Raw genomic sequence first — 57,671 nt, forward strand, 5'->3', positions numbered from 1 at the left:
AGTTTACGGGCAACTTGCTGTGAAGCGAAATTATCCCAAGATGTACTGTAGATTGGCACGCGTCCACGCTCCTTGACATAATACTGCCAGCACTTTACCGTCTCCGCTGCATATCCATGTCCTCTATAACCCGGTGCCGTATACAGACTCGCTTCCGCCCCCTGATTGGAGAGCCTTGCGGAGCAGCACACTGCCACAGCAGAATCTCCAATAACATAAGCGGCAACAGGGCTTTTTTCATGCAAGTGATCTGTTAATTCAGGGAAATGCTCTGCCAGCAAATAACGCTGCTCCTGACCAATCAACTGAACCTTCTGATTCCACTCGTGAGATAACTCAGGAAAAGCATAGGCGGGTCCCATCCACACACGGTTAACTAGCTCAAAGGTCTCCACCTTGCGAATTAGTTTCGGAATATCCAACGGAAGCTCGCAATCCTTACCCAGCTCATTCATTAGATCCGGCGGTAACTGCTCATGGTAATAGATCAGTGAATCAGCAGAAGTCAAGCCAATAAAAATGGCTGGAGCTTGCCCACCACCTGGCTCGTTAATGCTTAATAGACGCTGCTGCTCATTGATTGTATACAACGTGCTCACCTGTATTTTAAACATTTCCATAGACGACAGGTTGGATTTTGGAACCATAACTATGAAGTTAACCTTTGCAATAATCGTTTGCCTTCACTGCCTTTACCAGCTTCCTGCTGCTCCAGACAAATGAAACATGCATAGATGTCTTTATATGGTCCTGACATGGCATATCTGCACATCGTCTGCACCCCCTTAATAATTTCCATTATACGGGATTTAACACGCACATACGAATGGATTTTGCATATTTGCGAAAATTACGCCGCTCCACTCATTGACCTTGCACGGCAGCTTGTTTCCAGGCCTCACCAAGTTCCGCAATCGATGCGTACCGCTCGGGCCGATCATCGCTCACTGCACGCATCACAACCTGATACAATGCTTCTCCGGCATCCCATCTGTCATAGGAACGCTCTTTCTCCCCGCCAAGCAACCCAAACGCCATTGCCCCCATATTGAATACATTGGTAACCGCATCTATGGGTGCGCCTAGCTCAAACTCTTCGGGAGACATAAAGCGGGAAGATCCCCACATACGCCCCATGGTATTGGTAAAAGAGCCCTTCCGATACAAGTCGATATCACAAATTTTCATCGCATGTTTGTCAAAATCATAGATCAGACTGCCATCATACAAATCAACAGCCACATAACCTCTTCGTTCCACCTCGATATGAAAATCCAGAATCTGTTCCATAGCCCGAATGCGTGTCTCCACTGGAAGCTGTCTGAACCGATAGTAGGGCGAACGCGGATCTTCATATTTGGCCGGAGGCGGAAAATACCAGTGGGAATGCAGACACTCCCCATCCACCCAATCGAATACACAGCCATACCCCTCATCCGTTGCAAAATGATCCGTTAGTCGAATCAACGTGTCATGCGCCAAATCTTCGTAAACGGAAACAGATGATTTCAGATTACGAATGGCTTCCGGGGGACTTCCCGTATGATTCGCATGAATCGTATGTGCTCCCGCATATTTAACGAACAATCGCTTTCCATCCTTTTGCACAATACCGAAGGAAATATTCCCTGAATCCTGCTGATCGAATACGCGAAAGACTGTACCCAATGGCTGTAACCAATCGAAAGAATGAGACTCTTTTAAGACAAAGGAAACACCGTCGATCTCAAGTTCAACATGATCTGTCATCGGACTCCTCCTGTGCTTATATCTTCATTCAATGTTGAATGCTCCGTATAAAAGTAATTCATATGCGCCTCATCATATCCCTGACCGTTGACTTCCAATGCGTTACGCTCGATGCCGTAAACTTCAAATCCATATCGCTCGTATAAACGTCGGGCTGATTCATTGGTTGTCACTACACTCAGATTAATCTGCTTGATGCCCTCCAGATGTCTTCCACGATCCAACACCTCGCGGAGCAAGCGCGAAGCCAGCCCACTTCCCCGATATGGCGGAGCTACATAGACGCCCCAGATCATGCCTTTGTGCCTGAGTTTCAGGCCGTGTTCCCTTTTGAAACCCATCATTCCCGCCAAAGTTCCTTCTTCTGTGTATGCTCCCAGAACATAATCATCGGGCTCATTATGTATGCGTTCCTGTACTTCATTCATGGGGATCTGAATCGACAATTCAAACGAAGCCCCAAAGGCTTCAGGATGTGTTTTCAATGCTTCCAGTCGTAAATGCCAGTAGATGTCTGCTTCATCCCGCTGAATATTGCGAATGATATAGGTCTCTTGCTTTCGATCTTCGTTCATTCTTCGACCACTCCCTGCATTTCATAAGGATAATCGATCTGAAGTTTTACATTCGCTGCCGCTTCCTGTCCTGCAAGCAACCCAACAACATAAATTCCTAGGTCAATGGACGTGGCTACTCCACCGGCCGTAATTACATTTCCATCTTTTACAATCCGCTTCTGAATTACCTCGGTGACATACGGCTCAAGCAAATTATATGCACGGGGATGTGTTGTTGCTTTTTTACCGGATAAAAAACCAGCCGCACCTAGCAGCAGAGAGCCTGTGCACACCGAAACCTTCAAAGGCACAGATTCAGCCTGTTTCAGCCAACCTACGAAAGACTCGTCATATCGAAGCTTGCGCGTTCCCATGCCCCCGGGGATAAACACGAGATCATATTCCGACAGGTCAGGCTTCACGCGATCCACCTTCAACGTTAAACCAGACTCATCCGTGACCTGATCTGTCATGGCACAGGTTTCCCACGTCGTTCATTTGGTTGGTTCAAAGAAATTCAACCGATTGATCACATCATAAAATCCTGCAAAATCAAGGAAAGTCAGCCCATCAAACAAAACGAATGCCATTTTCATTGGTAACCTCCGCGTTTTAATTTGGTGCATCCTGATTATGTTTCTGATTCCGATCCCGGTCCATTGCTTCCTTCACCCGGTCACGTGCTGGCAACTTGCTATTGATATGAAAGAGCAGACCCACAATCGCAAGAAGTAAAATAATGACGATTAATTCGAATATGGCTTATCCCTCCCAATCGGAATTATGCAATCGTATCTCCTGCCTAATCGCTATTTTAAGCCACGGGCGATGATCCACTCCAGCCACTTCCAGGGTAGCAGTACTTTACCTATGATGAGCACACGCGAACCTTTTCCCAGCGCATATCGAAGTCTTGGTGCACGCATCCGTGCGATTCGGCCGATCAGATCTGCCACTTCCTGTGGGTCAGGTGCAGTCTCACTCGCATGTTTGGAATAACGAAGAACCGCATCCAACTTATGCTTATACGGAGAGTCCTCGCTCCGATGGATCTCGCCCAGACCCTTATTCCAGATCGGTGTGCGATAAGAGCCCGGCTCAACTAATACCACCCGGACGCCAAACGAAGACATCTCATGGCGCAAACTTTCCGTGAATCCTTCCACAGCGAATTTGGAGGCAGCATAGGGCGCATACCCTGGAAAACCGGACAACCCACTTACACTGGACAAATTAATAATTAACCCCTGCTCTTGTTCACGCATCACAGGCAGGACCGAACGTGTCACAGCGATTAATCCAAACAAATTCGTTTCCATCTGGCGCCGCCAATCCTCCATTGACACTTCCTCAATGAACCCGCCCACCGCAAATCCCGCATTGTTCACCAGCATGTCGATTCGGCCATGGTCGTGAAGTACGGTCCCCACAGCTTTTTGCACCGATTCAGCATCGGTCACATCCAGTTGCACATATTGTAAAAGTTCAGCTATCCCCGCCTGTTCAGCCAGTTTAACCAACTCTTCTCTTCGACTCAGATCACGCATTGTAGCAACAACAAGGTATCCCTGCTTGGCAAGGGTGATTGCGGTAAGCATACCGAAACCACTGGATGTACCTGTAATTAAAGCCACGGGAGCGTTAGTTCCTTCCTTCGTCTTTTTCACTACATCAGAACCTGTATTAATCCGTCCCTGTCCGGCTTCTGTTAAGTGTTCCTCTACTGTCACGGCGTGACCTTCTTTCCTCGGTAAATTGCTTACTTCCGACCTAGACCGCAAGACTCCTGCTTAATCCGTCACTCCGTTATGCCGTCTCTCAACTCTGCGTAGCTTTGTAATTCCCGGTTCAAACGTATATGGAACGAATCTGACCTCAGGCAAAGTACATTCCAGACGCTCTCCCAGCTTCATCAGTTCCCACAGTACATCTGTCTCGACCTGCTCCATCACTGCGCTCCCGCCAAGCCGAAGGGATACCTCCATTGTTCCGTCCCCTTGCTGCACCACACGATAATGTTCAATATCTGGCGAAGCCGCAATGACCGAACGAGTGACGAAATCCGGAAAGACCGGTACTGCCTCACCCGTATGTAGTTGTGAAAAATAAAGCATGTCATCACAGCGGCCTTCAATCCGCTCAATGGCGGTAAACGGGGAACCACAGGCACACGGCATCGCCGCCCCGGTCAGAATATCATTCAGCCGATACCGGATGATCGGCTGTGATGTTCTGGAGAAGTCCGTAATAATGGGCACGAACCGCCGGGTGGCGGGATCAATGAACTCTTTTTCAATATGGACTATATCCTCATTCAAATGCAGTGTGCCGTAGCAACAGGTCGCACCCAGAAATCCTTCTGTACATTGATAGACTTGATGAACGGTCTGTCCGAAGACCTGCTCCAACACCTTGCGATCCAGGGGGTCCAGCACCTCGGCAACAGAGATGATTTTATCCGGTACAGCAGTCAGATAGCCTGCCACATAGGCATCCGCCAACAGACGCAGCATGGATGGAGGAGCCACCCACACGGTAGGTTGGTAGGTTTCCAGCCGCTTAATCAAGGTCTCCACACGTTCCAGCAGATCAAAGTACTGAAACTGCAATTTGCCACGCTGCACGGATTCATACAGATTACTATTGGCCCGCAAGAAAAACGCAATCTTCGCAGGTTCCCACAGTCCACCAGGCAGCAACTTAGCCAGCACCGTACCCGTCCACGCATCCTGCTCCCGATCACTCACCAGAAATATCCCCCGGTTCCCTGAGGTGCCCGAAGATAGTCCAACCGTCACGCCTTGAATGGAAGGTTTGAAGTCACGCGTTTCTTCACTTTCACCTGCAAAAGCCAGCGCTTCGTCCTTGGTAATGCCCACCGTGTTCAGTGTATCGAAGTGCTGCATCATGATTGATTTGTCAATCAAGGGAAATTTTCTCCAGTCGGATGCGTTCAAGCTACCCCACCACTTCCGGTAAAATGAGGATCGGGCACGAATCTGATGAACATGCCGAATAATCCGGCGTTCTTGCCAGCGCTCCAGTTGTTCTCGCGTTTTCCACTTTCTCAGCCCACGTGCGAGAGCATAATGAACCACAATACGAAGGGTATTGCTCATCGTTTCTGCCCTCCTGTACCCCAAGCGTCCAATACCTCTCGGCAATGACTCGGCACAATCCGAATGTGGGGAAACTGCTGATGCAGCTGAACCAGCTTGTTAAAGTTACGGTGGTATTCCTTTCGATCAGACATAATAATACCCGCGAGCACATGAGGTTTGCGCTGTTCACGAAAAGCCCGACTCGACCACACCGCGTCCGCGCACAGGAAATAGTCATGTTCTTCTGTACGCAGTAGAAGTCCCATCATGCCTTCCGCATGACCGGATACATCCACCCCCAGCAGACTGCCATCGCCGAAGATATCGTAGAATTCATCAAAAGGGAACTCTTTCCCCGCTCTCGTCCATCGCTCAGGCTGACACGTAACAGGCAATGATCTGGCCATAAAATCCGCGGGCAACAACCCGGCAAGAAAACCTGCCTTTACAGCCGCAATTGAACCGAGTGAGCGCACAGCATCATAGGCTCTTGGTAGATAGATAAATTGTGCCTCTGGGAAATCTGGCACACCCGCGATGTGATCGCCGTGAAAATGCGAGAGGATGATATACCGAATATCCGAAGCTTTCAGTCCAATTCGAGCCAAAAAATGAACGGCACTATCCTCTTCACGATAGACCACAGGTGTAATATGACGATACAGTGCGTTAGGCAAATGAGCCGTTTCCTCGAAAAAGCGGGAACTATATCCCGTATCCAACAGGATCGGTCCATGTACGGGATGAATGATGCAGGCAAATCCTGCCGGGAAAGGTACTGGACTCAATCGGCCACCACGCAGCGTCAGAAACTCTGGATGTGTACAGTAACCCGCCGCACCCAAATATAATTCTACTGGAGTTGTCGTCAGCATGATTCAGCCCTCCACCAGTCTGCAAATTGTTGCAATCCCTCTTCAATGGACACCCGAGGGATGTATCCCAATTGCTCCTGTGCATCCGTAATATCCAACGTCTGAGGGATGGATAAGGAGCCGACTGTATACCGTGTCAACACAGGTTCACCCAACGCAGGAATAAAACCATGAACACGCTCAAGCAATGCTGCCACTCCATACGCCATCCGATAAGGAATGTTTCGACGATGCAGCGGCATATCCAGCATGCCAAACAGGCTGCTCACCAACTCACTGAACGCCCTTGGATCGCCATTGGAGATATTGTAAGCTCTGCCGAGCGCTTCGTCAGAGGCATCGCGGCACAATAATATGGCATCCACCACATTATCCACACAGGTCAGATCGATTAAAGCCTGTCCACCACCGATCATCGGCACGCCCGATTTTGCGTTTGCTGCGACAATTCTGGGAAATAACGTCTGATCATACGGACCAAAAATAGCTCGCGGTCGAATCATGATTGACGGAAGCCCCTTCGCATGCCCCTCCATCACAACCTGCTCAGCGAGAAGCTTCGTGGCTGCATAATGATTGGCTGGTTTGGATGGCAACGGATCATTCTCATGTACGTTATATCGCGGGTTGTAGTTAAAATATATACTCGGAGTTGAGACATGTATGAATCGCTGTACCTCATTATGCAGGCAGCCATCTACAAGATTCTGCGTCCCTTCTACATTGCTGCTATAAAAGTCACGATATCGGCCCCAAGGCGAGGATAGAGCTGCACAGTGAAACACCACATCCTGTCCCGTACACGCTTCGTTCACTGCAGCCTCATCCCGTATATCTCCATTCAGGAATCGGATTCCTGCCAACTCAAGTTCTGCACCAACCTTTGGCTGTCGGCCCATGCCAGTGACTTCCCATCCATCTTTTGCAAGTCGTATCGCGAGATGCCTGCCCAGACATCCCGTAGCTCCTGTAACCAATGCTCTATTCATTGTTGTTCACCGTTCCATTCTATGTCATGAGTCAAAGCTTCAGTCAGCGAGCACTTCTGCGATCTTGCCAGACGCCATGCGGCTAGCACCACTCCGAATTGTTCCATTAAAGGTTGGATATCCTGCCCTACATAGACCACATCCCTGGTTCCACACCATGCAGCTATCCATGCACGGAGCTTTCCTTTGCCGAAGATCTGCTGTACTCCGCTTCCCAGCATGGGAAGCATGAGCATGGCTTTGCTGCCCCGTGCGGGCGTGATCATTTTTCTTTCTTTGATCAACGTCTCCGGTTCAGTCAATGCACGCACCAAGTCATCTCCGGGGTGAAATAGATGAATCCCACTCGTTGCCCTCGGATTACACTCAATTGCATATACTTGCCCATCCGGACCTTCTATAAAATCAAACCCAATCTGTCCACTAAAACCCGTTGCCTCAACAAATTGTCTCACCCACGCAAGGGCATCCTCATGTTCCACCTGTTCAAAAAAAATACTGGCTCCCACGCTTCCTGTACGATAGCGACTGTCGTAAGTGGCATGTGCAACCAGTTGTCCTTCATGCGCTATGCTGTATGTACACAACATCTGACCAGGAATGTAGGCCTGTGCAACCCAAGGTGAAGCAACTGATAACTGCCCTTCTTCCGGTGGGTCGTTACGGATATGTCGACGGCTCTTTTGGCTTACGTTTCCTTCCTGATCAGTCCTTGCCCCAGTGTCATCAGTCATTAGTGTTGGCATGCGAACTTTGGCAGCAAAGCGGGAATACACCGGTTTCCATACCCAATCCCCCATCGTTTCCAGAACAGACTGAGCTTCCATCCATTCCTGTCGACTGTTTATTAGACGCGTATCTGGTACTGAAAGACCGAGTGACCCTGCAAGCTGGATAAAATCATATTTGTGGTGCAGCTCATGCAGCTGCTCCAGAGTTGTAACCAGGACACGACAATATGCACGCAGTCTGTCTGCCCCTTGAGCAACATAAAAGACTTCTTCACACATCGGAATCAACAGGTCGATCTGCCAATCCTGTGCCAACCGTTCCAGCTCTGCCAGATAAGCACCTGTGTTATGACGCGGCGATGGAACCACAGCGCACTGTTCCACTGCACTGGATGATCTGGTCAGATGCCGTACGGCACTCTCCGCAACATAGACCCGATGGCCTGCCCGATGAAGCATGCGTGCCAGATCTAGCGTTACGGGAGCCCTTCCGCCTGTAAGCAGCACACGGAGAGAAGCAGCTGTACGATGTCTGGTTTCCCCAGATCTAGTAGTCAAAAATGAGTCCTCCCAATGATAATCCGGCAGCCGTGCCAATCATCAACACCCGATCTCCACGCTGAATACGCTGTTGTCTAATCGCTTCATGCAGACCCATCGGGATCGATGCCGCAATCGTATTGCCGTGATTTCGTGTGATGTCCATAAACCGATCTTCAGCAATGCCAAGCTTCTTACGGATCAGTCTCATCGCCATGGCACTTCCCTGATGAGGAATGACCAATTGGAAATCTTCCATCTGATTCCCGGTCGCCTGCAACATATCGTTTATGAATCCGGGCAGAAGTCTGGAAGCCATGCGGAAGATGGCTTGTCCATCCATATGAAATAGGTAGGGTTCAGGCTGATCTGCCTTATAATTCGAAGCATGCATCCGTGTACCTCCACCTGCAATCTCCGAGAAGCGAGCACCTCGGCTGTAGGTTTGAAGGGAAGCATGTACAATCTGAGAGGATGACCCTTCAGGCGAACGCTCAATAATAACAGCGGCCGCTCCATCTCCGAACAGGGCCGCACTTTCTTTATCCCACCAATTCAGTCCGGCGGAGGCAATCTCAGTGGCTACGAGCAGTACTCGCTGGTAACGTCCAGCATCTACCATATAGGAAATCACATCCAGTCCGTTCAGGAAACTTAGGCAGGTTGCATCCATATCAAAGGCAGGTACGCCCGAATCTTGCTGCCCCATGGCCTGCTGGATAAATACCGCAGTACTTGGCAACGGTTGTTCCTTCGTGCCACTGGTACACACCAGACAGTCGATATCACTGAATTGTAATCCTGCATCCGCCAGTGCAGCTTCTGCAGCCCGCGCGCCCATGAAAGAGGAGGTTTCTTCACCCGAAGCATAATGGCGTACACCTACACCTGTGGCTTTGCTGACCCAGCCCGCAGGCACGTCCAAGCTGCGATCCAGTTCCTCATCGGTGACTTCCTGTTCAGGCAGGTACTTCCCTGTTCCCGCGATCCTTACTCTTCTAAGTTGCATTTCCCCAACCTCTTTCTGTTCATCTGACTGATAATAAGTTCAGCTAATTAGTATTGTATTTACACTGACACTCCGATGACAGAACAACCTTCCGATCGCTGTTATCCCCAGATTTTTTTGATTCCCTTCTTAAAAAGGGAAAATCCGGGGATAAGCTTATGCTTCCGATGCAGCTTTCTTTCAGAAAGCTTTTAGGCGACCGCTTCGCTTCTTCAAGTTTGTTCTGCCCTCTCCGTTATCGTGTAAATGTTTAGTTGAACATATATAAATGAAATGAATCCTCCACCTCAAATGGCGAAACGCCATGAAGTAGAAGCTTTGAAATATACAATAAAAGGGCAGATGCCTCTGCCCTTTTATTGTATTTTCTTTTGTTATGAAGTGTCATTTCTTCTTATTCAAAATCTTGGCAAGAGCGGCATCTAGTGTACCGTATGTGAACGTGAAGCCTTCCCTCTCCATTCGCTCGGGAATCACCCAACGGCTTTTGAGAACCAGTTCCGTCTCGGTCTGAATGAAGCGTGCGCCCAGTTCAAGCATCCAGCGAGGAGAAGGCAGTCCAATCCGCACCCCCATCTGTTCTCTCAGACGCGCCATTAGCTCCCGATTCGTCACCGGATGCGGAGAGGACGCATTGAACACACCATTCAAGTGGGGATGCTCTTGCAGATAAATTACCATGCGGAAGAGATCCTCGATATGAATCCAGCTGAACTGCTGTGTTCCTGCGCCTTGAGATCCTCCCAGTCCAAAACGGACGAGGTTCGTCATGGGCACCATAACGCCGCCCTCGCCCAGCACAATCGCAATCCGAAGTGCAATCTGACGCGTAGACGGCAGACTGAATTCAAAGAAAACCTGTTCCCATGCCTTGGCAACGTCGACCGAGAATCCGGAGCCAATCTCGCCCTCTTTTTCCGTCATGGGACGATCTTCAGCATGTCTGTATATGGTCGCTGTACTCGAATTAATCCATAGCTCGGGAGGATGATTACAAGCCAGGACGGCTTCGCCGAGAATGCGCGTTGTACGGGTTCTGGATTCCAGAATGACTTTGCGATTCTCATCCGTATAACGGCAGTTCACCGATTTACCTGCCAGGTTAATCAACATTTCTGCTTCTTCCAGTGCCCCTATAATTCCTGCACGATCCTCCCAGGCAATATGACCGGGCTGACGCGAGATAATTAACACCTCATACCCCAGCTTTCTGAACCTTTGGGCAAAATCCTGTCCAACAAATCCCGTTCCACCAGCTAATACAACCTTCTTCACGGTATCCCCTCATTTCCCATACTGGGTAAAGAATTCGCAAGATATAGATTGGAATGTTTCTATGCATGCAAAATACAGATATTAGATTAACACCGCCGGTGACCCGTTGGTTTGATTTATTTCGCACCCAGAGTTGCGTACAAGCGATCCCGCTTTTCGATAGCCCATGCGTTTGCAGGGTTTTGTTCCAGCTGATATCGGAGTTCATCATAAAAATCATGGATCATGAATCCATCTGGCAGATTGCCAAGCATGGCTGTAAAGTTGTACTCGGGCAGTGTTCTCTTTCCTTCACTGATCTGCTTCAGCCAGTCCATCCACTTTGCAAGAGTAAGCACTTCCTCCTGCCATAACTCAGCCTGTAACCCAAGTGCATCCTGAAGTTGCTCGTACGCCAATGGATCGGCGAAGACCCGGCAGGCCTGAACAGCTAGTTCGTACAACTCGGTCACTGCACGGCGTACCTCATGTTCAAGTTCGACCTCCAAGCCTCCCATGTAATCCTGAACCTGGATGCCCTGTCCATCATCATATAATAGTGGTGCCTGCGCCAACAGGCGTACAATCTCTTCCATCGCTTGCATTGAAACTCGCTTCTGCTCATAAAGAGCAGGTAATTGATATGCTGTAATAATCATTCACTCCTACATCGTTCTTCTATTAATGACCTATATTATAACATGGTTTGGCAATCATCTATCAGGATAACTTGACTATCCACTACAAGTTGTAGTAGTTTATACGTACTACGTAGTGTAGTAATACGATCGTTATGGACGCATAACGATGTTAAGGAGTGTTCACGGTGAACCAGATTCAAAAATTATCCGAAACAGAAATGGAGTTAATGGTTGTTATATGGTCATGCGCCCCACCGGTCACCTCGACAGAACTATTAGACATATTTGCTGAGAAAGGGAAAGCGTGGAAAGCGCAGACCATGTCTACCTTTCTGTCACGGTTGGTGGATAAAGGCGCACTTACCGTCACGAGACGTGGACGGACCAATGATTATGAGCCTCTTCTGAAACCCGAAGATTACAAACTACAGGAAACGCAGCATGTTCTTGATGGACTGTATCAAGGTTCAGTCAAGAATTTGGTTTCGGCCATGTATGACGGTGACAAGCTTTCAGACGATGACATTTCAGAACTGAAAAAATGGCTTTCGGAAAAGTAGGTGCAGATGATGAATATCTTTTTTGAGATTCTGTGCAGCCTGATCGTGGCGGGAAGTATCGTTTCTGTTTGTATTTTGGCACTACGACTTATACCCGTATCTGTTTTTCCGACCAAGTGGCTCTACAGACTCGGTAAACTGGCTATCTTGTTTTATCTGTTCCCGGTATCTCTTGGCCTTTCATGGCTTTTGGATATGGCATTCCAAACGACATCAACTATACCGGGTACGGAGAATGCAGCAGCTTCGGGCGTACTTGCAGGAACGTTTATTCCGGAACAAACTATTTCGGTAACCACAGCCTGGTTCTTGTTATGCGTATGGGGCATTGGAGTCATCAGTTTTTCTGCATGGCAGGTGTACTGTTATCGAAGATTTTTGAATGAATTATCTCGTACACGTACCCCAGTCCTCTGTCATAGTGAACCAGCTATACAGCTACCATTAATCAAAAAGGCTTTGGGTCTCAAACGCAATATCACGCTTGCTCACAGCACTCTAGTACGAAGCCCTATACTGGTTGGCTTGTTTAAACCCACGATATATCTGCCACCCGAAAATACGGTGAAAATGGACATCAGCATGGTAATTCATCATGAGTTGGTACATCTGAAACATAAAGATCTGTGGGTCAAAGCTTTGACCTTGGGGGTTAGTGCCCTGCACTGGTTCAATCCCCTGATTCATATGATTCGCCGGGACATTCATACCTGGAGCGAGTTGGCCTGTGATGAAGATGTGGTGAAAGAGATGTCCCACGAAGAACGAAGACGATATGGTGAGACAATTTTAAATGTGATGGCGGGAACCAAGAAAATGCCTGCTCAATTTTGTTCATCCCTATCGGGTGAAGGCAAACAATTAAAAAGGAGATTGATGATTATGTTTAATGTAAAGAAACTGAAAAAGAAACATTGGATGTTAAGTATGGGAGCCCTCCTGCTTATAACAGGAGTAAGTACGTCCACCGCCGTATGGGCATCAAACCATACGGTTAAAGTAGAGGCTGAGGCTTCTGAAACCGTGCCTTTTCCTTCTACTGATGGATCTTCTGAAATCGTAGCTTCTCCCAACAAGGTCGGAATTTCCGAAGCTGTAACTGCTCCTTCCACTTCCGAAACCCCTGAGATCGTGGCTCTACCTGAGGATGAAGTTTCCGAAGCTGTGCCAGTTCCGTCTGCTACTGTACCTTCTACTACTCTTCCATCTACTACTGAACCTTCTGAGGCTAAAGTTGTAGAAACAGCCACTGTTCCTTTTACGGGTGAATCTCCTGAAATCGTAGCTCTCCCTGGGGATAAGGTTTCAGTAACTGTACCTGTTCCTTCAGAAAAATAACCTATCGTTAAGGAGCAATAACATCCTTATATGCAAACAGGACGAAGCATAGATCCCAGCTTCGTCCTGTTTCCGTTTTCTGTCATGTGCATTAGATAAATGTTTTGATCGTAGCAAAATATTCACGGATCATGTTGACGGGTTTCAGATAACCCGGTGACGGAGCCGATATGCCATATTCTGCTGCATAACCGTTCTTGGCAGCGATGTATTTGGAACGGAACATATGATAGTCACTGGTGACTATCATGATCTCGGGGTGCTCTAACCCGGATTCAAGAATGATTTTTTTGGAAAAGGCCAAATTCTCCTGTGTACTTGTGGAGCGATCTTCCATAATGACTTGGGCGGGGTTAATCCCCTGTTCAATCAAATAGTTTTTCATGGCGAGCGCTTCAGGAATCGATTCTCCAGGTCCCTGTCCACCCGATACAATGACCGGTGTCTGAGGGTGACTGCGAATGTAGTCCAGACTGGCATCCAACCTTTGTTTCAGGGTCAATGACAATTCCGTTCCACGGATGCCTGAACCCAGAATAATGACATAGTCTGCCTCATCCGGATCATTCGCACCAAGCTGTGTGAATACAAGTGCTTCAATAATGACAAAAGAGACGGCAACCACGCCAAATCCGGTAAGGATAATCCGTTTCAGAATAACATGCTTCTGATAGTCAATCCGTCTTAGTACGATAAAAGCTATCGTGATCATTCCAAAAAACATGACTGCAAACCCTTGGCCCCAGAAGGCTAGAAATGCCACAAAACATGCCAACAGGACAAGATCAATGATCAGTCCATATTTTTGTAAGAACTTTTTTATCAAATCCGTAGACACTCCTTCTTGTACCCGCTATTCCGCAAATCACTTATTATTCAATAATTACGAATATATCCTGCACCTATGTAACTTTGAGGCAAATGGAGACTACGTACTCTCCGCAGGTCACGCATTAATTGCTCGTGTTGGATGATCGTCTGAATGAATGGATCCTCATATAACATATCTGCCTCCTGCGGTTCACCTCATTAGTCCTCTTATAGCTGTTAACCTTGATTCCAATATATCATGTTTACCTATCTGCAATAAAATGAACAACGCTTGAACATCCTCTGTACAACTTCGAATCTCTGATTAATCAGAACCAAATAACCCATAAACAGCTTCGGTTATCCGAATGTTTATGGGCTACAATGATCGAGTTTGAAACGGTTAAAATTTATTTAATCGGTATCCAGATTTGTGGCGGTTGATTGGGCCCCGGGTATACTTCCAGCTCCGGCATATATGCGTGCTCATAAGGGTTGGATGGAAACCATTCCGAAATAATCCGTTTCCACAGAAGCTGCATGCTCTCCGGCATCGGGCCTTCTACCTCAAATACACTCCATTTGGAAGCAGGCATGGTGAAGATTGATAATCCTTCCGGTACTTCACCATCGTAAGTCGTAGCAATCCAGTATTGCATCTGTTTCTCCTGAATTTCGCTCTGATCCACAACGACACCGAGTAAACCTTGAATAACCCCATTGTTCAGTTCAAACAAACGATCCTCTGTACCGCTTGTCCACGCTTCCTGCCACATCTTCCCGATGCCTTGCAGATGTTCTCCATCTGCATATGAGAAAGTTTGCTCTACTCCGACCAACGTAAATTCGGGATGTTCAACGATTTTATATTTCATCGGCTCTGCTCCTTTTAGACTCACTTGAATCACCAGACGATTATACGATTGGACAACGTTACTATTCTTACGAGCCTCACTGGGTGCGATCCCATGTTGTCTACGAAATGCTTTGGAGAAAGATTCCGGTGTGTCGTAACCGTATTTAAACGCCAGATCAATAATTTTGTGATCACTTTGAAGCAGTTCATGTGCTGCCAGTGTCAATCGTCTGCGTTTTATGTACTCAGCTACAGTAACATCAGTTAATAAAGCAAAGGTACGTTGAAAGTGAAAAGGAGAGATATGAGCCTGCGCTGCAATCTGCTCCATTGTCATATTTTCGAGCAAGTGGTCTTCCATATATTGAATAGCGACCTGTAATGCGTTGATCCAGTTCATGTAATAATCACTCCTTGATGTCTAATATAACGGATAAACCACCCAAAAACCTGTCATGTAGTGCTCTCATTTGTCCGGTTAATGTGCAAAGACGTTGTTCGGATAACGCCCTGCCCAGGCTTTGAACTAACCAGAGGCAAAGGAAGTCACAAAATTTGACAATGTAAACGATTTACTATAGCCTACGAGTATAATGATCGTTCTATCTTATTTTGAAGGGAGAGTATCACTGATCATGAGCAGCAAAAAGGAAATGCTTTTGAACGTGGCGGAAGAATTATTCTACCTCCACGGCTTCCATTCCATCGGCTTGAAGCGGATTATCACGGATGCCGGGATCGCGATTATGACGCTATACAATCACTTTGAGTCCAAGGATGATCTCATCGTCCAGGTGCTCCTGCGGCGCGAACAGCGTTATTTAGAACAACTCCGGCAATATGCAGACAATAAAGCACACCCCATGTTCCTCAATCTTGCTGAAGGACATGCAGCCTGGCTGAAAGAACACGAATCAAGAGGTTGCTTATTTTTACGCGCCAAAGAAGAATTCGGAGGTCATGCAGATCATATCATCGTGCAGACAGTGAATGCGCACAAAAGACATATGAGAACGTTAATTCAAACATTGGCGCCTGCTGCAAGTGATCGAGATCTATTGCAATTCTCCCTGCTGCTGGAGGGTTCCACGGCACTTGCTGAGACAGAAAATGTAAATAACGTCTGCCGTGAACTGATCCATATGACGCATAACAGTTTCAAGTAATGCTATTCCGGGTGAGTTAGTAGTTCAACTCACTTTTTTATTTAATGAGAAATATAATGATCGTTCTATCTAAAAGGCGGTGGATTTAATGAAAAAAATTATCTTTCCAGGCATTGCACTTATCGCTGTATGTTATGCATTCGGGCGATTCAGTTATGGACTGTTTATGCCGGAAATTTCGGAAGCCTTACAATTGAATGATGCAGCCTCTGGTGCGATTAACTCAGGAACGTATATTGCCTACTGTCTGTCTCTTCTAACTGCACCACTGTTGATTAATCGCAAGGGACATCATTATGTCATTCAATTGGCAGGAATTAGCGCAGTGCTCGGATTAACCGGCATTGCCCTGGCTCAGAATGCATGGGTTCTTACATTTAGTATATTTCTAGCCGGTTTGAGTACAGGCTGGGCCTCTCCAGCCCTCGGTAACACGGTTAATGCCGAGCTTGCTCCCGAGCTACAAGCAAGAGGCAACAGCTGGATTAACACAGGGACCAGCTTCGGGATTGTAATATCGGGTCCACTCTACTGGCTGTTCACGGATTACTGGCGTCTAACCTACATCCTGTTTGCTGTGATTGGTGTTGTGGTTCTGCTGTGGAACAGACGTGTTATTCCACCTACAAAGACACTGCCTTGTACCAAATCCATCTGGACATGCATGAAACCAACCAGAGCGGGTTCTGCTCTGCTGATGGCTTGTCTGTTGACAGGTGTTAGTTCAGCAATCTACTGGACTTTTGCCCGCAACTTCCTGACAGACGAGAAAGGGGCCTCCGATTCGGAAGCCGTGTTGTTCTGGATTGTGATGGGGGTTATGGGGATACTCGGTGGATGCGCTGGTCGCATTATTGAACGGTTCGAGATTGGGTGGTCCTACCGAATAGGCATACTTTTATTGGCTATTTCGCTCGGGGTTATCCTTCTGCCATCAATGACTGCCAGTCTCATCTCTGCGATCATATTTGGCAGCACGTATATTTTCCTGACCAGTGTATTTATCGTTTGGGCAACGAGACTATTCAGTCCAAATGTGTCCATCGGAATTAGTCTTGCCTTTCTCGCGCTGGGTGTGGGGCAATTCCTCGGCTCATCCATGGCAGGTTACACGATTGAAGTGTTTTCCAATACAACGGCATTTCTGGCCTTTGCTGTACTCGGCCTGTTTGGATTATTAATCCGGGTGAAATAAATGACAGAACAACCTTCTGATCGCTGTTATTTTACCCGGCGAACACTTCCGGTCACCCCATGTTGAAGCTGTACGTCTGTAAAAGTAACCGTGGTCCCTTGCCCAATGGGGGATTGGGCCACAATGCCAACTTTGATCTCTTCTGGGCAGTCGAGTCCGAAATAACGAACCAGCTTCCACTTCTCTCCATCTTGAGAATAATGGAAAGCAAAGCTGTTGCCTGCCCGGGCTACACGTAAATAAGGCTTGTTAACGTCTACAGGTGCTGATACACAATCATCCGAGTTACCACGAGTAACAACACTAAGAATAGACGGCTGTTCTTCAAAATACTCAAAGCAGACTTTAGCCCAATTCGTATCGTCCACCCTCACCATCAGGCAGCCTGAGTCATACTGTTCTTTCATGTTCACCTGTACTTGAGTCGTGATGCTGAAATCTCCCTTGACTATCGTATGTAAAAATGGAGCTGAAGCTTTCACCGGCTCACCTCCCGGATCAATGAAAAAGTCACTGATCGGCGAAACGGTTATCGTCACTTTGCCGTCTTCAATGGACCAATCTGTTGGCTCGTTCAGCCATCCCAGGTTGGCAGATAATGTTTGACCTGAACAATGTTCGAATAGATTCGTCATGTGGCACACCCTTTGTCTGTGATTTTGAATTCGCTGACTTCTCTGTTGTATTCGTGAAATAACGGAATTATCCTTTCGGATCAGCAAAAGGAAAAAAGCGACTCACATGAGTCGCTTGTATTCCTTTCATATCTACATAATTGTATTCGGTGTGTCATATCAATAGCACGCTATACCGGTATCACATCAGATGCACATCTGAAACCGATATGTCCGGTGGATGTATCCGGCGTATTTGGAATCCGCGCTGCTACTCTGTATCGATTGCAATAGGAACGGTGGCACAGGTATGAACCACCTTTTAACACCTTGCGAATTTCATCGGGAGAAGCAACAGTCTTAGCAAGTATAGAAATCTCATGATCCGTAACGTAGTTGTCAGCGCACCATTCCCATACATTTCCTGACATGTTGTACAATCCATATCCGTTCGCAGGAAAGGATCGGGATGGGGCCGTGCCCGCATAACCATCAGCGGCATTATTTTGAGTTGGAAAGGTACCTTGCCAGATGTTGCACTGGTGCTGTCCATCCGGCCTCAGAACGTCGCCCCAGGGATATTTCTTCTGGATTAATCCACCTCTTGCTGCATATTCCCACTCAGCTTCTGTAGGCAGGCGCTTACCCGCCCAGCCACAATACGCATTGGCATCGTTCCAGGAGATATGGATAGCGGGATGGTCAGCCCTGTCGTGCACATCAGAGTCAGGTCCTTCAGGATGAGACCAGTCCGCGCCTTCGACAACCCACCACCAGGGCGTTGACTGCACCACGGTACGAACATGTGCAGACGTTTGCGAAGAAACGAATAAATGAAAAACGAAGGACCAGCCGAATCGCTCGGCCTCTGTTCGATACCCGGTCTCCCGCACAAACTGTCCAAACTGCGCATTGGTCACCGTGCATTCATCCAGATAAAAGGAGTCCACCCGGGTTTCCCTGACAGGCCCTTCCCCATCACTTGCAAAAGCTTCCGGATCATTGGTACCCATAAGGAACCTTCCACCTTCAATCCATATGCGGTCCTTGTCGTTTCGCCCGGCGATGTATCTATCATCTCCTGCCAGCGTAAGAAGGTCAACGGAATGACGTGATGCATGGCCATACGCTGCACTCATCTCACGGGAAGCCGTCAATTCTGGCGTGTCCTCTGATTGAATTTTCACTTTCATCCTGCCGCTTCGGCTTGCAGAACAACAGCAGGAATTTTCCTTTTTGGATATCTGACCATGCATCTGAAACATCCCCTTCCCTTTGGTTTAAGACTCATGATCCCCATTGTACACGACGGGAAGAATGTTCGGAACGGTTGGTGTTGTCATTCCTTCACCCAGATAATAATCCGTCAACAAGGATTGCATATATCCTTTCACCGCCAGCCCATTGCGGTAGGCAGGGTTATGCGGCAACGTGTAGATGCGGACATCGGATGGTATCGTTGTTGTGTACAGACGCAATGCTGTGAAATCACTCGTTTCATAGAGAATTTCCTCTCTCCAATCCCCGAGCAGATCGCCATAGAGCACAGGGGCGTTTCTGGAATTCACGCGAACATCATCGGCTGTAAAAAGACGTGTCGTTGTGTTCTGCTCCCAATCCCACTTTTCCACAAAATTCTTATCCAGCAGCTCGCCGAGCACATCACCATCCCACCAAATTCTGAAATTGGTTGAGGGCTGAACTGAGCTGATCACTTCGCCATCCACATTGTAGATATTGCCTGAACTGGACCACATCTCAAGCCCATTGTGCGTTGGATCAATATCCGCCAGTGTTCCCCGTGCGACATCCTGCGGGATTTCCCCTGTACGAATGATTTCGCCCGTCGCCGCATCGGCATAAAACCAAGGGAATTGATTAACGTTTCCGTTCTCTGCCTGCTGAATCCCGAATTGCTCCAGCCCCGGTCGATCCGGATCAATGTCTGTAATGTGAAAACGATCGCCATGGACTACACCCGGCAGACTGTATAAGGTCTCTCCGTTATCATCCAGCGCCCAGCCTCCGAATGACACCTCATCCTTCCCATCCCCGTCAAGATCCAGTATACGAATCTGGTGGAAAAACTCACCGTCCGCTCCCGCATGTCTCCAACGCTCAGTCAGGGCACCGCCTGCATAATCATAGGCTGACGTCACATACTGAAAGTTGCGGCTGAGCGCACGATTCTTAAGCGCCGTAATCAGGCTTGGATGTTCACCATCCAGATAAGCAATGCCAAAGTGCCCACTGAGCGGACCATCGGTTGCATAATCATTGGTTATCGTTGTACGTGCCGCTTCTGTTCCGGTCCATCCATCCACGACAGACACATACTGTGCACGCTCCGTTGTCGCAGGAACGACCTGACCATCTGCAAATGTTACCCCTTCAAAGGTACGCAGCAGTACTTCAGCCTTCCCGTCACTGTCCAGATCAAACACTGTAATATTGTCGTTGTCACGCCAGCCGCCCAGTCCAGCCACACCGAATTCGCTCACCGAAGCAGGTGGCGCATTATATGTATCGATCGTGGTCACGCTGTAAGGCCCCAGATCAATTCGCCATAGGAAACCTTCGGTCAGGCTGTACGCCTCCACATATTTGTTACCTCCGTTCACCGGAATCCGGGTGACCACGTATTCATATTCCCCATCACCGTCCAGATCCCCAGGCCAGCCATGCTGCACAAAATAATCCGACGGATTGGATGTTATATTTTGCAACGGAATACTGAAATAATTACGAATCTCGGGATTGGCTGCCAATACGACATCGGCACTCGCATCCTGCAACTCACCGTGCACATAAGACTTCACGATATACGTATGGCTCTGGGTTACATCTACATTTGTGTCCGTATAATTGGTTCCCTGTGTCAAAGGCTGGTCATTCAGCTTAACCTCTTCTGTACCTGTCCGACGATAGATATCAAATGTAACCTGCTGCGGTTCGGTCCCAAGTAGACGCCAGCTCAGATATACCTTGTTCTCTCCCAGATATACGGCAGTAAGACCTCGTCCCAGATTTTCAACCAGACGTGGTGCAGACCCTTCTGCGGCATCTGCCTGAAGTACTCCCCCTCCCGATGAAACAATGCCTGTCCATCCAATAACTCCACTTAACAGCAGTGTGAATAGTACTTTTGTTCCTTTGGCCACAGTTGATTTGGTTTTCATTTACAATTCCCCTCCATCGATTGGTTAGTATATGCGTACAAAAAAAGCAAAGCCTGTTATCTCTGTCCCTACGAGCCAATCTAATGAGATCGACTGATCTGGTTCAGCAATAACTGTTTTGCCTCCGGTTGCCCGGTCAACATGGTCTATCTACCGCTCTAACGGCTTGGTTCCTCCACGATCATAGAAAAAGGGGCCTTTCGCCCAACTGACAGCCAGATGCATCAGCAGTTCGGTCTTTAATTGCTCCCGAATTACAGCATGCTGCTCCTCATCATACAGGTTCATCCACTCATGAGGGTCAACCGTCAGGTGATACAATTCACCCTTCGTTTCATGCACTCTGGATGCGGACTCCGCGACAGAGCCTTCCAGGTACAGAATGAGCTTCCACTCCGTGGTCCGCCACATATAGGCCGGAGCCGAATGAGGTGCCGTTACTCCCTTCCCATGGAATTCACAGAACGTTCCGCGATGCCGGAGATCGCCCAGCAGATCGACACCAGGCAGCATCGGATTCGCTTCAAGTCCGGCTGCACGTGTCAATGTCGGCACCAGATCCACCAATTCAGCAGGCCCTTGGTCAATCGTTCCCCGCTTCTGCTCCTGAATGTGGGTACCAGACAAGATGAGCGGCACCCTCACACTGCTGTCATACAGATTATATTTGGTGAAGCGAAACTGTCGTTCCCCCAGCATCTCTCCATGATCCGAGACAAATACAATCAGCGCGTTCTCCAGCCTACCCTGGTTCTCCAACTTCTCCAAAGCGAGTCCAAAGTAATGATCGAGCCAGGAGCAATTCGCCCAGTATCTTAACGTAGTCCTCCTCCGCTCCTCCGAACTGCGCTGGTCCCATACCTTCTTCTTGTCGAGATACGACTGTCGACTATTCGAATTCAGTTCATCGGAAGCTGCCAGGTGAGTCTGCATCTCATCCTCCCACGGCGGTTGCGGGATATCCGAGATATCTTCCAGCCTATACAAGTCTTCGAATGCTTTCGGTACATTGAACCCGGCATGAGGCTTCAGGAAAGACAGATAAAAAAATAACGGCCGCTCCGGGTCTACCCCTTCATCCAAAAATTGCAGCGCCTGTTCGGCTACCCAGCCATCCCGATGCTGATTCATCGGAATCTGACTCGTAAGCCCTGTATAACCATTGACATTTTCCTCCCCGCTGCCAAAATCCTTCGTCTCCTGATGATAGGCTTCCAGTGCTTCGGGATGGGAGTCACCCATCATTGTCGCTCCCTGTTCATAATGACCACTTTGACGGGAAAGACCGATCGATCTTACTTCGAACCCTCGCGTGGAAGGCTCCTCTACGCCCTCGCTATGGTTCCAATGCGTTTTTCCAAATCCGGCTGTCTGATACCCTGCGCGGTGCATTAACTCCGGCAACGGTTCGGAAGGCAGTTTGTCTTCCTCGAACAATCCTCCATAATTCGTTCGGACCCCAAGCTGGGACGGATAATACCCCATCATCATGGAGCTTCGGCTCGGCGCACACATCGGCGATTGGCAAACCGCATCGCGGAAAGTGATACCCTCGGCTGCAAGTTTATCGAGATTCGGTGTATGAATATGTTCATTGAACGTTCCAATACAGTCCCATCGTTGCTGATCCGTCATGAGAAAAATAATATTTGGCTTGTCCTGTGACACGTCACATCTCACTCTCCTTTCGGCTGAAAACTAAGGCGTGATTTAAACGGAGCGGTTACCCCGATTGTGCCCGGTATGCTTGTGAATGTCTTCCCGGTAACGACTTGGCGTCGTTCCCTCACTTTTTTTGAACAAACGATTGAAGTAACTGGGCTGATAGCCCACCTGCTCCGCAATTTCACTGATCTTGACGTCTGTTGATTCAAGTAGCTCTTTGGCCCGATGGAGCCTCACCTCAGTCAAATAGTCCACAAAATTTTGCCCGAATGACTGCTTGAATGCCCGGCTTAATGTGTAAGAATGAATCCCGTGAAGATCTGCCAATTCATCCAGCGATAACGCTTCTGCATACTGTTGCTGCGCATGTTCCTTCATCTGATGGACAGCCATCTGTATCTGCTTCTCTTCCTTGCCTGTGAATTCCTCTACACATACGTGCACAATCCGTTCCCTGAACCACAGGAACAGTTCATCCAGATCTTGCAGTTGCAGCACCTCTTCATACATCCCTACCCCAAACAGTTCAACCGGATCTTCCCCTAATTGCAAAAGGGTATGTTGTATGCGTGCCAGCAGTTGAAATAAAGCCTGACGTACATGCTTCTCAGGCACTTCAGATCGGGCATACGTGCCAATAAATATGCTGAACTGTTCCAGGGCAGAGTCCTGTTCACCACTACGTAATGCCGAGATGATGGCCTGCTCCAGTTCAAGCGGATATACTCCATGGTCATTCACATCCGGCTCTGCCTCCTCATTCATATCAATGATGGTCGCATTGGAAGAGAACTGTCTTTTCCTCAACACAGCCCTCGATTCTCTGACCAGCTGTGGGATATGGGAGGCATCTGATGTGAGTTTGCTGATCGAGACTGTCATACGAACGTTCCATTCGGACTGCACGGTCTCCAGCCAATGCTGGCCCATCCGAGATAATTCTTTCCTGAATTTAGTCGTCTCTGGCTCGATCTCTGGAGGGACAGCGAGCAAGAGCGCAATGGACATGTCATGGTAATTAATCGTTTCGGCACGGAAAGGAAGCCCCTCCAACTGCCTGTTCAGAATGTCGATTGCGGCAAAATTGATCCACTCCTGAGATTCGCTTCGATTTCGCTCCTTAGCCCCATATAGAAGAACTCCACTCGGACGAATGTGAGCAAACAGGATGATGAACTGCTCATCCCGAAGGACCCAGCCCAGCTGTGCCAGGCGTTCTTTCCATTCATGGTCGGATGACAGTAACAGATGACCCAGCGTGAGCTGAATCAGTAAGCTTTCCCGGGCGAGTGGAAGCTGCTCCTCCAACCGTCGCTGCAACGATTCTCTTTCCCGATTAACGCCGATCCAGCGCTGTTCAATATGCTTAACTTCATCCAGTTGTACAGGCCCATTCGAGCGGATAGAAGCTGAGGACAACACTTTGGGAGAGGATGATACTTCTGGCGCTATAGCCTCGATCGGTGCTCCAGTCGCGGTAAATATTCGCAGTAATTTCGTAAACGGTTTATAGAGCTGGAGCGAACCGACCCACGACAGGATCAGAGCCAGCAAGAGTCCAGATCCGTTGACGAGAAGAACGATTCGGGGTACAGACACAATCGGAGCTACAATTTCATTGAGGGGAACCGCGGACACATAAGTCCAATCGGTACCCAATCTGCGGAAGGTGCCCGTTTGAACCGAGTAGGTCAGTCCTTCATATTCCATTAGAAATGAAGACAGATTCCCTTCCAGGTTCAACATATGTTCACGGACAGCATGCTGTAATCCACCAAGCGCTTGGTCTTGCGGAAGCATGGGCTTGCCCTGCTCATCCAGCAGGAATGTCGTCCCACCATTATACGGAGACAAGGTCTGTAGCATGTTAACCAGTTGCTTGTTATCCAACGTAATCGTTAGTGCACCCAGTGCATCGTCGCTTCCACCCGGAAGTCGATTCACCATCATCATGGACATGCCATCCATGGAGCGAGACCAATATGTGGCCTGGGGCTGGTGAGTTAGTAGTTCATACTTCTCAATCTCCCCAGCGTCTTTGATAAAATCATACCGTTCAGAATCCATCTTCACGGCCCGGGGTTCCCCCAGATACAACTGAACTTTGCTGATCAGTGTATTGGAATTCTGAATCATCAGCAGCAATCGGTACAGTTCATGAACCTGTTTATACTTGAATACAAAATCGAGCTCTTTCAGACGGTTATCGAAAACCGGATCGAAGGCCCACTGCGAGAAGGTCAATTCAAGCGCATCCAATTGTTCGCCAACCCACACGGTGCGTTGTCCAAATTGATGCAGATGGGTTTGCTGCAGAATCTTCTCCATTTTGACGGTGACCCAGCCATACAGCAACACACCTGTAATGACTCCCGGAATGCAGGCGATAAACAGAATCATCATCAGACTGCGCCTGAAATAACGTCCTTTGGGTAATGGGTCAGCTGTGCGCTTGAATATCATCTGTATGGACCTCCTTTCCGGGAATACCCGCCTGAATGCAGACTTATCCTTTGACCGAGCCGATCAGGGCTCCTTTGGCAAAGTGCTTTTGTATAAACGGATACACCACCAGTACTGGCAATATGGCTACAATGATCGCGGCCATCTTCAACATTTCTGTCGGCGGTGTCTCCACCTGCTGTCCAGGCGCAACCAGATCAATGTTGGATGCATTCAGCAGCATATTTTGCAGTAATACTTGAATGGGCCATTTCGCAGAATCGTTCAGATATAACAGTGCCGCGAAGAATTGATTCCAGTAGCCTACGGCGAAAAATAATCCAAAGGCAGCAAGCGCAGGCATCGATAAGGGCAACACAATCGTGTACCAGGTTCGGATGGCGCTACAGCCATCAATGGATGCCGCTTCGCTGATCTCTGCGGGCAGGCTGTCGAAGAAATTTTTCATCAGCAACACCGTCCAGCCATTGGCGAGCGCAGGCAGAATTAATGCCCAGATATTATTGATCAGCCCCAGTTCCCTCACCAGCAGGTAATTTGGAATGATACCCGGGCTAAACAAGATGGTTAGTACAATTAGGAACATCAGTATTTTTCTGAAGTGGAATCGCTTCTGGGACAGCGCATAAGCCAGAGAGGATGATACAGCCAGGCTGCACACCGTCCCGACGGTTGCCAGAAATGCACTGTTCCCCAGCGAGCGTGCAAAGGCAGGCGTGGATAACAAATACGTATAGGCTTCAACAGACCAGCGTTCCGGGAAGAGTACGATTTTCTTTTGCAAATATTCTCCGGGGTCCGTGAATGAAACCACGAAAACATAATATAGCGGGAAAAACATAACCACAGCCAGTAGTCCAAGCGTAACCACATTCAGGGACTGTCCAATCCGCTCACTCCATTTCATGCGATGCATTCGAAACCTCCTCTCCATTGATTAATGGCTGGCCCGGGTATGGGTAGGTACCGGAACGAACTAGTAGACGCCTTCCTGACCCATGCGTTTTACCATACGATTTGCGACAACGACCAGCACCAGGCCAATCACGGATTTGAACAGTCCAACCGCTGTACTGTAGCTAAAATCGCCCTGCTCGATCCCTGTGCGGTATACATAGGTGTCGAACACTTCGGCCACTTCAGATACAGCGCCGTTGTACATAAGGAAGATTTGCTCAAACCCCACCTCCATGATGTCTCCCAGTCTTAAAATCAAAAGTACGATGATGACACTGCGGATGGCAGGCAACGTAATATGCCAGATCTGACGCAATCGTCCCGCTCCATCCATGCGTGCTGCCTCATACAGCTGAGTATCCACACTCGCCATGGCAGCCAGAAACACAATCGTGCCCCAACCAGCTTCCTTCCACATCGCTTGCAAGGTGACCATGATCCAGAAGCTGTCCGGGTTCGTCAATATATCCACGCGGGGCCATCCCCATAAAGTGAATAACTCGTTAATCAGTCCCGTTCCTTTGGCGAACAGCAGTAGCGTTAACCCGGCAATGATTACCCAGGAGAGAAAATGGGGCATATAAATAATAGTTTGAATCAGTCTCTTATACGCCACACTTCGCAGTTCATTGAGTCCCAAGGAGATCAGGATCGGAAAAGGAAAGAATAAAATCAGATTGAGCAGGCTGATCGCCAGCGTATTTCGGAACAACAAAGCAAAATCCGGATTACCAAAGAGTGCTGTAAAGTGTTGCAAGCCCACCCACTCACTGCCCTGAATCCCCCGAAAGGGCGAGTAATTCTGAAACGCAATGATAATGCCCCACATCGGGATGTATTTAAAAATGAGGAAAAACAATATGCCTGGCAGTGCAAGCACATATAACGACCGGTCACGCCGAAGTGCAGACAGCAAGTTTAACCCTTTCTTTTTGGTTGAAGTCTGCTTCCCCTTAACCGTACTTATTCGTTGCTCATGGGTGCTCATGGTTTGCAGCTCCTTCCCTCAGATCACTGTCCATTTCTTTTCTTGTAGGCTTCGGTCATCTCATCATTCATCGCCTGGAAATTCGGATCATTCCGCAGGGTTTCCACAAAGGCATCCCAAGCTTCAATTGGCTCCCGGCCCAGAATAATCTTTGCTTTCAGATCCTGGATCTTCTTGTTGAGTTCAGGCAGCACTTTCTGCCCGGTCTCGGATTGAAGGCCAGCGGCCAGATCCGCCACGCTCGTTTTGTCTCGCTCTGCCTCCACTTTTTTGAACAGTTCATTGGCCTGTGTCTCTTCATCCGTTTCACCCGTGGTATCCCAAGGCAGGTCGATGACGTTAACGATATGATTGAAATCCGACGCGTTATCCGCCGTCAATTTTTCACTACTTGCTACCTTTTTGCCATCAACCACTTCATAATGCGTACCTTCAATCCCGAACTGCTGAATTTCAAATACTTCCGGATTCATCCAGGTATCAACGAGTTGGAGAATTCGTTTCATCTTCTCTTCCGGCACACTCGCTGGGATCGCCAGAATACCGTTGTATCCCGAACCCTTCGGATTATATCCATTCAGATTGGTCAAAGGATAGAAATCCGTGTATTTAAAGGAAGGATCGACCTTCTTCAGGTCATCGGCATAAATTTTGCGCATTGTACCTGTCTTGTCCACGATAATGCCCGCCTGATTGCGCTTGAACAGTTCCCTGGCCTGCGTCAGCTTGAGCGAAAGCAGATCTTCCGGCATCATGCCCCTGCTATAGGCTTTGGTTAGATATTGAAGGGATTCTTTTACCTCAGGTAACAGCTCCCTGTAGACCAGCTTCCCCTGAGACTCATCCCATTTCCAACTGCTATTGGTGCCGATAAAAGAACTCTCAATGGCACCGAGTACGGGGCCCAGATTACCTCCCCAACCGAGATCATCAGGACTGATATAAGCAGCAAGTGCGGTGGTATCTTTGGTTCCGTTACCATCGGGGTCCTGCTCCACAAAAGCCTCCATCACGTTGAACAACTCATCCGTGGTCTCTGGCACCTGTAAATTCAATCGGTCAAGCCAATCCTTGCGGATGATGAAAAAAGAATCTCCAGTGACCGGACGAGGCCGCGGGATACCATAATTGTTGCCATCTGCTGCCTTGGTTGTATCCCAAGCTATATCGGGAATGCCTCCGCTGAGGTTCGAATAGTCCTTGATATAAGGGGTGATATCCCAAAAAGCACCTTGTTTGACCATCTTGGTGAAGGTACTTCCAAATGGATCATTAATCATGATCAGATCAGGTATATCCCCGGAAGCCAGGGTCAGATTGAGCTTGTCACCGTAGATATTGTTGGAGACCCACTGGATATTCATTTTGGAGTTAGTCGCTTCTTCAATTGCGCGTTTGATTACATTATCATCAGCAGCGGGGACGGCACTCGGCGTGATGGTCATAATGCTGACTTCCAACGGATCGTCGGCATTGCCGCTGCTGCCACTTACCTGTCTTTCTTCTTTATTTCCGCATGCACTAAGCACCACGGACATGACCATGACAACCGATATGATCCAGGCCAGATTACGGGTGTTGCGTTTCCCCACTTTTTGCATAGGCTTTCCCATCCTCCTTAGTCTCTTAAACCTATAGTCTTAATCGGATTAACGATTAAAAAAGGGGCTTTGACAGGCACTTAAAGAAGATTCTTCCTGACCGGTCAAAGCTTTCACTCACTATAACGAACACCCGTATTTCCTGCAATTGCACTTTTTTGCACCTGTTAGAAACGGTAAAAACGCGCCCTACATCCCTTCGCTTCAACGATAAGGTCTGATAATGCGCTCGTCCCACACTTGTACTTCAATATATCGTTCCGTATCCAGATTCGTTAGTCATAGTGTACATCATGCCATCATTTATGGAAATATCTGTGCAACATATTACTCGTGGATAAAGTTACACTTGGGCACTTCAATTGCAACGGGGGAAATCCACTATTATTAAGGAAATATTAACCAATAAGTGGTAGACTAATAAAAGTATTTATCTTCAGCGGACTTAAAGGGAGGTCGTATTATGTTTGGTGTTAACGTGAAAAAAATAGAAGATCAGCTGGTCATCCGTTGGCAGTTTTCCAAAATTGAAATTCCTATCGCACATATCACATCGGTCACCCTGGATGATACGTACGGTGGCAGCGAACCATCCGCCATTCGGATCGGTCCAGTCAATGGCACAAGCGAGAGAATTCTAATTCGCACAGTGAATCAATCGTACATTTTATTCACTTCCAGCGTGACTTTACATACCAATATCCGAGCTATGTTACACCCGTCAAACTAGAGTGTTTTTCGAACCGGATTCCCATGTTTCTCGGAAGAAGAGTTCCATTTACATATGTACGCCCAAAAAAAGCATTAGTATTCGCATTATTTCTTACAGCGAATACTAATGCTTCTCTGATTCCAATACAAGCTTTGAAGTGGAGTTCTTACAACCAACTCCACTTCGGTAACTGATCGAGCGTAATGACCTCTTCACTATGGTACAATTCCTTCAAAAATGCCACATCATTATGCGTCCCGTCTCTCAGGAATCCACCTGTCCAGGTACAGAACCAACTCCAGTGTACATCCTGTTCCTTCATCTGCTTAGGGTCAGGGATGGAGCCGTTCTCGGCCAGTGCGATGATTTTGCCGTTCTGTACGAGCTCTCGCAGGTTGGTGTAACGTGCAGCCAACGGGCTGTGATCTCCTGCTTCAGGGTATACATCCACACTGACAATATCCACGACATCATCACCCGGATACCATTCCGGTTTTTCCGAGTTCCAGACCCAGATGAGATTGTGCAGCTGATGTTCTTGAACCAATCGATCATACAACAAACGATATAACTGTTTGGCAGGTTCGGGGCCTTTCGCTCCCCACCAGAACCACCCACCTTCTGCTTCATGAAGTGGTCGGAATAAAACAGGTACACCAGCATCCTTCAACTCTTGCAAGTGAACTGCAATCGCTTCGATATCCCGGATCAATAACTGAAATGCTTCCGATTCAGTATCAGCTAGCGCGGAGGAAAGATCATAGGTTGTCGCGTCCGTATAGAACCCCCGCCACCACTCTTTACCTGGTTCATCGATCAGATCCGTCGGTGCGTTCCAGTGCCAGCATAGCGTCACGATCCCGCCTTGTTTGTGCCAGTCTATCGCATCCCGAATCTCCTGGGAGACCGCACCGCGCTCTGTTCTTGATGGCGAATATTCCATGAGATCAAAGCCAATCACAGCTGGCTTCCTGCCTGTATTTTCATTAATCCAGTTTAGATTGCTGTAATCCTGCTGGCCTGACAACATCCCTTTTTGATAACGCTCTACCAGGAACGCCATCAGTTCTTTTGCTTCGGGAGTCGCTGCTTTATTCACCGGAACTCTGCTGATCTCACGCACTGTCATCTCTACACCTCCAATTGGATTTAACATGTTAACCCACTACACCAGAACGTTCAATACTCTCCACGAAATAACGTTGTACAAACAGATACAAAATAATCAGGGGTGCAATAGCCAGCAAAATGCCTGTATCCACAATCATCGCCACATAGTTTGGATCGGCCTTGATGCCCGAGTTCGAGCCAAAGCCCATCAGCTGCGGAATCAACTGGTTCGCCTGAGCAGGTAAGGAAGCCACTTTCAGCGAGATCAGTGGACTTTCACTCATGAATAATGCCGAATAAAAGGTATCGTTATACTGCCATACGAACGAGAACAAAATGACCGTAATCAACGGCGAGATTGCATTGGGCAGCATGATTCGAGCAAACGTTTTGAATCCACCTGCGCCGTCAATCAATGCAGCCTCCTCGATTTCCTTTGGCATGCCCTTGAAGAACTGACGGAAGATATAGATGAACAGCCCCGCCTTCAGCCCTCCCGCTGTAGCAGCCGTGATCATGGAAGGCCAATACGTATTCAGCAGATTGATGCCATTTTTTCCAGAGAACAACTGGATGATGCCCATAAAGTCAAAGCTGCGGAAATGCAGATACATTGGCACCATAAGTGTGCTTGTCGGCACCAGAATCGTCAGAATCACAAGGATGAAGAGTACATTACTACCCGGAAACGAAAACCGGGCGAAGCCATATCCGGCAAGTGCACAGGATATCGCCGTCAGAAGCGTTGTGATGGTAACGAACAATAACGTGTTCGCCAGCAGAGGCAGGTAATCCATCACTTGCGCCGCTAGCCGGATATTATCCAGCGTAAAATGCTGAGGAATCATATAAATCGTTGGATTGTAGATATCCTGTTTATCCTTAAACGCAACTGACACTTTGAGAAATAACGGGTATAAAATAATAAATGAAATGCCGATGACCAGTGCATATCTGAATATGGAATAGAGAAGGTCCGATGTTTTGCTTCGCACCCGATGCATGTGATAATTCTGTTTCGGAACCACCACCATGCGATCTGTCCCTGACGCAGCCATAATCTGAAGCCTCCCTCAACGTTAACCGTCAGTTGTAGTGAACCCGCCGTGACAAGACCCATCCCACTACGATCAATACAAGACCAATCACCAGTGTGTACAGCCAGGACATCGCCGAGCTTAAGCCAAAGTTCTGGGTTTTGAATGCGGTTTGGTAGATGGCCTGTGTGACTGGACTCCCGGCAAATGAATCAATGATCGTGTAGATGACATTTGTCAGAATCAACGGACTGACCATGGGAAATGTAATTTTCCAGAATGATTCATAAGCTGTCGCCCCTTCGATCTTTGCAACCTCATACATCGATCCCGGTACCGATTGCAGTGCAGCGAGGAAGATCAGAATCTGGACGCCAGAGCTGCTAATAATCTCATAGATCCGCATGATGGCTTCTACAATGTAATCCACATAGGCCATCGGCAATCCCACATCCGCCAGCATCCGCACAATGGACACCACATTGAACGAAGTACCGCCATCGGCTGATGCATCCACCGCACTTGCATCCCCCATCAGATTGATTAATCCCGCAGACTCAGCTGCTGCGACTGCACTGGAAGCCAGAATAACCGGCAGGAAAAAGATCGCACGTGCCATCGTTCTGCCTCTGAACTTCTGGTTAAGCAGTGTCGCCGTGAACAAACTGAAGAACAAAATCATCGGCACGTTCAGTACCATCGCTCCAACTGAATCCACCAGAATCCGGTTGAATGTAGCGTCAACCAGAAGCGCATCCTTGAAATTTTTAAATCCAACGAAGTCCAGAACATACCCGCCCGGAGCAACGGATAGATTACTCAGACTGAACCGAATCGATTGCAGGAGTGGCGTGGCAAAGAGGAAGACGAAACCGACCAGCCACGGGGAAATAAATGCAAGTCCAAGCAGCGCTCTCCGTGACTTCAGCGATAATCGAATGGTTCTCATCCGTTCACTCCTCCCACCACATAGTCCGTCCCGCCAACCGTTGTTCCATCCACGGTTACTGCATCCGCATTGTAATTCACAAGGATGGATGTCCCCCCAGTATAGGTGATCCGGACCACGCCATCCTGAATGCGTTCATGCTTCAGGATCTGCTCATTCTCCAGTTCTCCCAGCACTTCATTGGCCTGCTTATACAAGGCAACGGCGTCATCCACCCAATAGCCATACTCGGTCGCGTAGGCCGAATCATAATTCGTCAGCTTCAGCCGGGAAGATGGTTCATAGGTCCATTGAAAATACGGAGCGGCCCCAAGCTCCAGACTGCGCAGCAATTGTTTGCGGAGATCCTGATCCCCCGACGTATTCATCGGAGATGCTGCGTAGTTCATGTATCCATGAATGACCATCGCATAAAAAGGAACTTCTTCATCGGTAATATTGAACCGACTCGACCCTGCGGGTACATTCACAACATGTTGTGCACTCCCCCAAGCGTAGCTATTTGCTGCGGATACCATCAGGTTCGGATAGGACTGTTCCAGCTTGCCCAGCTGCTCCTTCACAATTTTCTTCGCCGTCTCCCGATGAATCACCCGACTATCCCGATAATCGGAAGTCAGGACCTGCCCGAGATCACGAAGGGATAACCCGCCGAGATCCAATTTATTGAATTTGTCAGCAAACTCACTCACTACATAAGGAAGCTTGGCCGCTGAGAGCAAATAATAGCTGTCCCTACTCTGATCCATGCGATTAAGTGCAGGATTGTACGGATACAATTCTGCTGTCTCCTTTGTGACAAACCGCGCTGCATCCGAGGAAGGAGCAAAGCGCATATCATCGTGATAAATGTGCTGGAAAGCCACATCCGGGAACAGAGCTCCACCCGACTGCTCCAGCTTGGTGGACAACGCCTGCAGTTCGGAACGACTGCCCACTTCACTGTCCAACTTCACCTGGGTTGGCGTATGATGACTGATGCCACCGCCAAACCATCCTTGATACCGCATTTGTACACGTTCAACACCATCCTGCTGTAACTTTGCTGCCATTTCTGTAGCCTGTTCGTACGTGGTCATGGCTAAAGTGGTCCGATAGGGTACACTCAGGAACGAAGCCTTTTTATCCACTGCACCAAGCACATCCACATAAAACGGCAACTCCGTCTGTTCTGGGAGCGGCTTCAGTACATCCTGCTCTATCAACTGCTGCTGATACAGGCGGGCCATACCTGAGTAACTGGCATCTTCTCCATGAAGGAAATGATAACGGACCTGAATATCTCCACGGTAAGGCTCTTCGCTAAGCAGCTGAATCTCCTGAATTTTCTGCGAGGTGTACATTTCCAATTCATCCTCCCCCCGCAGGGAGAAGGTCGCATGCACGTGGTTGTAGCTATTCTGTCTGCCTCCAATATCCGCGGAGATACTGGCAATACCGTCCCCTTTTTCAATGACTGCAAACCAGGCATTTTCCCCGTTCTTCAGACCAAACACAGGCATATACGCGGATTCACTCACCTGAGGACGACTGAGCGAATTATCATTTGGGTCTGCGCCGTATACACGCTGTACATACTGTTCTTCCTGGGTTTTCCCGTTGTTCAGATGGATCAGGCTACCTGAACCGTCAGGTACGAGCATGTAACCCTCGCCCTTTGTATCCGCAGCACCAAAATAAGCTAGCAAATCAATGTTCCGAATGCGGTATTGCCCACTTTCTTCTATTTGGCTCAGAGGTACAGTCACAACGAGTGCCCCCTGCTCAAGTCGATATTCCACAGAAATGACAAAGCTGGGCTTATCGGATACGCCCCCGCCTTCAACCCCGTTCTCCTGATTGTCAAAAGCCAGATCGTCCACCGTGTAACCCGCCGTCTCAAAGGCACCCAGCATCTTGTTCAGTACAAGTTGCTTCGAAATCTGTCCATCCAGCCGTTCCAGAATATCCGGATTGTTCTTGGTTGGATAATAACGGGCAGATGTGTATCTAGCGACAGTAGCATCCAGCTTGGAAAGAACTTTCTCCTCCAGACGCTGTTTGCTAATCAGTTTCGGTAGCGCATCAATGCCAAGTGACGTATCACCAAGCGTATAGTTCACACGAATCCCCTGATCGATCTGACCCACTGTGAATTGTTTGTTGCTAATACTGGAGCTGAAATTCGGAAAGTTCTCCAGTGTGCCCATCGAATCCCGGAAAGACACATTTAACTGGGAGGACAGCACTTCTTTTTCATACGCGGAAGCAAGACCATCCTCAGCCCTTTCTTTCGGGTTGCTATACCAGACCTCTCCACTTTTCCCGTCCCGTACTGCAATTTCCGTTGTTTCCTCGTTATAGTACAGGGCGAGTCTCTGATCTTCGGCGACCAGCTGCATACCAGGTACACCCTGCGAAGAGTCCTTACGGAACTGTAACGGGTACTCAGTGACGGGCATGGCTTTGGTTGTCGTATCCAGATAAGCCGCGGCTTCTACGGCAGGAATCCCCCTGTTGTTTATATACAGCAGCCCGGCTGCAATCATGATTACAGCTGCACCACCAGCCAGCACCGTATATAATCGTTGCCTTTTGTTCACGGATGCCGCCTCCTTTAGGTCCGAAAAATCAACTCGCGGTAAATGTTATAACCGAATTCGTACAACTGTTGCAGCATGCTGAAGACCAGTGCGCCAAGGAATACGATAATGCCCATCACAATGAGTGTCAGCACCATCGTTATCATTGTTCTAATCACCGTGTACTGGTGTACCGTCATCATGCCAATGAACAGAAGCAGTACAAACCAGAAGAATGCAATACTATTGAACAGATAATAAAAAGCAGTCTCCTCCTGTACCATGAACCGGCTGATCACGATCATTGGAGCATAGATCAGAATAATTGGAATGAGCGAGTAACCTGTCGCCAGAACGATTTCCCTGAACTTGCCTTCCCCTTCCATCAAGGTCGTTACCGCCCAGTTGGCCGTGCACCATAGAAAGAAAGGGACCGCTACTGTGGCAATCTCGATGATGCTATTAATCGTACGAGGATCGATGTAATTGACGAGAAATCCTGCGTACTGCTTTTGCAAAATCATCATGACAATGGTAAGCGCCAGTGCTACATAAGCAACAAGAAGCCGTCCCCGGTTATCCGACTTGAGGTCCCAGAATGCATCAATGGGGTGAAAAATAAGATGCAGCGGAAACTTAATGAAATCCTGCTTCACGATCAACCTGCCTCCTCCGTCTCCATTTAACCGCTACCCGGGTCAGGATCAGAATGACAATCAGCGCGATTGCAGCGGTCAGGAATGTACCGAAATGTTCCTTCATCATCTCCCGCCGATGCCTCTTGAACGCGACAGAATAACTCTTGCGGTCCATTCCAAGTTCGAAGTAACCTAGCGCTTCCTCGTTTTTCTTCTCCATTAATAAGGACTTGCCGATACCGATATAAGCGATGTCATAGTTAGCATTCAGCTTAAGCACTTCTCTCCAACTATTCACGGCCTCTGTGTCCTCGCCCCGATAGTGGAGTGCCACCGCTTCATTCACACGGGCACCAAAACGGGTCGGCTCATAGACGACAAGGTTGTTCTTGCCCCGATCCAGAACTAAGTGGTGCTCACCCGATTGTTCAATCGCGACAGGTGTTTTGAGCGTGCCCACCTGATTTCCTTTGCCACCGTATATGTAGAGCAGATGACCTTCATCGTCGTACGTGAACACCCGGTTCTGTGTCGCATCCAGTACACTGTACATGCCATTGCCAAGCACTTTCACATCAATCAGTTTGGATGGACCGGGATTGTTACGGAACCGGATATCGCCTTTGACGTCATAATAACCAAACCGCTTCAGTACATCTTCGCCGGACGGGTTAAGCCGCTTGATCGGTTCATTTGAGCCGGGATCAATATTCGTCGCATACACGAATCCTTTGTGGTCGATATCCGCATTGGAGAACTCCGTTGGAACAAACAGGACCATCTGTGCGCGCTGGGCTTTGGTCGATAACATGCGCCAGATATATTCGCCGTAGTCCCGCTCCACTTTGTTGGTACCGACATATCCGATAAATTTCCCACTCTCGTCAAACTGCATAATGCCTTCGTAGACCCCCTGTGCCACAACGTAAACTCGGCCTACATGGTCCACCGTCAGCTTCAAAGGCTGGAACTGGAATTGGGTCGATAGGATATCCGACTCAGGCTTCGTGATAGTTTGTATCAGCGTCCCCTCTCCATCGAGGACAACCACACGACTGTTGCCTGTATCGGCGATGTATATGCGTTCTTCTTCATCTACAAATAATCCACCTGGAAGGTTAAAGGTTTCCTTAGTGCCCTCCATCATGAATCCATCGATTATGCGCAGCAGCTTAAAGCCTGGGTCCAATACGACAATTCGGCTGTTACCGCTATCCAAAACATAGATCAATCCAGAGGGAGAAACGTTCACATCACCGGGGTCTTTGAACTCACTAATGCCGAGGTCACGGCCTGATATGGTACGCTCGGGCAGGTAGGCATCTGGTGAAGGAACAGCCTCTTTCCAGTAGTTGTAGTTATAACTCTCATACGGCGCCGGGGAGGCCGCCGCAGGCACGGCATTCACCAGCAGCAGAGATACTGCCGCCAGGAGAACAAGCCATCTTTTCACTGTGCGTGCCATATCGTTCCCCCTTAATCCTTCATGCCCGAGCTCGCCATCGTCTCAATGATTCGGCTCTGAGAGAAAATAAATAGCGTGATCGGCACACTCATCAAAATCAGTGCTACCGCAGCACCCGCTCCTGCCCGGGATATTCCGCCCTGAATAATCTGACCTGCTGCATAATGCAGGGTCTTGAGCTGCTCGCTGTAGATGTATCCATTGCCATCACTGCCCCATAACATCTGGAACAGCAGAATGATCAATGTCAGCCAGGCTGGCTTCACATTGGGCATGACGATGGACCAGAAGATCCGATATTCACTGGCACCATCGATCTTGGCCGCTTCCAGCAGCGCATCCGGGATCTGCTCCATGAACTGTTTCATCAGATACAACCCGAGTGAATAGGCAAATGCCGGAATAATGACGGCCCAGTACGTGTCGATCCATCCGAGCCATGACATGATCATATAGTTCGGAATGGCCGTCACCGCAGGTGTGAACATCAGTGACAGTACGACCACTTGGAACATGAATACTTTGCCCGGAAACTTGTGTTTGGCAAGCGGGTAGGCCGCTGCGGAAGCTAGCAGCACATGGCCTACGATACCGATGCCTGTAATAAATACCGTGTTGAATATATAACGTGAGAACGGCACCCACGAGTCACTCAGCAGATTCAGCAGATCTGTAAAGTTGCTGAACGTGGGATTTTTGACAAACAGTGTTGGTGGAAAGGTGAATATCTCATCCAATGGTTTGAATGCATTGTTGATCGCATAGATCAACGGCAGCACCATGAAAGCACCGAATACGAGCAGAAGGGCAAACAGGGAGAGACTTCCCGATAGCGAGCGATTCACGCGCTTTTTGCCTGTCGCAATTGCAGCCATAGCTATTCTCCCACCCTTCGAAGCAGTTTCTGTACCAGCAAGTTGGTGCCCACCATAATCATGAACAGCACGGTGGCAATCGCCGATGCGTAGCCCATCTCAAACCGCGTTGTACCGAAGTCGATCAAGTGGGTGACCACCGTCTCTGCCGCATAGTTCACACTCGGGAACCCGGCCAGTGCGATCGACACATCGGCCACGGCAAACGAGGTTGTGAGCTGAATGACGGCTCCGAACATAAGCTGCGGACGCATCGAAGGCAGAGTAATATACCATAGCTCCTGCCAGCGATTTTTGATCCCATCCACCGCTCCCGCTTCGTACAACGTCCGGTCCACCGTCTGCAAACCGGCGATAAACGCCAGAAATCCAGTTCCGAGACTCAGCCACAACTGCACGAGAATGAGGATGGGCATAATGTAGGCTTCTGTCTTCAGCCACTGGATTGGCTCCAACAGAAAACCCCATTTGATCAACAGCCCATTCGCAATGCCATAACGATCTCCCGAGAAGATCATCAGCCAGATAAAATACACATTGCCCGAGATGGAGGGTGCGTAGAAGATCAGTGTCATGAACGCTCTCCATTTCGGTGTTAACTCATTAATGATCCATGCGAAGACGAAACAGGCAATATAACTGATCGGTCCGGTAATGATGGCGAACAGCAACGTATTCTTGATTGCAATCAGGAATACATCATCCTCCAGAAACAGACGAGTATAGTTCTGCCAGCCAATAAAACGCGGAAATTCCAGCATGTTAAAGTAGGTGAAGCTGAGTATGATCGAGATGACAACTGGAATCACGGTAAACATGATGAACAGGAGCATATAAGGTGCAAGCAGGACATAGGAATGTTTGCTGGCCTTCATTTCCTGGAGCTTCCAGCTCCACCACGATTTCATGCCCATCCTTGACGCTTTCTCAGGAGGACTGTTTTGTCCGTCTCGGAGTGATATTTGTGGCACGATTAACCCTCCCTCTGCTTACGGAAGACCAAATTCATTACGCTTGACACGAATCTCGTCCTGAATATATTGGGTATAATCCATAATGGATTCCCTGGCTTCCACTTGGCCAACAACGGTTTTGTAAAATGCATTGAACAGATGGCGGCCTGTAAAATAACCACCGGGTACTTCAGGAATGCCCTTCACCGTTTCGAATTGCGCTCTGAGATTGGCGTAATCCTCCGCAGGCCACGGCAGGGAATCCAGTGCCTTGATGTTTGCCGTTGGATAACGGGCAGCCGCACCCATCAGCCCTTCCATCTCCCGTCCGAATTCCGCCTGAACCGGCGTACTGGTCCACCACTTCATGAACTCCCACGCCGCAACCTGATCCTGGGCACTCTCCAGCATCATGACCGCGCTGCCTCCACCCGGAACGTCCCGATTCAAGGTTCCATCCGCCTGAACGGTTCCCGGGACAGGAACGAATCCCCATAGTCCCCGAATCTCCGGTGCAAATACAGACAACTGGTTGTACATGGTGTAATCGGTTAGTCCAATAGGCATCTGTCCTGTCCGGAAACGGTTGGCAAAATCATATTCCCGTTCCAGCTTGTAATCGGTATAGAATTCCGTCCACTGCTTGAACGTCTCGATCCCGATCCGGGAATCCAGATCCGATTCCTTGTCATCATTCCGATAGAAGGCGCCTCCGTTCTGAAGCAACATCGTGGCATACTGCGAGTTCGGCGGAATATTGACACCCTGCATATTCGCCTGGGTCACAATTGGCATACCGAATTCCATATGATTCTTGCTCAGAATCGCGAGCAGAGCTTCAACATCCTCCCAGTTCTGAGGCACTTCAAGCCCGAGTTCTTCGAGCACGTCTTTTCGGTAAAACAGCATGTTAAAGGTCTGCGTTTCCGGCAGGGCATATACGCCTGAATCATAGGCATATGGCACGATTGCACTTTCCCTGAACTCCTTTTCCACGCTGCTGTAATCACTGAATTGCGTCAGATCTACAGCTGAGTTCCGCATCGCAAAGTTCACTGGAAGGTCATTGCCGATCTGCATCGCTACATCCGGTCCTTCACCGGACAAGGTCGCTGGCAGTAAGGTTCCCATATTCACCAGCTTCAGATTGACATTGATACCACTGTCTGGTGTGAAGGTCTTATCAATCATCGCCTTCATCGTATTCGCCTGGTCACGTCCGCTACCAATCCAAACGGTTACGGTGCGCTGATCTTCCGATGTGGCTACATTGCCGATCTGGTTATAATCAATGAAGAACGAATGATAGAATATCTTTGCTTCATGACCGAGCTTCGCGAGTGGCCCCATACCTGTGCCGGGAATATCACGGTCAATTGAAGTAACGTACAGTGCGTCAATCTCCAGGGGTTGCTCTCGTGCCTGCTGCACCCATGTGCCGAGACCGCCTGTGTTCGTTTTGTATGCTGCAAGGCGTCTTGGGATGGTATCTGGCTTGTCAATCATCTCGTCCAGTTGCAGTGCCATCGTCTTGATCAGCGCTTCCTGATCGCTGGACTGTCCTGACAGGAGACGAAGCTGTGCGGCCACATCTTTGAGACGTTTACTTTCTCCGCTGAATACTTCCAGCAGGTTCGGGATTTGCTTTTCCACCCGATAATCCCGGAATTCATCAGGCTTGGTACCTGTAATCATCAGAATGCGTCGGTACATGGAGTTCAAGTTGTACAGACTGTCCTCCACATTGCGGATAAGGGGTGCAAAGTCACCGAGGCTGTTCTCCAGCCGCAGCACATGTTTTCCTTTGTCCAATTGAAACTTGTATGCTTCCTTGCCGCCCATGACGTCAATACGATAGTCACTTTGATAACGGAAAGGTGCTTTGGCCATCTCTGCAAACGGAACATCACCGTCAATGGTCAGTTTGCGTGTAGAATAGATGCCTTTGACGAAATTCTGCTGTGCGGTAAAACCGATATGATAAAGTCCGCTCTCCGGCACATCCACTTCCCATTCAATCCATTGCCCTGGCAGACGCCAGTTAAAGCCACCAATCGTATTGATGCGTACCTGGGAAGCGCTATAAGGAGATACAGCAGAACTTGACCTTTCGCTCGTCGGGTATAACGTAGGTGAAGATTTGGCAATTGCGGCTTCTCCTTCAATGCGAATAAGTACATCCTTCGGCTGCCCGGAGGAATCCGACTGTTGTGCCCCCGCAGTCTCCGCGTAAGGAACGGCTCTCTTCTCATTGAAAAGACGAATGGATCGAATGACCATGGGTTCACGGGAGGATTTTAGCGTTAGCGTGTGTTCCCCTTTTTTCAAATAAAACTTGAATGGAGCCTGTTCGTACCCGTCTGAGTCCTGAAACGTTTCTTCCATCCAGCGAGGTTGCTCCACTTGTCTTGGACGAAGATCATTGCCTTGATTATCCTGCTCAACGACATTTTTCTCATTGGCCCACACCCGGTCAAACTGCAAATAGGCGGCTTCCGCAAAAGGAAGTTCACCATCAATGTACAATGCACGCTCAATGGCTGAGCTCTTGCCTTCAACGGGATAATAGACAGCGGACAGGTTATACAGCCCGGTCTCCGGCACGTTAATGGTCCAATCGACTTGTCCGGTCTCTCCGGTATGGAGAGATACACCATCCATTCCCTCATAATTAGTCAGTTTGCGGACGTCTTCACCTTCGGCTTTTATGTAATCTCCTGCTTCAATGGTGATGTCCACATTCGGCTGTGTAGCCTGATCCGTTCCGGATCGATACTGTTCGTATCCCTTTTTCTGCCGGGTCTGCTGCAAGACTGCATCCACTTCAATGGCAGGCAGACTGCCAGGTGGAATGTTTGCACTCTTCACATCAGCGCCGGAAGTTACATATAGAATGATGCAGGCTGCCGCCACGATGATTACTGTGGACAATATCCATGTCTTACGTTGTAGAATTCCAGCCATCCTACGAGTCCTCCTCATCAAGGCTGATGCCAGCAATGCCGATTTGGTGGTTCAGGAAAAGGGGCTCCGTGCAACCTTGCCGACACGAGCCCCCTGCCTGAATCGTTTGCTGGTGATAAGTGTTGTTATTGTTTGCCGAGTTTATCAATGGCGGCTTGTGCCTGTGCTTTGTATTTCTCGGCTGTTGCTGTCACGGAAGCATTGTTTTTGATGATATCGTTCACATAATCCCCGAATGGGTATCCCGTGTAGGCATCATCCAGCAAAATACGGCCCGTTCCGGCGATGTGCTCGCGAATGATCGCAATATCCTTCTCGTCGGTATAACGACTCTCCAGATAATCTTGACCTGGATACTCTTCAATCTGCGGGATGTCAAAAGTCTCTTCATAGATTTGGTAGACGATCTTTGGATCTTCCACACCTTTAGGAATGAACTTCGCTGATGCTGCGTTGTTTGCATACGTTACCTCTTTGCTACCCTGTGGCCCGTTCGGAATCGGCACAACACCAACCGCAAAGGTGAGATCGCCCAACTGCCATTCAGCAGCAGTGAAAAGAGCTACATCTCCATCTTTGAAAGTATTGCTTTCCTCCCAATTGGTTTTGTCGCCGGTTTTTACCTTCACGACATTTTCCACGTTATACAGGCGTTTGACGAATTCGGCAGCTTCAATCGTTTTCGGATCGGACAATCCTTCTTTGCTATTGGTATCATCCACGATCGTTCCACCATTGGCTGCGGTAAAATGACGAACGACATCAAGCGCCCAGCCAGAAAATCCGTATACGTCAGTTTTGCCGTCGTTATTGGTATCTTTGGTTGCCTGTTTGGCAAGTTCCATGAATTTATCCCAATCCCATTTACCTTGGTTATAAAGTTCTTGAGGATCAGGCAAAGATAATTTTTTGAACAAGTCACGGTTATAGTGAAGTCCCAGACCAATGCTGGTTGGAGATTCGAAGGCGTATTCGTTGCCTGCAATGGCAGGAAATTTTGCAATCAGGTTAGCCTCTTGGTTGATGTTATTCTCAGGTGTAGTGAATTCGGAGATGGGCAATAGTTGCCCTTTGAGGATGGCAGGTAGTGCGGATTTGTACTCCATCTGAACGATGTCGGCGAACGGTTCGCCAGCCAGTGCAGACGTTGTGAATTTGTTCATGTATTCTTCGAAAGGTACGTTAACAAACTCCAGTTTCACGTTGTATTTCTTCTCGACCTCTGCAATTTTATCAAGTCTGGCCTTATCGGAGGCCGTCTCTCCCGCTGGTTTCAAGTCCCACCAGGCCGCAACCTTAATGACACGCCCACCCAGATCAGGCACATTAACCACAGCTTCTTCCGCTCCGCCCTCTTTCTCTGTCTCAGCGACTTCGGTGCTGTTACCTGAGTTCGTTGTTCCCTCTGCTTCGGTCCCCGTCTGCGCTGTCCCCCCACCACTGCAAGCGGATACAAAAAGCATCACGGCCAATAACATCAGAGGTAGAACATTCCATCTTCTCATCATGATTTTAACAACCTCCCCGAATGTGTATACCAATCATGGTTCACCCTAAATCGTCAACCCCATTCACCAACCAATCGAAAATAAACGACCACCACCATTTGTTATTTTCTTGTTTGTTTTTGACAAACAAAATTTAACACAGCAAAATGTAAGCGTCAACATTTTTGTTGTTAACATTTTCTAATTATTCTGATAAAATGCTGATAAAGCTGTAATTTCTCTGTATCACAGCTTATTCAATATCCTGGATTCTAAGTACAAACTTATTAAAACATGATTATAACTTTGTTTATTTTGTTATTTTTATAAAATAACAAAATAATAATTTAACAGACAAAATTCGTCATTCTATCTGAAAATATGCTTACCATCACGTTGAACGTTCATCCTAAAATACTGTGCATCACTAACATTTTGAATTCTCTGTCCGTTATTAGATTAAGAGAAATACATCATGTTATACTAGAATCGTTGGATATCGCTCCAAATAAGGAATACGGCAGAACTACGAGTGTAAGGATGGTATGATGAAGACAAAGGTAACAATTCAGGAGATTGCACATTTTACGGGTTTGTCGAAATTCGCGGTGTCACGAGCTTTGTCTGGAAAATCGGGAGTTAGCGATCAAACGAGGGATGTCATTCTCAAGGCCGCTGGCAAACTTGGATATTTCAAAGATAACAGCATGTTGTCTGGTGAACTGTATAACAGCCATGAACTTCAGGAACCAAAGAACACACGTTCAAGCGGAACGATCTTGATTTTGTTCCCCAATGTTCGGTACCAAAATCAAGACTCCGTATACTGGGGCCCCGTCTTTAACGGGATTTCTTCCAAGCTGAACCAAAAAGGGATTAATATTCTGACCTTAACGGAACCCTCAGCAGATCAGCTATTTACCCTACTCAACCCGGATGCCATTCGAGGGATCATTACCGTTGGCTCTATCTCGACCCCGATTCTGCTTGAAATCAAGCGTCTTAGTATTCCGGTTGTAATGGTGGATCATCTGGACCCTGTTTTTCACAGTGACAGCATATTCACCGATAACTTTGCATCCATGCGGGAGATCATGCTCTATTTGCTCCGCAAGGGTTTCAAAACATTCCAGTTCGTTGGCAATATCGGGGATGCTCATAGCTTCTATGAACGCTGGATTGCATATAATTCTGTGCTTATGGGTCATGGGATGGAAATACATCAGATTCCCGAGTTGAGTAATCAGGCATTGGATGAGTTCCGCCAGACGTTCACTTCGGTGATCAGTGAGGATAACCTGCCTGAAGTGTTTGTATGTGCGAATGATTTCTATGGGCTATACACCATAGAAGCCCTTGAGAGTATGGGTATTCGTGTACCCGATCAGTGTGTTGTCACGGGATTTGATAATCTATACGACAATATCCCATTACTGGCTACAGTTAATGTGAACAAGGAGTTGCTCGGTGCGCGTGCAGTGGATCAGATGTTATGGCGCATAGCGAATCCAGAGAGCAACGTCGAGAAAAAGTTGATTCTTGCTGATGTCATTATTCGTGAACAGTTTGGCAGACATAGTGGGTAATATGGCAGAATATCAAATACCCTTTAACCGTATTTGTGCGGCTAAAGGGGTATTTGCATTGTTGTATGTTGTGTAATGTTTATTGTTTATTTACAATAGGCCGTCACATCATCCCGTTCTACGTATCTGTACGCACATCATCCCACGCCAGATTCAGATAACAGATCAGCCAGTTCAATGCACGGTGACGTTCATAAGCCACTCCACCATTCAGGCCAGCTGGTATTATCCCCTTTAAGTAGACACTTAAAAAAACCTTCATGTTATCATGGGGGTTCAAGTGAAACTTGGAGGGGATATTTTTATGGCGAAAAAAGGGCAAACATTTCAGACGTATACGGAAGAATTCAAATTGAATGCAGTTAGATCCTATGTCGAAGGTTCTTCAAGTTACAAGGTGGTCGCTGAACGCGAAGGAATTCGAAACTGTTCACAACTGAAGGTGTGGGTGAAAAAGTGGAAAAAAGGGGAAGCATTCGATGAACGAAAAAACAGTGTGCCCAATCCACTGAAGGGACGTCCTCGTACAGCCTTTGGCAGCGTGGAGGAAGAACGAGACTATCTTCAAGCACAGGTGGATTATTTAAAAAAGCGGTATCCAAATCTAGTAAAGGAGAAGCGCTGAGCCAACGGGAGAACTACGATATCATCGATGAATTGCGCTGCTCGCATGGCATTACACGCCTACTATCGATTACAGGAATACCCCGATCCAGTTACTATAAATGGCGAGCAACCCAGCCGCAGCGAGACGCAAGACAAGAACGTGACCGTGAGATCAAAGAACACATGATGGCTATTCATTTTGAAAACCGAGAGTTTGGTTATCCTCGCATGACAACGGCGTTGTGGGAGGCTGGTCTGAACGTGAATCACAAGAAAGTATGGCGAATCATGCGGGAACTATCGATCCAATCGGTAATTCGTAAGAAGCGGAAGAAGTCCAGCTATACGCCATCTGTGATCTATCCGAATCGCCTGAAACGCCAATTTCACGCTACAGCACCCCAGCAAAAAATGGTGACGGATATTACCTATATTTCGGATGGGAATTCATTTGTTTACCTGTCCGTGATTCAAGACTTGTTCAACAACGAGATTGTAGCTTGGCAGTTATCTAAACGGAACGATGTTCAGCTCGTATTGGATACGGTGGAACAATGGACACAAAAAAGAGACGTTTCAGAAGCCGTGCTCCATTCGGATCAGGGCTTCCAATACACGTCTCAGGCGTACAACACACGATTAGAAGCATTCGGCGTCAAAGGCAGCCACTCTCGCAAAGCAACCTGCCTGGATAACGCATGCATCGAATCCTTCTTTTCGCATCTCAAGACAGAGAAGCTGTACCTTAACCAGTGTAATTCAGAAGCAGAGATTCGACAAGCCGTGGAAGATTACATGTACAATTACAACTACCGACGCTTTCAAGCCAAACTTAAACAGCGCGCACCGATTGAATATCGATGCGCACTGGCAGCATAGCTTTTTTCATCTGTCTACTTGACAGGGGTATGACCAAGCTGGAGGTGTTTTGTCATTCACACGACTATCCACGCACACCCAGTTATAACGGTAGATCAGATCTGCTTCATCCAGAATCTTGCTTTTGTTACGCAGAGATGCATCGGAGAGAAAGTCGGTAAAACTATCCTTCTGTTGCAAATAACCGACATCCTTCCCTACGTTACACAACTCCGTTGGTGCACCCAGTTCCTTCACATAACCAAGCGCCCATAACATTACGTGGTAGGCTTCATATCCCCAGGAGAAGGAAATAATCTCCTGCTGCTCTGCTCCGTACTGGTCGATAAACCTCTTCTCTACGGGTGAGAAAAAGGAGTCAGCCTCATACTTGTCGATCACTTCCTGAACCAGTGCTGCGGTATCATCCGCACTTTCGCCGGCTCCCAGACACTCACCCTTAAGCGCGGCAAGACATAGGGCAACCGCACGGCGCGCAACTTCCTCTTTACTCCGAATCGTGGTGTGCTCATCTCCGGCCCTTGCGGGCAAGTGCGCATTATACGGAATGCCTTGTTCAGTCAACAGTTGCTCTGAACGCGCTTTACGTTGAATGCCAGACTCCGACTGGGGGCTGTCACCGTCAAGGAAACTGGTGTGCGCTGTCACCGTGTAATCCTCTACCTCAGATTCTCCATTCACATCCAGCAATAGCTGACCTTGTGCGTTCAGCAGAGATCCACCTCCCCAGAAGATGACAGCATCCAGCGCATCAGCCAACCGCAACAATTCGCCGAAGAATTCTTCCGAGATGTCCTCTTCCGTCTCAATACCAACCACCATATTAAGTGTGGAACATTTGATCAGTACCTTTTCCTGGAGCGAAGCATTGCGCCCTTCAATCTGACTCAAAAATCCAAGCATCCCCTGAATCATTGTCGTAAATTCCTCAGGATGTGTCTGGCTGGTCATGATATTAAAGCCTTTTGTTTTCTTACTGAGCCATTTTTTCTGAGTCACTTGAATATGGGTCTTGTCTTCCTTTCGCTCAATGGTCTCCTCTGGATAAATGGATTGAACCACTTCAAACAGCTGATCCAGGTCAAACTGAGAGCTATAAATCGCACAATTCCTCATGAAGTTCACCCTCTCTCTATATATAGTTCAACTAATGAATATTTACACTGGCACTCCGATGGCAGAATAACTTTCCGATCGCTGTTATCCCCAGATTTTTTTATTCCTTTTTTTGAAAGGGGAAATCCGGTGCTAAAGGCGAACGCTCCGCTTCTTCAAGTTATTTCTGCCCTCTCCGTTATCGTGTAAATGTTCAGTTGAATATATGACTAATCCTTATATGGATCGAATTCATTACCTCCGGCCATGGCAACGCCTACCGGGCGCAGCACATGGTTGATCTTCAGCGTATTCGCATGTGCGTTCAGTACGTCTTGCAGTTTCTTGTACACAAACGGACTTTCGTCTGTACCCGCTCCCCGCAGTTCGACACCATAGGCACGAATCGCCTCATGCATCTGTGCTTCGCTAATCTCGCCACCCATGCGTGTGCGCAGCTTGTAATTCATTTTGCCAGCCGCCTGGGTTCGGCTCATCGTGCGCCCTGCCCCGTGCACGGTGCTGCGGAATGACTCGGTGTTCTCCTCGCTGTGAATCCCTTCCACAATTACAGAGATATCACCCATACTGCCTCCGACAAAACCGAGTTGCCCGGGTGCCAATGGCGTTGCACCTTTGCGGACCACCACTACCTCTTCACCCATGTGTTGTTCTTTCCAGGCAAAGTTGTGATGGTTATGTACGGCGTATTCAGCACTTGCCCCCAGAATTCCGAGCACCTGTTCAATAACATAGTCGCGTCCTGCATAGGCATATCGGCCCGCCAAAGTCATTGCGTCCCAATACATATCACCCATTTCACTGTTCAGGTCAAACAACGTAGGCGGTTGATCCATCGATTCGCCAGGAGCTTTACCACTGAACTGACGTCCTGCCGCAAGGTTAAGGAATCCACTCGCCACTTTATGACCGAACCCGCGGCTGCCAAAATGATTTGCGATCCACACCTTTCCCGTTGCTTCTTCTACAAAAATATCCACGAAATGATTGCCACTGCCTACGGTTCCGAGTTGGTTGCGTGCAAGTGTCTTCAGCTTATGTTGTAACCCCGGTTCAATGGTATCAAACAGCTTCCAGCTCGCGTCGTCGAACAGTTCATGATCCACGGGTGTTGGATTGTTGCGGCCCACGCCGAAAGATATGGTCGAATTGATGTTATCCATGATCGTTGCAATCTGATCCCGAATATCGTTCCACATCAGATTTGTGCGCACAGCCTTGTTGCCACAGGCAATATCATATCCGACACCTGACGGACTGATCATATTCCGATAAGCGACAACACCACCGATGGGTTGCGAGTAACCTTTGTGATGGTCGGCCATCAGAGCCACACCCAATACATCTCCATATTGCGAGCAAGTCACCGCCTGACTTACGGCGTTCTCCAGCGGTTCCCCCCAGACTTTAATGTTATCTACGATACGCATAATTGTGTTAACCTCCTATGTACTTTTTTTGAAAATACATCTTTTATTTCTATACTGTTGTTCTCATTAGTTTAACAAAGATTAGCGTGGGTCGAAACGTCGCCTTACTTTAGATCACCAATTATTTACGCATAAAAAAAGAGAGCTCAGCTCCCTTTTTTTCTCACGGTTGGTTCCTATTCACTTCTTGCTAATCTTAAACTTGAACTCCCAAGTTGCTGTGTTACCAGAATATCGGCCTCTGTTCTCGGTCACCACCACGGAAAGTGTCTTGTTGGTTGATTTGGAGAACGAAGATAGTTTGACGTTGGTGCTTTTATCCCCGTAATCGGGAATTTTGTCCTGTTCTTCGGCGATGGCCTCCAGTTTCAATGTACCCGTGGATTTCAGGTTTAAAGTGACTGACGAACCCTCCTCCAGATCTTTGCCGTTCACACTTGCTCCGATGGCCCACTCATTACCGACAGAGTTATTCTCGACAAGTTCTGCGCTCACCAGCGTAACGGTTACCTTAACCGTTTTGGCGGCAGCATAGGAGGTTGGGGAACATACGGCGAATACCAGGCTCAGAACCATGAAAACATTAGCCCATTTTTTGAACACAAGGGTGCCTCCCTCTTATTCGTTTCTTTTGTTAAGACTATGCCTTATTCGCCGTGTTCCTTAAGTAATCCTTCCACTTGTGTATGAAATTTTCTCTTGAAGTGCTTGTTAAAGATGCTTCCGGTAACCCTGAACCTTCTCATCCTTGAAACCTAACTTCTCATAAAATATATGTGCTTCCTTCCGCTGATCGCCAGACACCAGAATCATGTAACCACAACCCATATCTTTTGCAATCCGTTCAATCTGGAGCATTAATCTCTGCCCAATGCCCTGCCTGCGTACCTGATCCGATACAATCACATTCTCCACAACCATGAACGGTTTGCATGGCCCCACCAGATCCATACACTCAACCCCCATAACGGACCCAACCAGTTTGCCATTGTAAAATGCCCCAAGCACATGATAATGACCATTCTGCTGTATGTAATGAAACATCTTTTTCATCTGCTGCTCATTGGTAGGCATTCCCATCAACTCATTGTATAGCTGGCTTAGTGCTGGTAAATCTTCAAGTTCGATTCCTTTAATGGTAACCATTATAACCCTCCTGATTTTGTCCTATTTCGCACGCTTTGTCTTACATGAGGTCCTTTTTAAAATAATAATGACTGTGTCCAGTCGGTGCATTCTCGATCGTTGTGATCAATTGGTAGCCATGTTTCTTGTAAAATTCCGGTGCTTGATAGGAGAATGTGTTCAACATGACAAAATCACAAGATTTCTCTCGCGCAATTCGCTCAACTTCAAGCAACAACTGTGAACCATATCCCCGATGCCGTTGTTCAGAATCCACCCAAAGAATATCAACCTCCAGCCAGTTCCAGCAAAGTGTGCTAAGCACACCTGCAACAATCTCGCCAGTCTCATTTTTGATATTGAAATTCAATTCTTCGTACCGATGCCTTAATTCCTCGCTCACATGTGCAGCATTAAATGCGATAAGTTGCTGGCGAACATACTCTGAATCCTCTGAAGTACTTGGATTAATATTTATTTGGGACATCTCCTAATCACTCCTTTTATCTCAACAGTTTATAATTTACGATAATGTAATTCATTCCGGATAAGAGAGTAACGCCTGTTGCAACCCATAGCAATGCCACATCCACTCTGATATCAGTCAGCAAACTAAACGGAACATTATTCAACAAAATGGCAATGATGGCTGCCACCTGAAGCACCATTTTGATTTTTCCATACCGATCTGCTGCAAGAGCAATGCCCTGCTCTGTGGCTACCATTCGTAAAGCTGTAATCACAATTTCACGTCCTATAATAATTACAGCAATCCATGAACTGATCATATTCTCCTGAACCATCATGACCAGCGCTACCGCAATCAACAGTTTATCCGCCAGTGGATCAAGCAACTTTCCCAGATTCGTGATCTGATTATATTTTCTCGCCACATATCCATCCAATTTATCCGTACCTGCTGCTACTGCAAATATAATTAGTGCAATCATCACGCTTTGCTGATTGAGAAAACAGATCATAAACAATGGAATCAACGCGATTCTAGCCAACGTGATTTTATTTGCCAGATTCATTAGACATCCATTCTCCCCTCATCCATGTTGGCTAAGTGACCTTTTTTCCATTTACGTAATCGGGTCCGAAAGGATTTAAAAGGAGCTACCGAATTAATCTGGATCCACTTCACCATAGCCCATCCGGGCTTGGTCCCCGTCCACTGTCTTATCCCTTGTACAAATAATTCCTCTTCGCTCAGCGAGTCAATCCAGTTCTGCCATTGTTGTTCTGTCTCCCGAAACAAAGAGCGCAGCTCCTCCAGCGTATAACTTGAGTATTTTTCGTAAAATGATTCATTTAATGACCCTAGTTGGTTCCATTTATACCCTGGTGCCGGCATATGACTTTCATGTCCCAACTGTTCATTTCTCTCCCACTCCATCACTAGGTTCATCCACCCTAACTGGTAGGCGATCATCTGGGCAGGCGTCTTGTCCACACCTTCAACCCACTTATCTTTGTCGCTGTTATGGATGTCATTGAATTCAACCTCAAATAATACATAGGTGCGTCGAATCGTCTCACTTAATTCTTTCTTCGAGGCATATAGAACTCCAGGCAAGTTACTCCTCTCCCCTCGTTTCACCGTTATACATGAATCAGAAGCATGGACTCTATCATCATTTCGACTCAATTCCATAATCATCCTTTTTTTTCATGAGGCATTATACTTAGAAAAAGAAAAAAGAGCAGTCTGTAATTATTACAGCCGCCCTTTACTCAACCTATTTTGCTATATCAGCATACTCCTGATCCCAATTCTACAAAGCTTCCTTAATCACCCGTTTATAGTACCACACAGACAACAGACCAAAAATTGAATATAACAATGTATAAACTATCATGACAATGACCGTAGGTGTCGCCAGCTCCGTACCAAAGAAAAACCAACCTGATTTCACGGCAAAGTAACTATGACTCAACCCCACCACAAGCGGAATACCAAAGTTAAACAACTGCTTGATCTGAATTCCATGCAACAGATTGCCTTGCGTAAATCCGAGTTTTCGCAGAATGGTATAATTGCCCTTCTCCTCTTCACTCTCATTCATTTGTTTAAAGTACAGGATACATCCCGATGTAATCAAGAACGTCAAACCAAGGAAACCAACAATGAACATAATTAAGCCCATATTATTACGTTGGTTATTTCTGAACTCAATCTGGGAGAAGCTCGGTGCTTCCAACTGTAGCTCCTTATATACGGCATATGCCTCTTCAGCCTGCCCCTCATTCAGAATACGTACACCATAGTAATCCGCCCACTCGGATTTTTGCAGCTCGGGATCGAGATCCTGCCGCAACTGCTGGTATACCGTTTCATCTACTACCGCTACAGGCGTGCCCCCAGAATAGTATCCAGGAAGAACCCCCTTTTGGGTGGTTCCGATCAGTTGTTGGTCCAGTGTACGCTTCAATCCATGCAAGACGATCGGACCTTTCTCCTGAATGGAAATCATCCGCTGAATAACATTTCCATATCCCATGAAGAACACTTCGCCTGGTAGCAGATCAATGTTATCTACCATGTTGTCACTCAACACACTACTGAACAGGTACTGTTCCGGCATGGACTCATCCATCACTTCATGAGCATCAATTTCAATATAAATAGGCTGTCTATGATTCTCCTCATATGGAATCTGTTTGTGTTCCAACTCCGTTACAAAGCGATTTTTCACATCCGCCTGAGCAAAAGAGAAATCCTCTGGCAAGCTTTCCTTGGCCTGAGCCTCTGCTGAATAATACGAAATGTAACTAAGTGACAGCATACCAATAGCAAGTGCAGATACGGTTGTAATAATCGTGAGCAGCAATGCATTAGATTTCATGCGGAACATGATTGAAGATAACGATAACACCTCATGAATGGATAGGTAGCCGTTTTTGCTTTTGCGAATCAGATTAAAGATAAAACTTACCGCCCCCTTATAGAACAGGTATGTCCCCAATATGACCGAGAAGAGAATCAGGATCATCGTATACATCAACTGCTGCATATCCATTGCCTCACCGCTGAATAACCGTGCAGACAAGAAGTATCCATACACAATAAAGCCAATACCCAAGACGCCAATAATCATCTGTCCGACAGACATCTTCTGCACCTGCTGCTCCGAAGTGGCCGACACCTGAAAGAGCGAGAGAATGCTCTGTCTCTTGATAAAGATGTAATTCATCAGCATGATGAGCAGATACATGATCGTAAAAACAATCACCGTTTGCATCAGTGCCATCGGAGAGAAGTACAGTTTCGTAATCGCATCCACACCGAGAATTTTGAACAATATCATCAATACCAGCTTGGACGCAAGAAACCCAATTAACACACCAATAGCCATGGAGCCAAAATAAAGAATACTATTCTCCGCACTTAAAATGCCAAAAATCCTGCCTTTCGTCAGTCCGATCAATTGAAATAATCCAATCTCTTTGCTGCGTCGCTTAATAAAAATTGTATTGGCATATAACAGAAAAATGCCGACAATAAAGATTAATAATACCGAAGATGCGCCTATAGCCGCCGCACCTTTTGTTGAAGCAGCCACCTCATCCATGGAAGGATCATACTGTAACGTCACAAAGGAAAAATACAAGGCCACACTGAACACAAGCGCAAATACATAGAGATAATAATTCTTTAAATTTTTCCTGAGATTGCGGAAGATAATATAATTCAAGCTCATTGCTGCACACCACCCAATACGCCCTGGGTTTTGATAATATCGTTGAAGAACGATTGCCGTGACTCGTCTCCTTTATTCAACTGGGTGTAGATCTGACCATCTCGAATAAAGATCACTCTGCTGCAATAACTTGCGGCAACCGGATCATGGGTAACCATAATAATAGTCGCTTTTCGTGTGCTGTTCATATCACTTAACTTGCCGAGCAGATCCGAAGCGGACTTGGAATCCAGCGCTCCTGTCGGCTCATCCGCAAAAATGATACTCGGCTCGTGGACAAATGCTCGTGCTGCCGAAGTCCGCTGCTTCTGACCCCCTGAAATCTCAGATGGATACTTGTCTTTCAACTCATAGATTCCCAGTTCACGTGCGATCTGTTCAAACTTCTGGTGTGCCTCCTGCTTTGGAATGCTCGTAATCGAGAGCGGTAATAATACATTTTCCTTCACCGTAAGGGTATCCAGCAGATTATATTCCTGAAAAATAAAGCCCAAATGATGTTTGCGGAACTCAGCCAGCTGTTTCTCCTTCATTCCGGTGAATTCCTTGCCCTCAATATCTATCGTGCCCTGGCTCACCCGATCGATGGAGGAAAGTACGTTAAGCAGCGTTGTTTTACCCGAACCCGAAGGCCCCATAATACCAACAAACTCTCCCTTGCTTACCCCAAGATCTATTCCCTTCAGCACTTCCTGTTTATTTAATTTATTACCATAGACTTTATGAATTTTTTTGGCTTCCAGTATCCACATATCCCACTCACTCCTCTTAGATCTTCTGCAAAATGCTCCTGTCTATATCATAATCGGGATGTGCAGTGTTATCGTGTGATTCACCGAACAAAACCAAAAAGCATGTGACATTGTTGTCACACGCCTGCAAGAAGCACCATGTCGTTTTTTCGCGGAAAAGTAAGTGTGACGGTTGTGCCCTCGCCAAGAGAAGATTCTACATGAATGTTCACATGAAGCGTCTCGACCACCTGACGAACCAGATACAGCCCCATCCCGGTAGCCGCCCCATCCATTCTGCCTCGGGTGGACGTAAATCCTTTATCAAATATACGCGGCAGATCTTGAGTCTCAATCCCTCGCCCGTGATCCTGAATCATGAGTATGATGTGTCCATCCTGTTCCCAACTTTCAATGAGGATGTCCGATGAATCGCTATATTTCACCGCATTGCTCAACAACTGCCGGAGGATGAAGCCTAACCATTTGCTGTCTGTGAGCACGCGCGATACCATTAAAGACACATCAAAGCCAATGCCTTTGGAAATGCACCACGATTTCAGTGCTCGAATCTCGCTATTCAATACTGGTTCAAGTTCCGTCTCTTCGATGAACAGATCATTATGCATAAACGGAATACGCTTCTGATGAAGCTGCTGATCCAGCAACTGATGAATTCGTAACCATTCATATGTCATTTGGCTCTGTAACTTGTCATCTGGCAAGCGCTCGATCATCAGTTGTAACGCTGTCAGTGGGGTCTTCACCTCATGAATCCAGGACAACATCTCGTCCTTCTCCTGTTCCAGAGCGATAAAATGATGTGACGACTCCTTACGATACCGCTGTGTCTGGGAACTGACGGCCTCATGTACAATCTGCTCATATGGACTTTCGGCGATATCTAGTTCTCCCAGATCATAGGTATGATCCCAGATGCTCAATTTTTTATAGAAACGGGTCTCTTTCAGGTATCTCGCCCAGATAAAAACAAGGCATATCACTACATTCAGTCCTACGATATACATCACAGATTGGAATGGAATGGACGAGTCCAGGTAGGCCACCAATAAAATAATAAGTTGCATGCTTACCAGTAGCCATAACCAACTAGCCCTTTCTCGTATGTACTTTCCGATCATGCTTCTGCCTCTTCCGTTGCCATGTACCCCTGACCTACTTTGGTTTCAATGTAACGCTCCAAGCCGATGGGTTCAAGCTTCTTCCGTAACCGATTAACGTTAACCGTCAGCGTATTGTCACTCACGAAATGCTCATGATCCCACAAGCTCCGGATGAGGTCCTCACGGGTAACAATCTGATTTTTGTGCTCCACCAGCACTTTAAGGATAAACATCTCATTTTTCGTTAACAGGACAGATTCATCCCCGCAGGTCAGTGTATTTTTCACATATTCAATAGCCGCACCGCGCCAAGTTCGGAGTTCAATATGCTCTGTATTATAGTTATACACCCTCCGCAAAGTCGCTTGGATCTTGGCAATCAATACATCGAAGTGAAAAGGCTTCTGGATAAAATCGTCTGCACCCAAATGCATGGACATAACCATATCCGCAGGATGATCCCGTGAGGACAAAAAGATAATCGGCACATTGGAGTGCGAACGAATGATCCGGCACCAATGGAACCCGTCATATTGTGGTAATTGAATATCAATAATGACCAGTTGCGGCTGAATTACGCTGTACTCCTGCAATACCTTTCCAAAATCCTGCACACCATACACATCATACGACCATTGGGACAAACGTTCCTTGATTTCACTGAATAACGATTCGTCGTCTTCAATGAGCATAATTTTAAACAAGAGATTCACCACGTTTCTGATCTTCTAAGGTTGAATAAGGTAAATAGACTCCGTTGTTGCAGGATCACCTTTACCGTTCGAATCGTTCTTCCGATCGCTGATTCCAGTGTACAGGGAAGTTGGGCTTATATCAAAAGGTATCCATACTTCGTAAAGATAACAAGCCGAAATACGTATATCCTATTAGCTCTCAATAGTGTGTATAACATGGCTTGCATCACTGTTTTCGTCCAACCGCTCGATCAACTGCATCGCTACGTCTCGTGGCGATCTTAATTGTCCTGCTTCATATACTTGATTGAACATACCCGCAAGGGCGAACTCCTCTGCACTTTTGCCTCGTGCAACAGCCTGCAATTCCGTATCGACCATCCCCGGATCAAAAGCAATAATCTCAACAGGGTTCTGTTGACCCGTTTGTTCCAAAGATACGCATTGGGTGAACATGTTCATCCCTGCCTTCGATGTACAGTACACTGCCATTGAAGGCGCGGGATAACTTCCCGAACCAGATGAGAGATTAACAATTTTACGTCTGGCGGACAGATGATTTGTTTGTTGAATAAAAGATGAACTCAATATCATTGGTGCTGCGAGACTGATGTTGAGACTTTGACTTATCTCTGCCGCACTGCACTGATCGATAGGTTTTAGAGGCTCTAGCATCGCTGCGTTATTAATAAGTCCAATGAAATCGGCTTCCTGAGACGGAATTTGGTCCAATATGCGTGTAATCAAATCATCGATCCCATTCAGGTCGGCAAGATCATACTGAACATGGCGGTAACGCCCGCTCCATTCCTCGCTTGATTCCAACAGATCCGAACCCCCGCGTGAAATACCGTAAACGTAATCCCCCTTAGCCAATAATAACTCTGCAAGTTGTAAACCGATCCCTTTGGATGTGCCTGTAATGATAAAGTGTCTTTTTCCTGTTTCTGTTCCCATTCCGATACCACTCCTCCTCTATTTTCAATGCATGTTTATTTCACTATTCTTACGAGTTTTTCTTTCTCCACAACGTGGCCCAGAGAAAAGGTACACCAAAATACGGTTCATGCTGCTCCATCGCCTTCA

55 protein-coding genes and 1 pseudogene (2 of these 56 cut by a window edge) are annotated in these 57,671 nt (G+C 47.6%); 8 read left to right on the forward strand and 48 right to left on the reverse strand.

What is annotated here, in order from left to right; all coding sequences use genetic code 11:
- From ACDJ59_RS17345 to ACDJ59_RS17405, 13 genes and pseudogenes are all read right to left on the reverse strand, one after another.
- Positions 1 to 620, reverse strand: the 5' portion of a protein-coding gene (locus tag ACDJ59_RS17345) for a GNAT family N-acetyltransferase (protein ID WP_413404409.1). 70 nt of this gene lie to the left of the window's left edge; the window shows 620 of its 690 coding nt (coding positions 1–620); its start codon is at positions 618 to 620; its stop codon lies beyond the left edge, outside the window.
- Between the two features lie 29 nt (positions 621 to 649).
- Positions 650 to 799, reverse strand: coding sequence for a hypothetical protein (locus ACDJ59_RS17350; protein WP_413404411.1), 150 nt, complete (start codon positions 797 to 799; stop codon positions 650 to 652).
- A gap of 65 nt (positions 800 to 864) precedes the next feature.
- Entirely contained in the window at positions 865 to 1,749 is an 885-nt protein-coding gene (locus ACDJ59_RS17355) for a serine/threonine protein kinase (RefSeq protein WP_413404413.1), read from the reverse strand.
- On the reverse strand, positions 1,746 to 2,324 hold the full coding sequence (locus ACDJ59_RS17360) for a GNAT family N-acetyltransferase (RefSeq protein ID WP_413404415.1): 579 nt from the start codon (positions 2,322 to 2,324) through the stop codon (positions 1,746 to 1,748). The genes ACDJ59_RS17355 and ACDJ59_RS17360 overlap by 4 nt, the downstream gene beginning before the upstream one ends.
- Positions 2,321 to 2,902, reverse strand: a pseudogene (locus ACDJ59_RS17365) (DJ-1/PfpI family protein). The gene ACDJ59_RS17360 and the pseudogene ACDJ59_RS17365 overlap by 4 nt, the downstream one beginning before the upstream one ends.
- Before the next feature lie 213 nt (positions 2,903 to 3,115).
- Positions 3,116 to 4,036: an SDR family oxidoreductase gene (locus tag ACDJ59_RS17370; RefSeq protein ID WP_413404417.1), complete on the reverse strand. Its 921-nt coding sequence runs from the start codon at positions 4,034 to 4,036 to the stop codon at positions 3,116 to 3,118.
- 60 nt (positions 4,037 to 4,096) lie between these two features.
- Positions 4,097 to 5,425: a F390 synthetase-related protein gene (locus tag ACDJ59_RS17375; RefSeq protein WP_413404419.1), complete on the reverse strand. Its 1,329-nt coding sequence runs from the start codon at positions 5,423 to 5,425 to the stop codon at positions 4,097 to 4,099.
- The gene (locus ACDJ59_RS17380) at positions 5,422 to 6,282 is read right to left on the reverse strand and encodes an MBL fold metallo-hydrolase (protein ID WP_413404421.1); all 861 of its coding nucleotides are present in this window, start codon (positions 6,280 to 6,282) and stop codon (positions 5,422 to 5,424) included. The genes ACDJ59_RS17375 and ACDJ59_RS17380 overlap by 4 nt, the downstream gene beginning before the upstream one ends.
- Entirely contained in the window at positions 6,276 to 7,271 is a 996-nt protein-coding gene (locus ACDJ59_RS17385) for an NAD-dependent epimerase/dehydratase family protein (RefSeq protein WP_413404423.1), read from the reverse strand. The genes ACDJ59_RS17380 and ACDJ59_RS17385 overlap by 7 nt, the downstream gene beginning before the upstream one ends.
- Positions 7,268 to 8,560, reverse strand: coding sequence for an ATP-grasp domain-containing protein (locus tag ACDJ59_RS17390; RefSeq protein ID WP_413404425.1), 1,293 nt, complete (start codon positions 8,558 to 8,560; stop codon positions 7,268 to 7,270). The genes ACDJ59_RS17385 and ACDJ59_RS17390 overlap by 4 nt, the downstream gene beginning before the upstream one ends.
- Positions 8,550 to 9,551: a beta-ketoacyl-ACP synthase III gene (locus ACDJ59_RS17395; protein WP_413404427.1), complete on the reverse strand. Its 1,002-nt coding sequence runs from the start codon at positions 9,549 to 9,551 to the stop codon at positions 8,550 to 8,552. Before ACDJ59_RS17395 ends, ACDJ59_RS17390 begins: the two co-directional genes overlap by 11 nt.
- A 384-nt stretch (positions 9,552 to 9,935) precedes the next feature.
- Positions 9,936 to 10,826: a TIGR01777 family oxidoreductase gene (locus tag ACDJ59_RS17400; RefSeq protein WP_413404429.1), complete on the reverse strand. Its 891-nt coding sequence runs from the start codon at positions 10,824 to 10,826 to the stop codon at positions 9,936 to 9,938.
- A gap of 116 nt (positions 10,827 to 10,942) precedes the next feature.
- Positions 10,943 to 11,464, reverse strand: a complete 522-nt coding sequence (locus ACDJ59_RS17405; protein WP_413404431.1) for a hypothetical protein — start codon at positions 11,462 to 11,464, stop codon at positions 10,943 to 10,945.
- A 167-nt stretch (positions 11,465 to 11,631) separates the two neighbouring features.
- Here ACDJ59_RS17405 and ACDJ59_RS17410 point away from each other — a divergent pair, with 167 nt between their 5' ends.
- Both ACDJ59_RS17410 and ACDJ59_RS17415 read left to right on the forward strand, forming a co-directional pair.
- Positions 11,632 to 12,006, forward strand: coding sequence for a BlaI/MecI/CopY family transcriptional regulator (locus tag ACDJ59_RS17410; RefSeq protein ID WP_017689706.1), 375 nt, complete (start codon positions 11,632 to 11,634; stop codon positions 12,004 to 12,006).
- A 6-nt stretch (positions 12,007 to 12,012) separates the two neighbouring features.
- Positions 12,013 to 13,344, forward strand: a complete 1,332-nt coding sequence (locus ACDJ59_RS17415; protein ID WP_413404434.1) for a M56 family metallopeptidase — start codon at positions 12,013 to 12,015, stop codon at positions 13,342 to 13,344.
- A 91-nt stretch (positions 13,345 to 13,435) separates the two neighbouring features.
- Here the strand turns inward: ACDJ59_RS17415 and ACDJ59_RS17420 are convergent, their stop codons facing one another.
- The 3 genes from ACDJ59_RS17420 to ACDJ59_RS17430 form a co-directional block, all read right to left on the reverse strand.
- Positions 13,436 to 14,170, reverse strand: a complete 735-nt coding sequence (locus ACDJ59_RS17420) for a YdcF family protein (protein ID WP_413404436.1) — start codon at positions 14,168 to 14,170, stop codon at positions 13,436 to 13,438.
- Between the two features lie 50 nt (positions 14,171 to 14,220).
- Entirely contained in the window at positions 14,221 to 14,349 is a 129-nt protein-coding gene (locus ACDJ59_RS17425) for a hypothetical protein (protein ID WP_413404438.1), read from the reverse strand.
- Between the two features lie 215 nt (positions 14,350 to 14,564).
- Positions 14,565 to 15,410 (reverse strand): AraC family transcriptional regulator, encoded by an 846-nt coding sequence (locus tag ACDJ59_RS17430; RefSeq protein WP_413404440.1) that lies wholly within the window; start codon positions 15,408 to 15,410, stop codon positions 14,565 to 14,567.
- Between the two features lie 235 nt (positions 15,411 to 15,645).
- Between ACDJ59_RS17430 and ACDJ59_RS17435 the strand changes: the two genes are divergently transcribed.
- Together ACDJ59_RS17435 and ACDJ59_RS17440 are read left to right on the forward strand one after the other, a co-directional pair.
- A complete protein-coding gene (locus ACDJ59_RS17435) occupies positions 15,646 to 16,176 on the forward strand; it encodes a TetR/AcrR family transcriptional regulator (protein WP_413404442.1) in 531 nt (176 codons plus the stop codon).
- Between the two features lie 88 nt (positions 16,177 to 16,264).
- Complete coding sequence (locus ACDJ59_RS17440) at positions 16,265 to 17,371, forward strand: MFS transporter (RefSeq protein WP_413404444.1); 1,107 nt, start codon at positions 16,265 to 16,267, stop codon at positions 17,369 to 17,371.
- A gap of 26 nt (positions 17,372 to 17,397) precedes the next feature.
- Here the strand turns inward: ACDJ59_RS17440 and ACDJ59_RS17445 are convergent, their stop codons facing one another.
- The 8 genes from ACDJ59_RS17445 to ACDJ59_RS17480 all read right to left on the reverse strand — a co-directional run bounded on the left by ACDJ59_RS17445 (position 17,398) and on the right by ACDJ59_RS17480 (position 28,838).
- A complete protein-coding gene (locus tag ACDJ59_RS17445; RefSeq protein ID WP_413404446.1) occupies positions 17,398 to 18,006 on the reverse strand; it encodes a DUF1349 domain-containing protein in 609 nt (202 codons plus the stop codon).
- Between the two features lie 170 nt (positions 18,007 to 18,176).
- Positions 18,177 to 19,178, reverse strand: coding sequence for a formylglycine-generating enzyme family protein (locus tag ACDJ59_RS17450; RefSeq protein ID WP_413404448.1), 1,002 nt, complete (start codon positions 19,176 to 19,178; stop codon positions 18,177 to 18,179).
- Between the two features lie 87 nt (positions 19,179 to 19,265).
- Complete coding sequence (locus ACDJ59_RS17455; RefSeq protein ID WP_413404450.1) at positions 19,266 to 21,164, reverse strand: hypothetical protein; 1,899 nt, start codon at positions 21,162 to 21,164, stop codon at positions 19,266 to 19,268.
- Positions 21,165 to 21,314: 150 nt separating this feature from the next.
- Positions 21,315 to 22,832 (reverse strand): sulfatase, encoded by a 1,518-nt coding sequence (locus ACDJ59_RS17460; RefSeq protein WP_413404452.1) that lies wholly within the window; start codon positions 22,830 to 22,832, stop codon positions 21,315 to 21,317.
- A 42-nt stretch (positions 22,833 to 22,874) separates the two neighbouring features.
- Positions 22,875 to 25,292 (reverse strand): helix-turn-helix domain-containing protein, encoded by a 2,418-nt coding sequence (locus ACDJ59_RS17465; protein WP_413404454.1) that lies wholly within the window; start codon positions 25,290 to 25,292, stop codon positions 22,875 to 22,877.
- Positions 25,293 to 25,335: 43 nt separating this feature from the next.
- Entirely contained in the window at positions 25,336 to 26,208 is an 873-nt protein-coding gene (locus tag ACDJ59_RS17470) for a carbohydrate ABC transporter permease (RefSeq protein ID WP_074094251.1), read from the reverse strand.
- 60 nt (positions 26,209 to 26,268) lie between these two features.
- Entirely contained in the window at positions 26,269 to 27,237 is a 969-nt protein-coding gene (locus ACDJ59_RS17475) for an ABC transporter permease (protein WP_413404456.1), read from the reverse strand.
- A 23-nt stretch (positions 27,238 to 27,260) separates the two neighbouring features.
- Positions 27,261 to 28,838 (reverse strand): extracellular solute-binding protein, encoded by a 1,578-nt coding sequence (locus ACDJ59_RS17480; RefSeq protein ID WP_413404458.1) that lies wholly within the window; start codon positions 28,836 to 28,838, stop codon positions 27,261 to 27,263.
- 463 nt (positions 28,839 to 29,301) lie between these two features.
- On the opposite strand from ACDJ59_RS17480, the gene ACDJ59_RS17485 reads away from it, so the two are divergent.
- Positions 29,302 to 29,568: a hypothetical protein gene (locus ACDJ59_RS17485; protein WP_413404460.1), complete on the forward strand. Its 267-nt coding sequence runs from the start codon at positions 29,302 to 29,304 to the stop codon at positions 29,566 to 29,568.
- Positions 29,569 to 29,716: 148 nt separating this feature from the next.
- Here the strand turns inward: ACDJ59_RS17485 and ACDJ59_RS17490 are convergent, their stop codons facing one another.
- From ACDJ59_RS17490 to ACDJ59_RS17535, 10 genes are all read right to left on the reverse strand, one after another.
- Positions 29,717 to 30,679: a glycosyl hydrolase gene (locus ACDJ59_RS17490; RefSeq protein WP_413404462.1), complete on the reverse strand. Its 963-nt coding sequence runs from the start codon at positions 30,677 to 30,679 to the stop codon at positions 29,717 to 29,719.
- A gap of 28 nt (positions 30,680 to 30,707) precedes the next feature.
- Positions 30,708 to 31,664 carry a carbohydrate ABC transporter permease gene (locus ACDJ59_RS17495; RefSeq protein ID WP_413409845.1) on the reverse strand — a complete coding sequence of 319 codons (957 nt, stop codon included), beginning with the start codon at positions 31,662 to 31,664 and terminating at the stop codon, positions 30,708 to 30,710.
- 82 nt (positions 31,665 to 31,746) lie between these two features.
- Positions 31,747 to 32,646, reverse strand: a complete 900-nt coding sequence (locus ACDJ59_RS17500) for a carbohydrate ABC transporter permease (protein ID WP_413404464.1) — start codon at positions 32,644 to 32,646, stop codon at positions 31,747 to 31,749.
- On the reverse strand, positions 32,643 to 35,228 hold the full coding sequence (locus ACDJ59_RS17505; RefSeq protein WP_413404466.1) for a DUF5696 domain-containing protein: 2,586 nt from the start codon (positions 35,226 to 35,228) through the stop codon (positions 32,643 to 32,645). The genes ACDJ59_RS17500 and ACDJ59_RS17505 overlap by 4 nt, the downstream gene beginning before the upstream one ends.
- Positions 35,229 to 35,242: 14 nt before the next feature.
- A complete protein-coding gene (locus tag ACDJ59_RS17510; protein ID WP_413404468.1) occupies positions 35,243 to 35,863 on the reverse strand; it encodes a YIP1 family protein in 621 nt (206 codons plus the stop codon).
- The gene (locus ACDJ59_RS17515) at positions 35,844 to 37,310 is read right to left on the reverse strand and encodes a gluconolactonase (RefSeq protein ID WP_413404470.1); all 1,467 of its coding nucleotides are present in this window, start codon (positions 37,308 to 37,310) and stop codon (positions 35,844 to 35,846) included. The genes ACDJ59_RS17510 and ACDJ59_RS17515 overlap by 20 nt, the downstream gene beginning before the upstream one ends.
- 11 nt (positions 37,311 to 37,321) lie before the next feature.
- Positions 37,322 to 38,185: a carbohydrate ABC transporter permease gene (locus tag ACDJ59_RS17520; protein WP_017689719.1), complete on the reverse strand. Its 864-nt coding sequence runs from the start codon at positions 38,183 to 38,185 to the stop codon at positions 37,322 to 37,324.
- Positions 38,186 to 38,187: 2 nt separating this feature from the next.
- Positions 38,188 to 39,099, reverse strand: a complete 912-nt coding sequence (locus ACDJ59_RS17525; protein ID WP_062833376.1) for a carbohydrate ABC transporter permease — start codon at positions 39,097 to 39,099, stop codon at positions 38,188 to 38,190.
- Positions 39,100 to 39,174: 75 nt separating this feature from the next.
- A complete protein-coding gene (locus ACDJ59_RS17530; protein WP_413404472.1) occupies positions 39,175 to 42,102 on the reverse strand; it encodes an extracellular solute-binding protein in 2,928 nt (975 codons plus the stop codon).
- Between the two features lie 125 nt (positions 42,103 to 42,227).
- On the reverse strand, positions 42,228 to 43,607 hold the full coding sequence (locus tag ACDJ59_RS17535) for an ABC transporter substrate-binding protein (RefSeq protein ID WP_282322203.1): 1,380 nt from the start codon (positions 43,605 to 43,607) through the stop codon (positions 42,228 to 42,230).
- Positions 43,608 to 44,134: 527 nt separating this feature from the next.
- On the opposite strand from ACDJ59_RS17535, the gene ACDJ59_RS17540 reads away from it, so the two are divergent.
- Positions 44,135 to 45,175 carry a LacI family DNA-binding transcriptional regulator gene (locus tag ACDJ59_RS17540; protein ID WP_413404474.1) on the forward strand — a complete coding sequence of 347 codons (1,041 nt, stop codon included), beginning with the start codon at positions 44,135 to 44,137 and terminating at the stop codon, positions 45,173 to 45,175.
- A 118-nt stretch (positions 45,176 to 45,293) separates the two neighbouring features.
- Here ACDJ59_RS17540 and ACDJ59_RS17545 read toward each other — a convergent pair whose 3' ends face one another.
- Positions 45,294 to 45,437 carry a DUF4272 domain-containing protein gene (locus ACDJ59_RS17545; protein WP_413404476.1) on the reverse strand — a complete coding sequence of 48 codons (144 nt, stop codon included), beginning with the start codon at positions 45,435 to 45,437 and terminating at the stop codon, positions 45,294 to 45,296.
- 42 nt (positions 45,438 to 45,479) lie between these two features.
- Here ACDJ59_RS17545 and ACDJ59_RS17550 point away from each other — a divergent pair, with 42 nt between their 5' ends.
- Together ACDJ59_RS17550 and ACDJ59_RS17555 are read left to right on the forward strand one after the other, a co-directional pair.
- Positions 45,480 to 45,800, forward strand: a complete 321-nt coding sequence (locus ACDJ59_RS17550) for a transposase (protein ID WP_413404118.1) — start codon at positions 45,480 to 45,482, stop codon at positions 45,798 to 45,800.
- Between the two features lie 23 nt (positions 45,801 to 45,823).
- A complete protein-coding gene (locus ACDJ59_RS17555; RefSeq protein ID WP_413409846.1) occupies positions 45,824 to 46,660 on the forward strand; it encodes an IS3 family transposase in 837 nt (278 codons plus the stop codon).
- Positions 46,661 to 46,666: 6 nt separating this feature from the next.
- On the opposite strand, the gene ACDJ59_RS17560 is transcribed toward ACDJ59_RS17555, so the two are convergent.
- From ACDJ59_RS17560 to ACDJ59_RS17620, 13 genes are all read right to left on the reverse strand, one after another.
- On the reverse strand, positions 46,667 to 47,776 hold the full coding sequence (locus tag ACDJ59_RS17560; protein WP_413404478.1) for a DUF4272 domain-containing protein: 1,110 nt from the start codon (positions 47,774 to 47,776) through the stop codon (positions 46,667 to 46,669).
- 209 nt (positions 47,777 to 47,985) lie between these two features.
- A complete protein-coding gene (locus ACDJ59_RS17565; RefSeq protein WP_413404480.1) occupies positions 47,986 to 49,206 on the reverse strand; it encodes an RtcB family protein in 1,221 nt (406 codons plus the stop codon).
- 180 nt (positions 49,207 to 49,386) lie between these two features.
- Entirely contained in the window at positions 49,387 to 49,809 is a 423-nt protein-coding gene (locus ACDJ59_RS17570; RefSeq protein WP_036610281.1) for a hypothetical protein, read from the reverse strand.
- 108 nt (positions 49,810 to 49,917) lie between these two features.
- On the reverse strand, positions 49,918 to 50,352 hold the full coding sequence (locus ACDJ59_RS17575; RefSeq protein WP_076318268.1) for a GNAT family N-acetyltransferase: 435 nt from the start codon (positions 50,350 to 50,352) through the stop codon (positions 49,918 to 49,920).
- 40 nt (positions 50,353 to 50,392) lie between these two features.
- Entirely contained in the window at positions 50,393 to 50,818 is a 426-nt protein-coding gene (locus ACDJ59_RS17580) for a GNAT family N-acetyltransferase (protein ID WP_413404483.1), read from the reverse strand.
- A gap of 16 nt (positions 50,819 to 50,834) precedes the next feature.
- A complete protein-coding gene (pgsA, locus tag ACDJ59_RS17585; protein WP_036610288.1) occupies positions 50,835 to 51,365 on the reverse strand; it encodes a CDP-diacylglycerol--glycerol-3-phosphate 3-phosphatidyltransferase in 531 nt (176 codons plus the stop codon).
- On the reverse strand, positions 51,365 to 51,910 hold the full coding sequence (locus ACDJ59_RS17590; RefSeq protein WP_413404485.1) for a ClbS/DfsB family four-helix bundle protein: 546 nt from the start codon (positions 51,908 to 51,910) through the stop codon (positions 51,365 to 51,367). Before ACDJ59_RS17590 ends, pgsA begins: the two co-directional genes overlap by 1 nt.
- Positions 51,911 to 52,109: 199 nt before the next feature.
- Entirely contained in the window at positions 52,110 to 54,035 is a 1,926-nt protein-coding gene (locus tag ACDJ59_RS17595; RefSeq protein WP_413404487.1) for an FtsX-like permease family protein, read from the reverse strand.
- Positions 54,032 to 54,787: an ABC transporter ATP-binding protein gene (locus tag ACDJ59_RS17600; protein ID WP_127544580.1), complete on the reverse strand. Its 756-nt coding sequence runs from the start codon at positions 54,785 to 54,787 to the stop codon at positions 54,032 to 54,034. Before ACDJ59_RS17600 ends, ACDJ59_RS17595 begins: the two co-directional genes overlap by 4 nt.
- A gap of 116 nt (positions 54,788 to 54,903) precedes the next feature.
- Positions 54,904 to 55,908, reverse strand: coding sequence for a sensor histidine kinase (locus tag ACDJ59_RS17605; protein ID WP_413404489.1), 1,005 nt, complete (start codon positions 55,906 to 55,908; stop codon positions 54,904 to 54,906).
- Entirely contained in the window at positions 55,905 to 56,594 is a 690-nt protein-coding gene (locus tag ACDJ59_RS17610) for a response regulator transcription factor (RefSeq protein WP_017689733.1), read from the reverse strand. The genes ACDJ59_RS17605 and ACDJ59_RS17610 overlap by 4 nt, the downstream gene beginning before the upstream one ends.
- Positions 56,595 to 56,777: 183 nt before the next feature.
- Positions 56,778 to 57,542, reverse strand: a complete 765-nt coding sequence (locus tag ACDJ59_RS17615; RefSeq protein ID WP_253506852.1) for an SDR family NAD(P)-dependent oxidoreductase — start codon at positions 57,540 to 57,542, stop codon at positions 56,778 to 56,780.
- A 49-nt stretch (positions 57,543 to 57,591) separates the two neighbouring features.
- A protein-coding gene (locus ACDJ59_RS17620) for a class I SAM-dependent methyltransferase (protein ID WP_413404491.1) crosses the window boundary here: on the reverse strand, positions 57,592 to 57,671 show its final stretch. 667 nt of this gene lie beyond the right edge of the window; 80 of the gene's 747 nt are visible here — the last part of the coding sequence; its start codon lies beyond the right edge, outside the window; the stop codon is at positions 57,592 to 57,594.

The organism is Paenibacillus amylolyticus, assembly GCF_047302515.1.
Classification (GTDB): domain Bacteria; phylum Bacillota; class Bacilli; order Paenibacillales; family Paenibacillaceae; genus Paenibacillus; species Paenibacillus amylolyticus_G.

Bases quoted from the DNA above. Each gene is read 5' to 3' on its own strand.
- ACDJ59_RS17350 (WP_413404411.1), bottom strand. From the start codon at position 799: ATGGAAATTATTAAGGGGGTGCAGACGATGTGCAGATATGCCATGTCA.
- ACDJ59_RS17355 (WP_413404413.1), bottom strand. From the start codon at position 1,749: ATGACAGATCATGTTGAACTTGAGATCGACGGTGTTTCCTTTGTCTTA.
- ACDJ59_RS17360 (WP_413404415.1), bottom strand. From the start codon at position 2,324: ATGAACGAAGATCGAAAGCAAGAGACCTATATCATTCGCAATATTCAG.
- ACDJ59_RS17375 (WP_413404419.1), bottom strand. From the start codon at position 5,425: ATGAGCAATACCCTTCGTATTGTGGTTCATTATGCTCTCGCACGTGGG.
- ACDJ59_RS17380 (WP_413404421.1), bottom strand. From the start codon at position 6,282: ATGCTGACGACAACTCCAGTAGAATTATATTTGGGTGCGGCGGGTTAC.
- ACDJ59_RS17385 (WP_413404423.1), bottom strand. From the start codon at position 7,271: ATGAATAGAGCATTGGTTACAGGAGCTACGGGATGTCTGGGCAGGCAT.
- ACDJ59_RS17395 (WP_413404427.1), bottom strand. From the start codon at position 9,551: ATGCAACTTAGAAGAGTAAGGATCGCGGGAACAGGGAAGTACCTGCCT.
- ACDJ59_RS17405 (WP_413404431.1), bottom strand. From the start codon at position 11,464: ATGATTATTACAGCATATCAATTACCTGCTCTTTATGAGCAGAAGCGA.
- ACDJ59_RS17415 (WP_413404434.1), top strand. From the start codon at position 12,013: ATGATGAATATCTTTTTTGAGATTCTGTGCAGCCTGATCGTGGCGGGA.
- ACDJ59_RS17425 (WP_413404438.1), bottom strand. From the start codon at position 14,349: ATGTTATATGAGGATCCATTCATTCAGACGATCATCCAACACGAGCAA.
- ACDJ59_RS17430 (WP_413404440.1), bottom strand. From the start codon at position 15,410: ATGAACTGGATCAACGCATTACAGGTCGCTATTCAATATATGGAAGAC.
- ACDJ59_RS17435 (WP_413404442.1), top strand. From the start codon at position 15,646: ATGAGCAGCAAAAAGGAAATGCTTTTGAACGTGGCGGAAGAATTATTC.
- ACDJ59_RS17440 (WP_413404444.1), top strand. From the start codon at position 16,265: ATGAAAAAAATTATCTTTCCAGGCATTGCACTTATCGCTGTATGTTAT.
- ACDJ59_RS17445 (WP_413404446.1), bottom strand. From the start codon at position 18,006: ATGACGAATCTATTCGAACATTGTTCAGGTCAAACATTATCTGCCAAC.
- ACDJ59_RS17450 (WP_413404448.1), bottom strand. From the start codon at position 19,178: ATGAAAGTGAAAATTCAATCAGAGGACACGCCAGAATTGACGGCTTCC.
- ACDJ59_RS17455 (WP_413404450.1), bottom strand. From the start codon at position 21,164: ATGAAAACCAAATCAACTGTGGCCAAAGGAACAAAAGTACTATTCACA.
- ACDJ59_RS17465 (WP_413404454.1), bottom strand. From the start codon at position 25,292: ATGATATTCAAGCGCACAGCTGACCCATTACCCAAAGGACGTTATTTC.
- ACDJ59_RS17470 (WP_074094251.1), bottom strand. From the start codon at position 26,208: ATGCATCGCATGAAATGGAGTGAGCGGATTGGACAGTCCCTGAATGTG.
- ACDJ59_RS17475 (WP_413404456.1), bottom strand. From the start codon at position 27,237: ATGAGCACCCATGAGCAACGAATAAGTACGGTTAAGGGGAAGCAGACT.
- ACDJ59_RS17480 (WP_413404458.1), bottom strand. From the start codon at position 28,838: ATGCAAAAAGTGGGGAAACGCAACACCCGTAATCTGGCCTGGATCATA.
- ACDJ59_RS17485 (WP_413404460.1), top strand. From the start codon at position 29,302: ATGTTTGGTGTTAACGTGAAAAAAATAGAAGATCAGCTGGTCATCCGT.
- ACDJ59_RS17490 (WP_413404462.1), bottom strand. From the start codon at position 30,679: ATGACAGTGCGTGAGATCAGCAGAGTTCCGGTGAATAAAGCAGCGACT.
- ACDJ59_RS17495 (WP_413409845.1), bottom strand. From the start codon at position 31,664: ATGCATCGGGTGCGAAGCAAAACATCGGACCTTCTCTATTCCATATTC.
- ACDJ59_RS17500 (WP_413404464.1), bottom strand. From the start codon at position 32,646: ATGAGAACCATTCGATTATCGCTGAAGTCACGGAGAGCGCTGCTTGGA.
- ACDJ59_RS17515 (WP_413404470.1), bottom strand. From the start codon at position 37,310: ATGGCACGCACAGTGAAAAGATGGCTTGTTCTCCTGGCGGCAGTATCT.
- ACDJ59_RS17520 (WP_017689719.1), bottom strand. From the start codon at position 38,185: ATGGCTGCAATTGCGACAGGCAAAAAGCGCGTGAATCGCTCGCTATCG.
- ACDJ59_RS17525 (WP_062833376.1), bottom strand. From the start codon at position 39,099: ATGGGCATGAAATCGTGGTGGAGCTGGAAGCTCCAGGAAATGAAGGCC.
- ACDJ59_RS17530 (WP_413404472.1), bottom strand. From the start codon at position 42,102: ATGGCTGGAATTCTACAACGTAAGACATGGATATTGTCCACAGTAATC.
- ACDJ59_RS17535 (WP_282322203.1), bottom strand. From the start codon at position 43,607: ATGAGAAGATGGAATGTTCTACCTCTGATGTTATTGGCCGTGATGCTT.
- ACDJ59_RS17540 (WP_413404474.1), top strand. From the start codon at position 44,135: ATGATGAAGACAAAGGTAACAATTCAGGAGATTGCACATTTTACGGGT.
- ACDJ59_RS17545 (WP_413404476.1), bottom strand. From the start codon at position 45,437: ATGAAGGTTTTTTTAAGTGTCTACTTAAAGGGGATAATACCAGCTGGC.
- ACDJ59_RS17550 (WP_413404118.1), top strand. From the start codon at position 45,480: ATGGCGAAAAAAGGGCAAACATTTCAGACGTATACGGAAGAATTCAAA.
- ACDJ59_RS17560 (WP_413404478.1), bottom strand. From the start codon at position 47,776: ATGAGGAATTGTGCGATTTATAGCTCTCAGTTTGACCTGGATCAGCTG.
- ACDJ59_RS17565 (WP_413404480.1), bottom strand. From the start codon at position 49,206: ATGCGTATCGTAGATAACATTAAAGTCTGGGGGGAACCGCTGGAGAAC.
- ACDJ59_RS17575 (WP_076318268.1), bottom strand. From the start codon at position 50,352: ATGGTTACCATTAAAGGAATCGAACTTGAAGATTTACCAGCACTAAGC.
- ACDJ59_RS17580 (WP_413404483.1), bottom strand. From the start codon at position 50,818: ATGTCCCAAATAAATATTAATCCAAGTACTTCAGAGGATTCAGAGTAT.
- pgsA (WP_036610288.1), bottom strand. From the start codon at position 51,365: ATGAATCTGGCAAATAAAATCACGTTGGCTAGAATCGCGTTGATTCCA.
- ACDJ59_RS17595 (WP_413404487.1), bottom strand. From the start codon at position 54,035: ATGAGCTTGAATTATATTATCTTCCGCAATCTCAGGAAAAATTTAAAG.
- ACDJ59_RS17600 (WP_127544580.1), bottom strand. From the start codon at position 54,787: ATGTGGATACTGGAAGCCAAAAAAATTCATAAAGTCTATGGTAATAAA.
- ACDJ59_RS17605 (WP_413404489.1), bottom strand. From the start codon at position 55,908: ATGATCGGAAAGTACATACGAGAAAGGGCTAGTTGGTTATGGCTACTG.
- ACDJ59_RS17615 (WP_253506852.1), bottom strand. From the start codon at position 57,542: ATGGGAACAGAAACAGGAAAAAGACACTTTATCATTACAGGCACATCC.